The organism is Neoroseomonas soli, from assembly GCF_018129065.1.
GTDB classification, from domain to species: Bacteria; Pseudomonadota; Alphaproteobacteria; order Acetobacterales; family Acetobacteraceae; genus Neoroseomonas; species Neoroseomonas soli.
Genome location: NZ_JAAEDM010000014.1, coordinates 1 through 55,470, shown reverse-complemented (window position 1 = coordinate 55,470; position 55,470 = coordinate 1). Strand labels below are relative to the sequence as shown.

Annotated in this window: 55 protein-coding genes (1 of these 55 only partly in view); 35 read left to right on the top strand and 20 right to left on the bottom strand. The window is 71.2% G+C overall.

What is annotated here, in order from left to right:
- From coaBC to GXW76_RS07845, 9 genes are all read left to right on the top strand, one after another.
- Positions 1-66, top strand: the final stretch of a protein-coding gene (gene coaBC, locus GXW76_RS07885) for a bifunctional phosphopantothenoylcysteine decarboxylase/phosphopantothenate--cysteine ligase CoaBC (protein ID WP_211861456.1). 1,119 nt of this gene lie to the left of the window's left edge; only the last 66 of its 1,185 coding nucleotides appear in the window; the start codon falls outside the window, past its left edge; its stop codon occupies positions 64-66.
- A gap of 74 nt (positions 67-140) precedes the next feature.
- On the top strand, positions 141-584 hold the full coding sequence (dut, locus tag GXW76_RS07880; protein WP_338150913.1) for a dUTP diphosphatase: 444 nt from the start codon (positions 141-143) through the stop codon (positions 582-584).
- Between the two features lie 44 nt (positions 585-628).
- Positions 629-1,972: a tetratricopeptide repeat protein gene (locus GXW76_RS07875; RefSeq protein WP_211861455.1), complete on the top strand. Its 1,344-nt coding sequence runs from the start codon at positions 629-631 to the stop codon at positions 1,970-1,972.
- Positions 1,973-2,152: 180 nt separating this feature from the next.
- Positions 2,153-3,730: a bifunctional phosphoribosylaminoimidazolecarboxamide formyltransferase/IMP cyclohydrolase gene (gene purH / locus GXW76_RS07870; protein WP_211861454.1), complete on the top strand. Its 1,578-nt coding sequence runs from the start codon at positions 2,153-2,155 to the stop codon at positions 3,728-3,730.
- 184 nt (positions 3,731-3,914) lie between these two features.
- Positions 3,915-4,526, top strand: coding sequence for a carbonic anhydrase (locus GXW76_RS07865; RefSeq protein WP_211861453.1), 612 nt, complete (start codon positions 3,915-3,917; stop codon positions 4,524-4,526).
- Between the two features lie 70 nt (positions 4,527-4,596).
- Complete coding sequence (gene rmuC / locus GXW76_RS07860; RefSeq protein WP_246514009.1) at positions 4,597-6,114, top strand: DNA recombination protein RmuC; 1,518 nt, start codon at positions 4,597-4,599, stop codon at positions 6,112-6,114.
- The gene (locus tag GXW76_RS07855; protein WP_211861452.1) at positions 6,111-7,361 is read left to right on the top strand and encodes a NupC/NupG family nucleoside CNT transporter; all 1,251 of its coding nucleotides are present in this window, start codon (positions 6,111-6,113) and stop codon (positions 7,359-7,361) included. The genes rmuC and GXW76_RS07855 overlap by 4 nt, the downstream gene beginning before the upstream one ends.
- Positions 7,362-7,489: 128 nt before the next feature.
- Positions 7,490-8,821, top strand: coding sequence for an aspartate aminotransferase family protein (locus GXW76_RS07850; RefSeq protein ID WP_211861451.1), 1,332 nt, complete (start codon positions 7,490-7,492; stop codon positions 8,819-8,821).
- A 109-nt stretch (positions 8,822-8,930) separates the two neighbouring features.
- The gene (locus GXW76_RS07845) at positions 8,931-10,103 is read left to right on the top strand and encodes a M20 aminoacylase family protein (protein WP_211861450.1); all 1,173 of its coding nucleotides are present in this window, start codon (positions 8,931-8,933) and stop codon (positions 10,101-10,103) included.
- Positions 10,104-10,146: 43 nt separating this feature from the next.
- Here the strand turns inward: GXW76_RS07845 and GXW76_RS07840 are convergent, their stop codons facing one another.
- On the bottom strand, positions 10,147-11,115 hold the full coding sequence (locus GXW76_RS07840) for a Bug family tripartite tricarboxylate transporter substrate binding protein (RefSeq protein WP_211861449.1): 969 nt from the start codon (positions 11,113-11,115) through the stop codon (positions 10,147-10,149).
- A 249-nt stretch (positions 11,116-11,364) separates the two neighbouring features.
- On the opposite strand from GXW76_RS07840, the gene GXW76_RS07835 reads away from it, so the two are divergent.
- Entirely contained in the window at positions 11,365-12,810 is a 1,446-nt protein-coding gene (locus tag GXW76_RS07835) for a DUF2252 domain-containing protein (protein WP_211861448.1), read from the top strand.
- A 69-nt stretch (positions 12,811-12,879) separates the two neighbouring features.
- Here the strand turns inward: GXW76_RS07835 and GXW76_RS07830 are convergent, their stop codons facing one another.
- Both GXW76_RS07830 and GXW76_RS07825 read right to left on the bottom strand, forming a co-directional pair.
- Entirely contained in the window at positions 12,880-14,592 is a 1,713-nt protein-coding gene (locus tag GXW76_RS07830; protein ID WP_211861447.1) for a SulP family inorganic anion transporter, read from the bottom strand.
- 369 nt (positions 14,593-14,961) lie between these two features.
- On the bottom strand, positions 14,962-15,891 hold the full coding sequence (locus GXW76_RS07825; RefSeq protein ID WP_211861446.1) for a threonine/serine dehydratase: 930 nt from the start codon (positions 15,889-15,891) through the stop codon (positions 14,962-14,964).
- A 123-nt stretch (positions 15,892-16,014) separates the two neighbouring features.
- Between GXW76_RS07825 and GXW76_RS07820 the strand changes: the two genes are divergently transcribed.
- The 6 genes from GXW76_RS07820 to GXW76_RS07795 all read left to right on the top strand — a co-directional run bounded on the left by GXW76_RS07820 (position 16,015) and on the right by GXW76_RS07795 (position 20,372).
- Complete coding sequence (locus GXW76_RS07820) at positions 16,015-16,446, top strand: HPr kinase/phosphorylase (RefSeq protein ID WP_211861445.1); 432 nt, start codon at positions 16,015-16,017, stop codon at positions 16,444-16,446.
- A gap of 11 nt (positions 16,447-16,457) precedes the next feature.
- Positions 16,458-17,381: an RNase adapter RapZ gene (rapZ, locus tag GXW76_RS07815; protein ID WP_211861444.1), complete on the top strand. Its 924-nt coding sequence runs from the start codon at positions 16,458-16,460 to the stop codon at positions 17,379-17,381.
- Positions 17,378-17,821, top strand: a complete 444-nt coding sequence (locus tag GXW76_RS07810; RefSeq protein ID WP_211861443.1) for a PTS sugar transporter subunit IIA — start codon at positions 17,378-17,380, stop codon at positions 17,819-17,821. Before rapZ ends, GXW76_RS07810 begins: the two co-directional genes overlap by 4 nt.
- Positions 17,818-18,180 carry an HPr family phosphocarrier protein gene (locus GXW76_RS07805; protein WP_211861442.1) on the top strand — a complete coding sequence of 121 codons (363 nt, stop codon included), beginning with the start codon at positions 17,818-17,820 and terminating at the stop codon, positions 18,178-18,180. Before GXW76_RS07810 ends, GXW76_RS07805 begins: the two co-directional genes overlap by 4 nt.
- On the top strand, positions 18,170-19,996 hold the full coding sequence (gene ptsP / locus GXW76_RS07800) for a phosphoenolpyruvate--protein phosphotransferase (protein ID WP_211861441.1): 1,827 nt from the start codon (positions 18,170-18,172) through the stop codon (positions 19,994-19,996). Before GXW76_RS07805 ends, ptsP begins: the two co-directional genes overlap by 11 nt.
- 112 nt (positions 19,997-20,108) lie before the next feature.
- On the top strand, positions 20,109-20,372 hold the full coding sequence (locus GXW76_RS07795; RefSeq protein ID WP_211861440.1) for a hypothetical protein: 264 nt from the start codon (positions 20,109-20,111) through the stop codon (positions 20,370-20,372).
- 139 nt (positions 20,373-20,511) lie between these two features.
- Here GXW76_RS07795 and GXW76_RS07790 read toward each other — a convergent pair whose 3' ends face one another.
- Complete coding sequence (locus tag GXW76_RS07790; protein WP_211861439.1) at positions 20,512-20,688, bottom strand: DUF4169 family protein; 177 nt, start codon at positions 20,686-20,688, stop codon at positions 20,512-20,514.
- 42 nt (positions 20,689-20,730) lie between these two features.
- Between GXW76_RS07790 and GXW76_RS07785 the strand changes: the two genes are divergently transcribed.
- Positions 20,731-21,393 carry a dienelactone hydrolase family protein gene (locus GXW76_RS07785; protein WP_211861438.1) on the top strand — a complete coding sequence of 221 codons (663 nt, stop codon included), beginning with the start codon at positions 20,731-20,733 and terminating at the stop codon, positions 21,391-21,393.
- A gap of 167 nt (positions 21,394-21,560) precedes the next feature.
- Here GXW76_RS07785 and GXW76_RS07780 read toward each other — a convergent pair whose 3' ends face one another.
- Positions 21,561-22,454: a PfkB family carbohydrate kinase gene (locus GXW76_RS07780; RefSeq protein ID WP_211861437.1), complete on the bottom strand. Its 894-nt coding sequence runs from the start codon at positions 22,452-22,454 to the stop codon at positions 21,561-21,563.
- A gap of 275 nt (positions 22,455-22,729) precedes the next feature.
- On the opposite strand from GXW76_RS07780, the gene GXW76_RS07775 reads away from it, so the two are divergent.
- On the top strand, positions 22,730-23,425 hold the full coding sequence (locus GXW76_RS07775) for an RluA family pseudouridine synthase (protein ID WP_408904314.1): 696 nt from the start codon (positions 22,730-22,732) through the stop codon (positions 23,423-23,425).
- A 64-nt stretch (positions 23,426-23,489) separates the two neighbouring features.
- The gene (locus GXW76_RS07770) at positions 23,490-24,485 is read left to right on the top strand and encodes an NAD(P)-dependent oxidoreductase (protein ID WP_211861436.1); all 996 of its coding nucleotides are present in this window, start codon (positions 23,490-23,492) and stop codon (positions 24,483-24,485) included.
- Positions 24,486-24,494: 9 nt separating this feature from the next.
- Here the strand turns inward: GXW76_RS07770 and GXW76_RS07765 are convergent, their stop codons facing one another.
- The 4 genes from GXW76_RS07765 to GXW76_RS07750 form a co-directional block, all read right to left on the bottom strand.
- On the bottom strand, positions 24,495-25,994 hold the full coding sequence (locus GXW76_RS07765; RefSeq protein WP_338150912.1) for a tripartite tricarboxylate transporter permease: 1,500 nt from the start codon (positions 25,992-25,994) through the stop codon (positions 24,495-24,497).
- Entirely contained in the window at positions 25,991-26,521 is a 531-nt protein-coding gene (locus GXW76_RS07760; protein WP_211861435.1) for a tripartite tricarboxylate transporter TctB family protein, read from the bottom strand. The genes GXW76_RS07765 and GXW76_RS07760 overlap by 4 nt, the downstream gene beginning before the upstream one ends.
- On the bottom strand, positions 26,518-27,537 hold the full coding sequence (locus GXW76_RS07755; RefSeq protein WP_211861434.1) for a tripartite tricarboxylate transporter substrate binding protein: 1,020 nt from the start codon (positions 27,535-27,537) through the stop codon (positions 26,518-26,520). The genes GXW76_RS07760 and GXW76_RS07755 overlap by 4 nt, the downstream gene beginning before the upstream one ends.
- Before the next feature lie 119 nt (positions 27,538-27,656).
- Positions 27,657-28,472 carry a GNAT family N-acetyltransferase gene (locus GXW76_RS07750; protein ID WP_211861433.1) on the bottom strand — a complete coding sequence of 272 codons (816 nt, stop codon included), beginning with the start codon at positions 28,470-28,472 and terminating at the stop codon, positions 27,657-27,659.
- Between the two features lie 76 nt (positions 28,473-28,548).
- On the opposite strand from GXW76_RS07750, the gene GXW76_RS07745 reads away from it, so the two are divergent.
- Genes GXW76_RS07745 through GXW76_RS07720 form a run of 6 tightly spaced genes read left to right on the top strand, consistent with a single transcriptional unit; the run spans position 28,549 to position 33,625 of the window.
- Positions 28,549-29,571, top strand: coding sequence for a Gfo/Idh/MocA family protein (locus tag GXW76_RS07745; RefSeq protein WP_211861432.1), 1,023 nt, complete (start codon positions 28,549-28,551; stop codon positions 29,569-29,571).
- Positions 29,568-30,392: a sugar phosphate isomerase/epimerase family protein gene (locus GXW76_RS07740; protein ID WP_246514008.1), complete on the top strand. Its 825-nt coding sequence runs from the start codon at positions 29,568-29,570 to the stop codon at positions 30,390-30,392. The genes GXW76_RS07745 and GXW76_RS07740 overlap by 4 nt, the downstream gene beginning before the upstream one ends.
- Positions 30,389-31,822: an enolase-like domain-containing protein gene (locus GXW76_RS07735; protein WP_211861431.1), complete on the top strand. Its 1,434-nt coding sequence runs from the start codon at positions 30,389-30,391 to the stop codon at positions 31,820-31,822. The genes GXW76_RS07740 and GXW76_RS07735 overlap by 4 nt, the downstream gene beginning before the upstream one ends.
- Positions 31,823-31,878: 56 nt before the next feature.
- Positions 31,879-32,376, top strand: a complete 498-nt coding sequence (locus tag GXW76_RS07730; protein WP_211861430.1) for a YcgN family cysteine cluster protein — start codon at positions 31,879-31,881, stop codon at positions 32,374-32,376.
- Positions 32,373-33,311 (top strand): dihydrodipicolinate synthase family protein, encoded by a 939-nt coding sequence (locus GXW76_RS07725; RefSeq protein WP_211861429.1) that lies wholly within the window; start codon positions 32,373-32,375, stop codon positions 33,309-33,311. The genes GXW76_RS07730 and GXW76_RS07725 overlap by 4 nt, the downstream gene beginning before the upstream one ends.
- Complete coding sequence (locus GXW76_RS07720; RefSeq protein ID WP_211861428.1) at positions 33,311-33,625, top strand: cupin domain-containing protein; 315 nt, start codon at positions 33,311-33,313, stop codon at positions 33,623-33,625. Before GXW76_RS07725 ends, GXW76_RS07720 begins: the two co-directional genes overlap by 1 nt.
- A 63-nt stretch (positions 33,626-33,688) precedes the next feature.
- On the opposite strand, the gene GXW76_RS07715 is transcribed toward GXW76_RS07720, so the two are convergent.
- Positions 33,689-34,567 carry a DMT family transporter gene (locus GXW76_RS07715; protein ID WP_211861427.1) on the bottom strand — a complete coding sequence of 293 codons (879 nt, stop codon included), beginning with the start codon at positions 34,565-34,567 and terminating at the stop codon, positions 33,689-33,691.
- Positions 34,568-34,641: 74 nt separating this feature from the next.
- Between GXW76_RS07715 and GXW76_RS07710 the strand changes: the two genes are divergently transcribed.
- The 4 genes from GXW76_RS07710 (at position 34,642) to GXW76_RS07695 (ending at position 38,014) form a co-directional block, all read left to right on the top strand.
- A complete protein-coding gene (locus GXW76_RS07710) occupies positions 34,642-35,361 on the top strand; it encodes a M48 family metallopeptidase (protein WP_211861426.1) in 720 nt (239 codons plus the stop codon).
- Positions 35,362-35,398: 37 nt separating this feature from the next.
- Positions 35,399-36,406, top strand: coding sequence for a zinc-binding alcohol dehydrogenase family protein (locus GXW76_RS07705; RefSeq protein WP_211861425.1), 1,008 nt, complete (start codon positions 35,399-35,401; stop codon positions 36,404-36,406).
- A gap of 70 nt (positions 36,407-36,476) precedes the next feature.
- Positions 36,477-37,223 (top strand): alpha/beta hydrolase, encoded by a 747-nt coding sequence (locus tag GXW76_RS07700; protein ID WP_211861424.1) that lies wholly within the window; start codon positions 36,477-36,479, stop codon positions 37,221-37,223.
- 32 nt (positions 37,224-37,255) lie between these two features.
- Complete coding sequence (locus GXW76_RS07695) at positions 37,256-38,014, top strand: SDR family NAD(P)-dependent oxidoreductase (RefSeq protein ID WP_211861423.1); 759 nt, start codon at positions 37,256-37,258, stop codon at positions 38,012-38,014.
- A 4-nt stretch (positions 38,015-38,018) separates the two neighbouring features.
- On the opposite strand, the gene GXW76_RS07690 is transcribed toward GXW76_RS07695, so the two are convergent.
- Positions 38,019-38,852, bottom strand: coding sequence for a sugar phosphate isomerase/epimerase family protein (locus GXW76_RS07690; RefSeq protein WP_211861422.1), 834 nt, complete (start codon positions 38,850-38,852; stop codon positions 38,019-38,021).
- A gap of 138 nt (positions 38,853-38,990) precedes the next feature.
- Between GXW76_RS07690 and GXW76_RS07685 the strand changes: the two genes are divergently transcribed.
- From GXW76_RS07685 to GXW76_RS07675, 3 genes are read left to right on the top strand one after another with little or no spacing between them, the layout of a single operon-like run.
- Complete coding sequence (locus GXW76_RS07685) at positions 38,991-40,040, top strand: ABC transporter substrate-binding protein (protein WP_211861421.1); 1,050 nt, start codon at positions 38,991-38,993, stop codon at positions 40,038-40,040.
- Between the two features lie 10 nt (positions 40,041-40,050).
- Positions 40,051-41,766, top strand: coding sequence for an ABC transporter permease (locus GXW76_RS07680; protein ID WP_246514007.1), 1,716 nt, complete (start codon positions 40,051-40,053; stop codon positions 41,764-41,766).
- A 1-nt stretch (position 41,767) separates the two neighbouring features.
- Positions 41,768-42,826: an ABC transporter ATP-binding protein gene (locus GXW76_RS07675; RefSeq protein ID WP_211861419.1), complete on the top strand. Its 1,059-nt coding sequence runs from the start codon at positions 41,768-41,770 to the stop codon at positions 42,824-42,826.
- Between the two features lie 135 nt (positions 42,827-42,961).
- Here the strand turns inward: GXW76_RS07675 and GXW76_RS07670 are convergent, their stop codons facing one another.
- From GXW76_RS07670 to GXW76_RS07650, 5 genes are all read right to left on the bottom strand, one after another.
- Positions 42,962-44,275, bottom strand: coding sequence for a tetratricopeptide repeat protein (locus GXW76_RS07670; protein WP_211861418.1), 1,314 nt, complete (start codon positions 44,273-44,275; stop codon positions 42,962-42,964).
- A gap of 241 nt (positions 44,276-44,516) precedes the next feature.
- Positions 44,517-45,149 (bottom strand): TetR/AcrR family transcriptional regulator, encoded by a 633-nt coding sequence (locus GXW76_RS07665; protein ID WP_211861417.1) that lies wholly within the window; start codon positions 45,147-45,149, stop codon positions 44,517-44,519.
- Entirely contained in the window at positions 45,149-46,174 is a 1,026-nt protein-coding gene (locus tag GXW76_RS07660) for an NAD-dependent epimerase/dehydratase family protein (protein WP_338150911.1), read from the bottom strand. Before GXW76_RS07660 ends, GXW76_RS07665 begins: the two co-directional genes overlap by 1 nt.
- A gap of 64 nt (positions 46,175-46,238) precedes the next feature.
- On the bottom strand, positions 46,239-47,564 hold the full coding sequence (gene mltA, locus GXW76_RS07655; RefSeq protein WP_211861415.1) for a murein transglycosylase A: 1,326 nt from the start codon (positions 47,562-47,564) through the stop codon (positions 46,239-46,241).
- An 81-nt stretch (positions 47,565-47,645) separates the two neighbouring features.
- Complete coding sequence (locus GXW76_RS07650; RefSeq protein ID WP_211861414.1) at positions 47,646-48,311, bottom strand: Tim44/TimA family putative adaptor protein; 666 nt, start codon at positions 48,309-48,311, stop codon at positions 47,646-47,648.
- Between the two features lie 123 nt (positions 48,312-48,434).
- Between GXW76_RS07650 and GXW76_RS07645 the strand changes: the two genes are divergently transcribed.
- Positions 48,435-48,992 (top strand): histidine phosphatase family protein, encoded by a 558-nt coding sequence (locus GXW76_RS07645; RefSeq protein WP_211861413.1) that lies wholly within the window; start codon positions 48,435-48,437, stop codon positions 48,990-48,992.
- Between the two features lie 75 nt (positions 48,993-49,067).
- On the top strand, positions 49,068-49,874 hold the full coding sequence (locus GXW76_RS07640) for a class I SAM-dependent methyltransferase (protein ID WP_211861412.1): 807 nt from the start codon (positions 49,068-49,070) through the stop codon (positions 49,872-49,874).
- A gap of 250 nt (positions 49,875-50,124) precedes the next feature.
- Here GXW76_RS07640 and htpX read toward each other — a convergent pair whose 3' ends face one another.
- Positions 50,125-51,060 carry a zinc metalloprotease HtpX gene (gene htpX / locus GXW76_RS07635; protein WP_211861411.1) on the bottom strand — a complete coding sequence of 312 codons (936 nt, stop codon included), beginning with the start codon at positions 51,058-51,060 and terminating at the stop codon, positions 50,125-50,127.
- A gap of 37 nt (positions 51,061-51,097) precedes the next feature.
- Here htpX and GXW76_RS07630 point away from each other — a divergent pair, with 37 nt between their 5' ends.
- Positions 51,098-51,253, top strand: a complete 156-nt coding sequence (locus GXW76_RS07630; protein ID WP_211861410.1) for a DUF1674 domain-containing protein — start codon at positions 51,098-51,100, stop codon at positions 51,251-51,253.
- Positions 51,254-51,607: 354 nt separating this feature from the next.
- Here GXW76_RS07630 and GXW76_RS07625 read toward each other — a convergent pair whose 3' ends face one another.
- The 3 genes from GXW76_RS07625 to acs all read right to left on the bottom strand — a co-directional run bounded on the left by GXW76_RS07625 (position 51,608) and on the right by acs (position 55,216).
- Positions 51,608-52,801 carry an MFS transporter gene (locus GXW76_RS07625; RefSeq protein ID WP_211861409.1) on the bottom strand — a complete coding sequence of 398 codons (1,194 nt, stop codon included), beginning with the start codon at positions 52,799-52,801 and terminating at the stop codon, positions 51,608-51,610.
- A gap of 113 nt (positions 52,802-52,914) precedes the next feature.
- A complete protein-coding gene (locus tag GXW76_RS07620; protein ID WP_211861408.1) occupies positions 52,915-53,274 on the bottom strand; it encodes a hypothetical protein in 360 nt (119 codons plus the stop codon).
- A gap of 10 nt (positions 53,275-53,284) precedes the next feature.
- Positions 53,285-55,216 carry an acetate--CoA ligase gene (gene acs, locus GXW76_RS07615; protein WP_211861407.1) on the bottom strand — a complete coding sequence of 644 codons (1,932 nt, stop codon included), beginning with the start codon at positions 55,214-55,216 and terminating at the stop codon, positions 53,285-53,287.
- Between the last annotated feature and the right edge of the window lie 254 nt (positions 55,217-55,470).

The following is a 55,470-nucleotide window of genomic DNA, read 5'->3' as shown; positions in this document are numbered from 1 at the left end:
CCCCGCATGGCGAAGGAAGAAGTGGCGCGACGGCTCGCGGCGCGCATCGCGGAGGCGCTGGCGTGACGGCATCGCCCGACCGAAGGGCCGGCGCGCCGCAGGCGAGCATCCCGGATCTCAACCCAGCGTTTCGGGAACCGGTGATCGAGGTGGTCCGCCTGCCCCATGCCGAGGGCCTGCCGCTGCCCTCCTATGCCACTGACGGCGCGGCCGGGATGGATCTGCTCGCCGCCGTCGCCGCCCCCGTGACCGTCCCGCCCGGCGGACGGGCGCTGGTGCCGACCGGCCTGCGCATCGCCCTGCCGCACGGCTACGAGTTGCAGGTGCGGCCGCGCTCCGGCCTCGCGCTGAAGAACGGCGTCATGGTGCCGAACAGCCCCGGCACGATCGACGAGGATTACCGCGGCGAGCTCGGCGTCATCGTGCTGAACGGCGGCGATGCCCCCTTCGTGGTCGAGCGCGGTATGCGCATCGCCCAGGCCGTGATCGCCCCGGTGGTGCGCGCCGCCTGGCGGGAAGTGGCCGAACTGCCAGAGACTGTGCGGGGCGAGGGCGGCTTCGGCTCGACCGGCACAGGAACCTAGAGGCCGCCCGCGGCGAAGGGCGGAATGCAGCAGGGAGGACCGACATGCCGCAGGACGCCCAGGGACTCGCCGTCACCGCCGCCTCGGACGCGGCCGCCTCGGCCTTCGACAACACCGTCGAGGGCTATCTGAAGTATCGCGCCGATGCCGGGGTGCGGCTGAAGGCGCTGCTCGACCTCGATGCGGAAATGCCGATGGCGCTGGTGCTCAAGGGCGCCTTTGCCATGCTGACCTATAATGCCGCCATGGTGCCGCGCGCGAAGGAAGCCCCGGCCGCCGCCGCGCGCCTCGCCGGCACCGATCGCGAGCGCGCCCACGCCGCCGCGCTCGCCTTCTGGGCCGGTGGCGAGATGGACCGCGCGCTCGCCGCCTGGGAAGGCATCATGGCGGCGCACCCGCACGACATCCTCGCCTTCCGGTTGCACCATTTCTGCGCCTTCTGGCTCGGCCGCGCGGGGCAGATGCTGCGCGCGGTGGATGCCGTCGCCCCGCGCTGGTCGGCCGCCATCCCCGGCTTTGGCAGCATCCTTGCCTGCCGCTGCTTCGCCAACGAGGAATGCGGCAATTACACCGTGGCGGAGGAGGCCGGCCGCGCCGCGGTCGCCCTCGATCCCGGCGACCTCTGGGCCACGCACGGCGTCGCGCACATCCTGGAAATGCAGGGCCGGCGCGGGGAGGGCATCGTCTGGCTCAAGGCGCTGGAGCAGCACTGGGACGGCGGATCGAACCTGCTGCATCACCTCTGGTGGCATCGCGCCATGTATCACATGGAACGCGGCGAGCACGCGGAGGTCCTGGCCCTCTACGATCGCGGCTTCCGCAACCACGCGAGCGCGCTGACCCAGGCGATGCCGGACCTCTACATCGACGTGCAGAACGCGGCCTCGATGCTGTTCCGGCTGCAGCGGCATGGCGTCGATGTCGGAGATCGCTGGATCGAACTCGCCGACAAGGCCGAGGCGCGGATCGGCGACTGCATCTCCACCTTTACCCTGCCGCACTGGATGATGGCGCTGGCCGCCACCGGCCGCACCCAGGCCGCGGCGCGCATGCTGGACGCGATGCGCGAGGCCGCGACACAGCCCGTCACCGTCGCCGCGATCCTGCGCGACGCGGCGATCCCGGTCTGCGAGGCCGTTCTCGCCCACGCTCAGGGTGACCACGTCCGCGCGGTGGAAGCCATGCGGCCGGCCGTCGGCGTGATGCACCGCATGGGCGGCAGCCATGCGCAGCAGGACGTGCTGGAACAATTGTTCCTCGATGCCGCGATGAAGGGGGGCATGCAGGAGGATGCGCGGATGCTGCTGGAACGCGTGGCCGGGCGGCATCCGGTGCCGCCGGAACGGCGGGTGGGGTATGCGGAGGCGGCGGGGGGCATTCGGCACTGAGGGAAGGCGGGGGGAGAAGGGAACTTCTCCCCCCGCACCCCCCTCAACCTTCTTTGGCTTTTGGGGACTGACAGCGGGGGTCGGCGCCCAGAAGGCAAAGAAGGGAGGGGGTTCGGGGGAGGTTCATCCTCCCCCGACCTTGGTTGCGGCCCGGCCCGCGCGGGTTTATGCGCCCGCTCCATGAGCGACCTCCTCCCCATCCGCCGCGCCCTTCTTTCCGTCTCCGACAAGACGGGCTTGATCGAATTCGGCCGATTCCTTGCCGCGCGGGGGGTCGAGATCCTGTCCACCGGCGGCACCGCCAAGGCGCTGCGTGAGGCCGGGGTGCCGGTGAAGGACGTGTCGGACCACACGGGCTTCCCGGAGATCCTGGACGGGCGGGTCAAGACGCTGGTGCCGCAGGTCCATGGCGGCATCCTCGGTCGCCGCGACCTGCCGGAGCACCTGGCGCAGATGGAACAGCACGCCATCGCGCCGATCGACCTGGTGGCGGTGAACCTCTACCCCTTCGAGGCGACGGTCGCGAAGGGCGCCGGCTTCGAAGACTGCATCGAGAACATCGACATCGGCGGCCCGGCGATGATCCGCAGCGCGGCCAAGAACCACGCCGGCGTCGCGGTGCTGACCGAGCCCCAGCACTTCGCCGAAATCCAGGCCGAGATCGAGGCCAAGGGGGGCACCACCCTCGCCACCCGTCGCCGCCTCGCCGCCGCGGCCTATGCCCGTACGGCTGCCTATGACGCGGCCATCTCCGGCTGGTTCGCGAAGCAGGAAGGCCAGGACTTCCCGCCGCGCCTGTCGCTGCCCGGCGTGCTGCGCCAGGGCCTGCGCTATGGCGAGAACCCGCACCAGAAGGCGGCCTTCTACGTGGATGGCGGCAACCGCCCTGGCATCGCCACCGCGACGCAGGTGCAGGGCAAGGAACTGTCCTACAACAACCTGAACGACACCGACGCCGCCTATGAATGCGTCGCGGAGTTCGACAAGCCGGCCATCGTCATCGTCAAGCACGCCAATCCCTGCGGCGTCGCGGTGGCGGGCGACCTCTCCAAGGCCTGGGATGCGGCGCTGCTCTGCGACCCCGTCTCGGCCTTCGGCGGCATCGTCGCGGCGAACCGGACGCTGGACGCCGCGGCGGCGGAGAAGATCACCGCCATCTTCACCGAGGTGGTGATCGCCCCGGATGCGGACGAGGCCGCAAAGGCCGTCTTCGCGAAGAAGAAGAACCTGCGCCTGCTGCTGACCGGCGGTCTGCCGGATGCGGCGGCGGCGGGCCTCGCCTTCAAGTCGGTTGCTGGCGGCTTCCTCGCGCAGTCGCGCGATGCGGGGCGGGTGACGCAGGAGACGCTGAAGGTCGTCACCCAGCGCGCGCCCTCGCGTGCCGAGATGGCCGACCTGCTCTTCGCCTTCCGCGTCTGCAAGCATGTGAAGTCGAATGCGATCGTCTACGCCAAGGGCCTCGCCACGACCGGCATCGGCGCCGGCCAGATGAACCGCGCCGAGAGCAGCCGCATTGCCGCCTGGAAGTCCGAGGCGGCGGCCAAGGCGGCTGGCCTCGAGCGCCCGCTGGCCGAGGGTTCGGTCGTCGCTTCCGACGCCTTCTTCCCCTTTGCCGATGGGCTCGAGATCGCGGCTTCGGCCGGCGCCACGGCGGTGATCCAGCCCGGCGGGTCGATCCGCGATGCCGAGGTGATCGCGGCGGCCGACAAGGCAGGGCTCGCGATGGTCTTCACCGGGATGCGGCATTTCAGGCACTGATGCGCCGGGCGCCGCAGAAGGGGGCCTTGTCCCCTACGCACCAAGCGCCGAAAGGCGCTTGGGACCCTGTTTTCGGGGCGGGACAGGGGCGGCCCGGGCGCCAGGTATCGGCTTCCAAAGGCCATTCGGCCTTTGGCGGGGTGGCCCGAAGGGGCAGCGCCCTTCCGGAAAGAGGACGCGCGTGATGGATGAACTGATCGCCGGCTACCGCCGCTTTCGCCGGGAAACCTGGCCGCAACAGCGCGCCCGCTTCGAGCAACTGGCCGCGCAGGGCCAGCACCCGCGCACCATGGTCATCGCCTGTTCGGACAGCCGCGTTGACCCGCAGATGATCTTCTCGGCCGCGCCGGGTGAACTCTTCGTCGTCCGCAACGTGGCGAACCTGGTGCCCCCCTACATGCCGGATGCGCACCTGCACGGCACCAGTGCCGCGGTGGAATTCGCCGTGCGCGTGCTGGGGGTCGAGCGCATCGTGGTGATGGGCCATGCGCTTTGCGGCGGCATCCGCGCGCTGATCGACGGCACGCCGCCCGAGGCGCGGGATTTCGTCGCCGGCTGGATCGGCATCGCCGCGCGGGCGCGTGCCGTGGCGCTGCGCTGCGACGTGCCGGAGCAGCGCCAGGAGGCGGCCGAGCATGAGGCCGTCCGCATTTCGCTCGACAACCTGATGACCTTCCCCTGGGTGGCCGAGGCTGTTGGGGCCGGACGCCTCGGCCTGCACGGCGCGCATTTCGGCGTCGCCACCGGACGCCTGGTGCTGGTGCCGGCTCAAGGGGCGCCCCTTACCGCGAGCTGAGATCCGCGCGGGCCTCGCCAGTGCGTGGCCCGCGATGCGAGACTCCCCGCTTCGATTCGGGGGATCTCTCATGCCGACGGAAAGCCTTGCGATGCTGGGCGGGCTCGCCTTCGTGGCGGTGTTGCTGCTCGTGCTGCTGCTGCGCCGGCCGGCGGCAGACCCGGTGCTGGCGCAACGGCTGACCGACCTGCAATCCGTGCTCGACCGCCAGGGCGAGCGCGTCGCCGCCCTGCCTGCCGAATTCGAGCGTGGGCTGGCGCGGGAGGCGGCCGCCATCGGCACGCGGGTGGCGGACGGCGCGCTGGACCAGACCAAGGCGCTGGGGGACGGGATCGGCCGCATCGCGGATCGTCTTTCCGCGCAGGAGAAGGCGGTGCTGGACCGCCTCGCCGCCGATGCCGCGCTGCTGTCGGAACGGCTGGCGCAGGACGCGCAGGCGACGCGCGACGCCATGGCCGAGCAGCGCGCCGCCGTCGTGAAGGCGCTGACCGAGCACAAGGACGACACCGCGCTGCTGCGCCGCGACGTGACGCAGGGCATCGCCGAGATCCGCCTCGCCTTCGCGGAGGGCCTGGCGAAGCTGCAGGAGACGCTTGCCGCCGAGAACGCCCGCGCGCGCGACCTGCTGGACGCCAAGCTGAAGGAGCTGCGCGAGGGCAACGAGGCACGGCTCTCCGAGATCCAGAAGACGGTGAACGAGCAGCTGCAATCCGCCGTCGAGAAGCAGATGACCGAGAGCTTCGCCCGCGTCATCGACCAGTTCACCGCCGTGCAGAAGGCGATGGGCGACGTGCAGGCGGTGACGACGCAGATCGTCGACATCAAGCGGCTCTTCTCGAATGTGAAGACGCGTGGCGGCTGGGGGGAAGCCCAACTGCGTGGCCTGATCGAGGACGTCCTGCCGGTGGGCTCCTATGAGGCCAACAAGAAGCTGTCCGAGGATGGCGCCGAGGCGGTGGAGTTCGCCATCCGCATGCCAAGCGAGGCGGGCCGGGAAGTCTTCCTCCCCATCGATGCGAAGTTCCCGACCGAGGACTGGGACCGGCTGGTGCTCGCGTCCGAGGCGGGCGATGCGGAGGGTGAGCGCCTCGCGCGCCGTGCCCTCGAGCAGCGCGTGCGCGCCGAGGCGCAGAAGATCGCGACAAAATACATCCGTCCCCCGCTGACGGTGGAATTCGCGGTGCTGTTCCTGCCGACGGAGGGCCTCTATGCCGAAATCGCCCGGATTCCGGGCGTGGTGGAGGAGATCCACCGCAAGCACAGGGTCATGATGATGGGCCCCAGTGTGCTGCCGGCCATGCTGCAGAGCATCCAGATGGGTCACATGACCATCGCCCTGAATGAGAAGGCCGAAGCGGTCCGCGAATTGCTGGGCGCCACCAAGCTGGAGATGCGGCAGATGGACGAGGTGCTGCGCGCGCTCGCCCGGCAGGTGCGCACCATGGGAAATACGATCGAGAAGGCGCAGGTCCGCACGCGCGCAGTGGATCGCAAGCTGCGGAGCATCGACGTGGTCGAGGGCAGCCGTGCCGCCGCCCTGCTGGATATCGAAGCCGCCGAACTCACCGGCGAGGGCGACGAATCGTGAGCGTGCTGCAGATCCAGTCCGCTGTCGGCCTGCTGCTGCTGACCGCGCTCGCCTGGGCGCTGGGCGGCTTCCGGCGCGGGGTCCGGGCACGCGTGGTCGTCGCCGGCATCGGGTTGCAACTCGTGCTTGCGGCGGTGCTGCTCAACGTGCCGCCGGTGCGCGCGACCTTCTTCCTGCTCGGCGACGCGGTGGATGCGCTCGCCACGGCGACGCGCGCGGGCACCTCGCTGGTCTTCGGCTATCTCGGCGGCGGGCCGCTGCCCTTCGCGGAGACGCGGCCCGGCGCCTCCTTCATCCTGTTCTTCCAGGCGCTGCCTCTGGTGCTCGTGGTCGGCGCGCTCTCGGCGGTGCTTTATCATTGGGGCGTGCTGCCCTGGGTCGTGCGCGGCATGGCGGGGGTGCTGAAGCGGATCTTCGGCCTCGGCGGTGCCACCGGCTTCAGCGTGGCGGCGAATGTCTTCGTCGGCATGGTCGAGGCGCCGCTGATGATCCGCGCCTGGCTGGCGCGGCTCACGCGTTCCGAGATGTTCGTGGTGATGACCGCGGGTCTCGCCACCATCAGCGGCAACACGCTGGTGGTCTATGCGCTGATCATCTCCCCCGTGGTGCCGGATGCCGCGGGGCAGTTGATGACGGCGAGCCTGATCGCGGCGCCGGCCTCCATCCTCGCCGCGCTGTTGATGCTGCCGCCCGCGGATGGCGAGATCGCCACCGAGGGCGGCGACGGCATCCCCGAGAAGCTCTACGACAGCAGCATGGACGCGCTGGTCCAGGGCACGCAGGACGGGCTGAGCCTGCTGCTCGGCATCATGGCCTCGCTGATCGTCTTCGTGTCGATCGTCGCGCTGGTGAACCTGGCGCTGGAACCGCTGACGGGCTTCACGCTGCAGAGGATCGCCGGCTGGGTGCTCTGGCCCGTCGCCTGGGCCATGGGGATCCCGGTGGCGGAGGCGGCGACCGTCGCCTCATCCCTCGGGGTGAAGATGATCATCAATGAATTCGTCTCCTACCTCGAACTCGCGGCCTCGGGCGGGGCGGGGTTGTCGGAACGCTCTCGGCTGATCCTGACCTATGCGCTGTGCGGGTTCACCAACCTCGGCTCGGTCGGGATCATGGTGGGCGGGATGACGGCGATGTGTCCGGAACGACGGACCGACATCGTGAAGCTCGGGATGCCGGCACTCATTTCGGGAACGATCGCCTGCTGCATGACAGGGGCGGTTGTCGGGGTGCTGACGGCGCCGTAGCGGGCGAGAGGGGCCTCGCCCCTCTCGCGCTCACCCCCACCAAAGGCCAAAGGGCCTTCGGAAACCGGTACCGGGGTATTGCCCAATTGCGCCAAGGCGGCAGGATGAAGGGGCGAAGGAGCCCGTCCATGACCCACATCGTCCACCGCAACCTGCGCGAGGCCCCGCCCATCGCCGCCTCCGGCCGCGGCATCTGGCTGACCGACGCTTCGGGGCACGAGGTGATCGACGGATCGGGCGGCGCCGCCGTCGCATGCCTCGGGCACGGCCACCCGCACGTGGTCGCGGCGATGAAGGCGCAGATCGACCGGCTCTGCTACGCGCACACGGCGCTGTTCACGGCCGAGAGCGCCGAACGCCTCGCCGACATGCTGGTGGGCCACGCGCCGGGCGGGCTCACGCATGCCTATTTCGTGTCATCGGGCTCGGAAGGCATGGAAGCGGCGCTGAAGATCGCGCGGCAATGGGCGATCGAGGCCGGCCAGGCGCAGCGGACGAAATTCATCGCCCGGCGGCAGTCCTACCATGGCAACACGCTCGGCGCGCTCGCCGCCGGCGGCAATGCCATGCGGCGCGCGCCCTACGCGCCGATCCTGTCGGACGCCTTCAGCCACGTCTCGCCCTGCTACCCGTATCGCGACCGGCGGGACGGCGAATCCGACAGCGACTACGTCGCGCGCCTCGCCGCCGAACTCGAGGCCGAGTTCCAGCGCCTCGGCCCGCAGAACGTCATCGCCTTCTGCGCCGAGACGGTGGTCGGCGCGACGCTCGGCTGCGCCACCGCGCTGCCGGGCTACTTCCCGGCCATGAAGGCGGTGTGCGAGCGCCACGGCGCGCTGCTGATCCTGGACGAGGTGATGTCCGGCATGGGCCGCACCGGCACGCTGCACGGCTGGGAACAGGAAGGCATCACGCCGGACATCCAGGTCATCGCCAAGGGCCTGGGCGGCGGCTACCAGCCGATCGGCGGCATCCTCGTGCATGGCCGGGTGATCGAGGCGCTGACCAAGGGCTCCGGCACCTTCAAGCACGGCCATACCTACCAGGCGCACCCGGTCGCCTGTGCCGCGGCGCTCGCGGTGCAGGAGGCGATCCGCGACGAGAACCTGCTCGACAACGTCAAGGCCATGGGCGCGCTGCTCGAACAGGGGCTGGTCGAGCGCCTCGGCAACCACGCCCATGTCGGCGATATCCGCGGCCGCGGCCTGTTCTGGGCGGTGGAACTGGTGAAGGACCGCGCCTCCAAGGCCGTGTTCGACCCGGCGCTGGCGGTGAACGAGCGGGTAAAGATGGAAGCCTTCAAGCGCGGTCTCGCCTGCTACCCGATGGGGGGCACGATCGACGGGAAGCACGGAGACCACGTCATCCTTGCCCCGCCGTATGTCTGCACCGAGGCCGACATCGCCATGATCGTCGATCGTTTCGGCGCCGCCGTCGAAGCCGCCGTGGCGGGAGTGTGAGCGCGGTCACCGCGCACGCGCCTTCGTGATACGCCCGCGCCGCATTCCTGCCCCGGCGCGGGCGGCATGCTGCGCCACCTGAACCCTGTGCCTCACGGGAAAGCTCGCCATGCCGATCATCAACCGCATCGCCGAATTCCAGCCTGAGCTCGCCGCCACCCGGCGCGACATCCATGCGCATCCGGAACTCGGCTTCCAGGAACACCGCACCTCCGACCTGGTCGCGCGGCAACTCCAGTCCTGGGGCATCGAGGTGCATCGCGGCATCGCCGGCACCGGCCTGGTGGGTGTGCTGCGCAACGGCACTTCCAAGCGCAGCATCGGCCTGCGCGCCGACATGGACTGCCTGCCGATGCAGGAAACCAGCGACGTCCCGCACCGTTCGACCGTGTCCGGCCAGATGCATGCCTGCGGCCATGACGGGCACACCACCATGCTGCTCGGCGCCGCGCGCTACCTCGCGGAGACGAAGAACTTCGACGGCACCGTGCACTTCATCTTCCAGCCCGCGGAGGAAGGCGGCGGCGGCGGCCGCGTGATGGTGGAGGAAGGCCTGTTCGAACGCTTCCCGACCGACCAGGTCTATGCACTGCACAACGACCCCGAATTGCCGCTCGGTGAGGCGCGGATCACGCCGGGCCCCGTGCTCGCCGCCGCCGACCGCATCGCCATCACCGTGCATGGCAAGGGCGGCCATGCCTCCCGCCCGCATACCTGCATCGATCCGGTGCTGGTCGGTGCGCAGATCGTCGTCGCGGCGCAGTCGATCGTCTCGCGCTCGATGGACCCGCTGGACAGCGCGGTCATCAGCATCTGCCAGTTCCATGCCGGGTCCGCCGGCAACGTCATCCCGGAGGTGGCGGAACTCAACGGCACGGTCCGCACCTTCAGCCCGGCAGTGCAGGATCTGGTGGAAGCGCGGCTCGGCGCCATCGTCCGTTCGGTCGCCGAGGCCCATGGCACGCACGCGGAACTCGCCTACACCCGCGGCTATCCGCCCACGATCAACCACGCCGAGGAGACGCGCCGCGCCCAGAAGGCCGCCGCCGCGGTGCTCGGCGACACCCGCATCCACCGCGAAGCGCCGCCGCGCATGGGGGCGGAGGATTTCTCCTACATGCTGATGAAGCGCCCCGGCGCGTTCATCGGCATCGGCCAGGGCGACGGCGGGCGGCATTCCGTCTCGCTGCACAACCCGCGCTTCGATTTCAACGACGACCTGATCCCGCTGGGTTCCTCGCTGTTCGCCCGGCTGGTGGAACAGGAAATGCCGCGCGGCTGAACGGCGTGCCGCCCCGGCCAAGGGCGCCGGGGCGGCCCGCACACTACTGCACGCGGATGTTGCGGGCGCGGATGACGTCCCGCCACTTGGCGTTCTCGGCGGCGAAATAGGTGGGCCACTCGTCCGGCGAACCTACCGCCGGCACCACCGCGAGTGTCGCCAGGCGCTGGCGCGTGTCCTGCGCCTCGATCGCCGCGCGCGCCGCCTCATGGGCGCGGCGGATGATCTCGGGCGGCAGGCCGGCGGGGCCCTGGAGGGCGATCTGCTCCTCCACCACCGCGCCGGGGAAGCCCTGCTCGGCGAAGGTCGGGATCTCGGGCACGAGGGGGCTGCGCTCGCGCGAGGTGACGCCGAGCGCGCGCAGCGTTCCCGCCTGGATGTGCGGCAGGATGCCGGAGGCGGCCTGGAAGACCATCGGCGTCTCGTTGGCGATCACCGCCTGCACCGCTGGCGCGCCGCCGCGGTAGCCGACATCGGGGATGGTCAGCCGCGCTTCCTGCAGGAAGAGCTCGGTGGCGAGATGCGTGGACGAGCCGATGCCCGAATTGGCATAGGTGATGCGGTGGTCGGGGCGGCGCGCCATCTCGACGAACTCGGCCAGCGTGCGCGCCGGGAAATCCTTGTTCACCACCATGATGATCGGCATGGCGGCGAGCAGCCCGATGCCGACGAAGTCGCGCTCGTTGTCGTAGGGCAGTTGGTAGAGCCAGGGCGCCATGGCGTAGGTGCTGACGGTGCTGACCAGCAGCGTCGCGCCGTCCGGCCGCGCGCGCGCGACGCTGTTGAAGCCGATCGTGCCGTTGGCGCCGGTGCGGTTGTCCACCACGAAGCTGCGGCCGGTGTCCTGGGACAGCCGCTGCGCCAGGATGCGCGCCACCGCGTCGGTCGAACCGCCCGCGGCCCAGGGCACCACCAGCGTGACGGGACGGCTCGGCCATTGTTCCTGCGCGAGGGACGGGCGGGCGAGGGCGGGCAGGGCAACGAGCCCCGCGAGGTGGCGGCGGGTGATCATGGTCGGTTCTCCCTGTGGCAGTGGCGACAGGCCGGCTGCCGCGCATCCGGGCCGTCTCCTCCCATCCTGCACGCCGGGCCGCAAGGGCGAGGGGAGTGCCGAGGCGGCGCCCCCGACGACGCGCGGCCGCTGCGCGGGACCGGCGTTGATCCGCATCAATGTGAGGAGTGCGCCCTGGGTTCTTTATTGTTCCACCGTGATGAAGGGTCGGCGCATGCTGGTGCCGCTCGCGGGATGGGAACCTTCGATATGAAGAAGAACGCCAAGCCACGTTCCGCTTCAACGCCGAAGCCGGCCGCCGAGGCGCCCCCGCGACCGCCCGCGCCCGCGGCGACCGCCGCGCACGGCGCTTCCCTCGACGAGCGCATGGAGGCCGGCAAGGCGCTGCGCAACATGGTTTCCCGCACGGCCCTCGCCGCCTGGAAGCGTCCGGCCAACCGCCGGGATCCGATCGAGTTGCTGCAGGAATCCGACCCCGACCGCCTGCCGGAACTGGTGCCGATCCGCTACGGCCGCATGCTGCAATCGCCCTTTGCCTTCTACCGTGGATCGGCGGCGGTGATGGCGGCGGACCTGGCGACGACGGCCACGACCGGGCAGCGCGTGCAGGCCTGCGGCGACTGCCACCTGATGAATTTCGGCGGCTTCGCGACGCCCGAGCGCAACATCCTTTTCGACATCAATGATTTCGACGAGACGCTGCCGGCCCCCTGGGAATGGGACGTGAAGCGGCTGGCCGCCTCCTTCGTGCTGGCGGCGCGTTCCAACGGCCTGTCGGACAAGGTCGGGCGGGAAGCGGCGGCGGCCTGCGCCCGCAGCTACCGCAAGCGCCTGCGCGAATACGCCGCGATGCATCCGCTCGACGTCTGGTACTCGCGGGTGACGGCCCAGGACGTGCTGGACATGGTGCCGCCGGCGGTCCAGGCGCGGCTGCAGTCGCGCCTGCAGAAGACCGCTGCCGGCAGCGGCTCGGAACTCGACTTCCCGAAGCTCGCGGGTGTGGTGGGTGGGCGCACCTCCATCCGCGACACGCCGCCGCTGATCTTCCATCCGGAGGCCTCGCGCGCGCCGGACTTCAGCGAGATCATCGATACGATCTTCACCGCCTATCGGGAGACGCTGGCCGAGGACCGCCGGGTATTGCTGGACCGCTACCGGGTGGTGGATGCCGCGATCAAGGTCGTCGGCGTCGGCAGCGTCGGCCGGCGCTGTTGGATCGTGCTGATGATGTCGGCGTCCAACGACCCGCTCTTCCTGCAGTTCAAGGAAGCGGTGGGCTCGGTGCTGGAACCCCATGCCGGCCCCAGCCATCATGCGCATCATGGCCAGCGGGTGGTGATCGGCCAACGGCTGATGCAGCCAGCCTCGGATGTCTTCCTCGGCTGGGTGACGGCACCGAACGGCCGGCAATTCTACGCGCGGCAGCTGCGTGACGCGAAGATCAAGCCGATGGTGGAGACCTTCGACGCGGAGTTGATGGTGATCTACGGGAAGCTCTGCGGCTGGACGCTGGCGCGCGCCCACGCGAAGAGCGCAGATGTGACCGGGATCGCGGGCTACCTTGGCTCTGGCGCGCAGTTCGACGACGCGATGGCGGAGTTCGCCGTCGCCTATGCCGACCAGGCGGAACGCGACCACGCGGCGCTGAAGGCGGCGGTCCGCAAGGGGGCGGTGCAGGTGCACACGGAAGCGTAGGGAGCGCGGGGGGCGCAGCCCCCGAACCCCTGCCGGGGAGGCGGCGGCCTCCCCGGACCCCGCGATGCCTCATGCGTCCTGGGCTTCGATCGCCTCGATGGCGGATTCGACGGAGGTGGCGCGTTCGATGCCGCCGGCCTTGTCGGCCACCCCGGCGTTGCGCAGCAGGTCGCGCAGGCGCGCATGCGCGCCGACCAGCCACAGGCGAATGCCCTGCGCGGCCAGCGTATCGTGCAGCCTGCCCAGCATCTCCGCCCCGGCCACGTCCATGTAGGGCGTGGCCGAGAGGTCGCAGACCAGGTGGCGCAGCGATCCCGCCGGCTCGGCCGCGACGGCGGCGAGGATCCTGGCCTGCGCGTGTTCCGCCCCGACATAGATCACCACCGCCTCCGGCCGCACGATCACGACGCCCGGGATCGCCTCGTTCTCCGGGTGGCGCTGGCGGTCGCTGAACATCTGCGTGCCCGCGATGCGGCCGAGCACGGCCACGTAGGGCGTGGAGCCCTGGACGAGGATCATGAGCACGGAGGCCAGCGCCGCCAGCAGCACGCCCTGCAGGATGCCGAACAGCAGCACTCCCGCCAGGGCGCAGAGCGCGGCGAGGAAGTCGAAGCGGCTGATCCGCCAGAGCCGCACCATGGCCGGCACGTCGATCAGCCCGGCCACTGCCGTCAGCACGACGGCGGCGAGCACCGCCTTGGGCAGGTTCGCCAGCGCCCCGGTCAGGAACAGCAGGCAGAGCGCCAGTGTCGCAGAGGCGAAGATGAGGGAGAGCGGCGACTTCGCCCCCGCCTTCTCGTTCACCGCCGATTGCGAGAGCCCGCCCGCCACCGGGTAGCCGTGGCCGAGGCCAGCCAGCAGGTTCGCACCGCCGAGGCCGAGCAGCTCCTGCCGCGGGTTGACCTCGTAGCCATGCTTCGCGGCGAAGCCGCGCGCGGCGGAGACGCCCTCGATATACGCCAGCAGCACGCAGCCCGCCGCCAGGGGGAAGAGGTCCGGCACGTCGCGGATGCGGAGGTCTGGCAGGCCGATCTGCGGCAGCCCGGCGGGAATCTCCCCCGTCACCGCCACCCCGTGGCCGGCCAGGCCGAAGAGCGGGACGACGGCGATCGAGAGCGCGACGACCCCGAGGCTGACCGGCCGGCCCGGCAACAGCCGCCCGCCGGCAACCAGCAGCAGGATGGCGCCGAGGCCGAGCCCGAGCGTCACCGGGTTGAGCCCCCCGAGCTGCCCGAGCAGCAGCCAGACGCGCTCGAGGACGTGGGAGCCGCCGCCCGCCACCCCGAAAAGGCTTGGCAACTGCGTCATGGCAATGGTCAGCCCGGCGCCGAATCGGAAGCCCACGAGCACGCTGTCACTGATCAGCTTCACCAGCGCGGAGAGGTGCGCCGCCCAGGAGACCAGGCAGATCCCCGCCGCGGCGAAGGCCGCGAAGCTCGCGACCGCCGCGTGCATCGCCGGATCTCCGCCTGCGACGTGTGCGGCATTCGCGCCGACCATGAGCGAGATCGCCGAGGTCGGCCCCACCGCCAGGTGCCGGGACGAGCCGAACAACGCATAGCCGAGCCCGCCCAGCAGATAGCCGTAGATGCCGACCTGCGGCGGCAGCCCCGCGAGCGTGGCGTAGGCTAGGGCGACCGGGATGGCATAGGCCGCCAGCGTGACGCCGGCGATCAGGTCGGCGCCGACCCAGCTCGGCGAATAGCCGCGCAGCCAGGCCGGCATGGGGAGGCCGCGGCGCGCTTCGCTCGGCTCCGGCGCGGCGGGGGCGGGTTCGTTCATCGCGGCGGATCCTCCGCCCGCCCCGCCTGCAGGGTGCCGGCGGCGGCAGCGCGGTCACCTTGATATCACGATGCCAGTTGCTCCGCCCGGCATCGGGCGGCGGGCGGCCTCATGCCGCCAAGCCTCGCCGATGATCCGATCATCGGTGAGGCGAACGATATGGCGCGCGGCGCCGGTGGGGCGGCCGCGCGCGAAACGAAGACCCCGAGGCCGCTCAGCGGAGAGGCTGAGAGGCCGTTTGAGAATGCGCCGGATGGCGCATTCTCAAGTCCGGCACCGGCCCGCGCCCCCAGCCCGGCCACCCAACGACAGTGTCCTGGATGGGTGGCCGGGCTGGTGCCGGCATGCTCAAACGGTCTCTGAGCGGCCTCAGCCGGCCACCGAGCCCGGATCGCAGTTCGCCCCGCAGACCACGACGCCGATGCGCGCGCCCTTGGGCGGTTCCCACCCGCCGCCAAGCACGGCGGCGAGCGCCGTAGCCCCGCCCGGCTCGGCCACCACGCGCAGCCGGTCCCACAGCCATTTCTGCGCGTTGCGGATCACCTGGTCCTGCACCGCCACGGCACGCCCGCCCTGCGCCATCATGATGCCGAAGGCCAGTTCGCCCACCCGCCTCGCGCCCAGGCTGTCCGCCGCGATGCCGCCCGAAGGCACGTCCACCGGCCGCCCGACCATGCCGGCGGCGAAGAGGGTCGGGCATTCTTCCGGCTCGGCGATGACCATCTTCACGCGGTCCCGGTACCAGGAGGCGATGCCGCCATAGAGCCCGCCGCCGCCAGCCGCGACCACCACATGCGTCAGGTCCGGCGCGTCCTGTTCGAACTCCATTCCGACGGTGCCCTGGCCGGCCAGGACCTCCTCCTGGTCGTAGGCGTGCACCAGCAGGGCGCCGGTCTCGGCGGCGCGGGCCTCGCTCGCGATGCGGGCCTGGTCGTAGACGGCGCCGCCCACGGTCAGCGTCGCGCCGGTCGCGGCGATGCGGGCGCGCTTGGCCTCGGGCGTGATCTCGGGGACGAAGATCTCGGCCCTGATGCCGAGCACCTTGGCGGCGTGGGCCACGGCAAGCCCGTGATTGCCGCCCGAGGCGGCGACCACCCCCGACTTCGGCACCTCGGCCGAGAGGATCCGGTTGAAGGCTCCGCGCGGCTTGAAGGAGCCGGTGACCTGCAGCTGTTCGAGCTTCAGGGTGAGCGGGTTCTCGAGCCCCGTTTCCGACGGCGCGAGCCGGATGACCGGCGTGCGGCGGATATGGGGGGCGATGCGGGCCGCGGCGGCGCGGATCTGGTCCTGGGTGGGCATGGGTGCGGAAGGTGGCACCACCGTGGCGGCCGGGCAACGCCGGGACGCCGGTTCGGGGGCGGCGCTTTCCCCCATGCCCCATTTCTGCCATGGTCCGCGCCCGAACGGGATGGCCGGGCTTTAATGCTGGTCCACGGAAGTTGCGTTTCACGTAACGGCGCGGCGGCTCTGCTGCTCGGTTCCCCGGGGGCCGGGAAGTCCGATCTCGCGCTGCGCATGCTTGGCCGTGGTTGGGAGCTGGTCGCCGACGACCAGGTGATGGTGGAGGGGCTCATGGTTTCGGCGCCGCCCGCGATGCGGGGGATGCTGGAAGTGCGGGGCCTCGGGATTTTCCAGGGGCTGGCGGTGGCCGAGGGGGCTCGACTGGCGCTGGTGGTGGACCTCGTGGCGCGCGACGGCATGGAGCGCCTGCCGATGCCGTCCTTCTGGGAAGCGGAAAGGATTCCGCGCGTGGCGTTGCATGCCTTCGAGGCCTCGGCCTGCGACAAGGTCGCGCTGGCCCTCGATGCCGCGCTCGGCCGCGTGGCCCAGCGCGCCGGGGCCTTCGCGGCGTGATGGACACGGCCATGCCCAAGCGCCGGCAGATCGTGCTGGTCACTGGCCTGTCCGGGGCCGGAAAGGCCTCGATCCTGCGGGTGCTCGAAGATCTCGGCTACGAGACGGTCGACAACCCGCCGCTCGGCGTCCTCGAGGCGCTGGTCGGCGACGGGGACCTGCCGCTCGCCGCCGGCGTGGACACCCGCACGCGGGACTTCGATCCCGCGGCGGCGCTGGCGCTGCTGGCGCGGCTGCGGGACCGGGCGGACATCGCCGTCTCCCTGGTCTTCGCGACGGCCGAGGAGGATGTGCTGCTGCGCCGCTACACCGAGACGCGGCGCCGCCACCCGCTGGCCCCGGGCGGGCCGCTCGGCCACAGGGTGGCGGACGGCATTGCGCGGGAAACGGCGCTGATGGCCCCGCTGCGGGACACCGCGGACCTGGTGGTGGACACCTCCGGCCTGCCGCTGCCCGAGTTGCGCCGGATGATCGAAGGTCGCTTCGGCCAGGATGGCGGGCCGGGGATGGGGGTTTCCGTCGTCTCCTTCGCCTACCCCAAGGGGTTGCCGCGGGAGGCCGACCTGATCTTCGACCTGCGCTTCCTGCGCAATCCCCACTACGTTGACGAATTGCGGCCGCAGACCGGGCGGGACCCCGCGGTGGCCGCCTACATCGAGGCCGATCCGGATTTCCTGCCCTTCTGGCGGTGCATGACGGAAATGCTGGGGAGGCTCTTGCCCCGCTATGCCCAGGAAGGGAAGAAGTACCTGACCATCGCTCTTGGCTGCACCGGCGGAAAGCACCGCTCCGTGCTGGCGGCGGAGCGATTGGCACACCATCTTCAATCGCAGGGCTGGCGCGTGGACCTTTCCCACCGCGAGTTGTCTGCGGGACTGGCGCCCGAGAGCGCCGTCCGCGAAGCGGGGCGGGAGGCCCTGACGCAGTCATCATGATCGGCATGGTTCTGGTCACCCACGGTCGTCTGGCCGAGGAGTTGCGGCACGCCATGGAGCATGTGGTCGGCCCCCAGCAGGCGGTGGCGACCGTCTGCATCGGGCCCGAGGACGACATGGAGCACACGCGCGCCGACATCCGGCGGTCGATCGAGGCCGTGGACCAGGGCGACGGGGTGGTGGTGCTGACCGACATGTTCGGCGGCACGCCATCCAACCTGGCGATGCAGATGGCCGGCGGCGGCCGTACCATCGAGGTGTTGGCCGGCGTGAACCTGCCGCTGCTGGTCAAGCTCGCCAAGGTGCGCGGCAGCGAGCCGCTGGCCGAAGCGGTTGACCATGCCAAGGCGGCCGGGCGGAAATACATTGCGAGCGGGCGCGACGTGACGACCGGAGTCGGCGCCACGTCCGCGAGGTCCGACGGAGGGAATGGCCAGTGAATGAATGGCCCGACGAGCCCGGTGCCCGGGTCGCCGCGGAAACCCCCGCAGCGGCCGAGGGCTGCGGCTGCGATCCTGGCGATTCCGGCCTGGTGCTGCGCCGGACCGTGACGGTGACCAACAGCCGCGGCCTGCACGCCCGCGCCGCCGCCAAGCTCGTGACCACGGCCGAGCGCTTCTCCGCCTGCGTCAACGTGCTGCGCGGCGGGGAGAGCGTGCCGGCCTGCTCCATCATGGGCCTGATGATGCTCGGCGCCGGCCAGGGCGCCGAGATCACCATCGAGGCCGAGGGCTGGGACGCCAAGGAGGCGCTCGAGGCGGTCGCCGGCCTGGTCGAGGCCGGCTTCCATGAAGACTGAGACGCCCAGGCCGAAGTCGAAGGGGAAGTCGCGCGAGGTCGCGGTCTCCGGCATCGCGGTCTCCCCCGGCGTCGCGATCGGGCCGGTCTTCGATACCTCCGACCCGCCGTCCGAAGCGCCGCGCCGGCGGATCGTCGCGGAGGAGGTCGAGGAGGAACGGCAGAAGCTCACCAATGCCGTCGCCTTCTCCCGCAAGCAGATCGGCAAGCTCAAGACGCGCATCGGCGTGCTGCCCGAGGAGGCGCAGGAGGAAATCGCGCCGCTGCTCGACGCCCACCTGATGATGCTGGGCAATTCGCGCCTCATCCGCGGCGCGAAGAAGCGCATCGAGGCCGAGTTGCTCTCGGCCGAGACCGCGGTGCTGGACGAGGCGGAGGACATCCGCGCCACGATCCTGGCGCTGAAGGACGACGACAAGTCGGGCCTCGCGCGCCGCGCCAACGAGGTGCGCGACATCGCGCGCCGCCTGATGCGCAACCTGACGGCGACGCCCTTCCGCAGCCTCAAGGACCTGCCCGAGGGTTGCATCCTGGTCGCCGAGGAGCTGACGCCGGCCGACGCCGCGCTGCTCGATCCCTCCCGCATCGCCGGCGTGGCGACGGAGGAAGGCGGCGCCGACGGGCACACGGCGATCATGCTGCGGGCTCTCGGCATCCCTTCGGTGCTGGGCGCGCACGGGCTGACGGAAGCCGCGCAGCGCGGGGATGCGGCGGTGCTGGACGGCACGGCCGGCGTCGTGACCATCCACCCCTCCGCCGCCACCCTGGCGACCGCGAAGGACAAGCTCGCCGCCTTCGCCAAGGAACGGGCGAAGCTGTCCAAGCTGCGCCGCCTGCCGGCCGAGACGACCGACGGCGAGCCGGTGGAGTTGCAGGCCAACCTCGAGATCCCGCAGGAACTGCCGCTGATCGCGCAGGCGGGTGCTGCCGGCATCGGCCTGCTGCGCACCGAGTTCCTGTTCATGAACCGCGAGGACCTGCCGGACGAGGACGCGCAGGTCGAGGCCTACACCCAGATCGTCGAGGCCATGGCAGGCCAGTCGGTGACGATCCGCGTGCTCGACTGGGGCGGCGAGAAGGACATGGAGGCGCTGGCCCAGGGCGTAGCGCCCGTCCATGCCGGCAGCAACCCCGCGCTCGGGCTGCGTGGCCTGCGCATGCTGCTGAAGCGCCCGGAATTGCTGGAGGTGCAGTTCGCCGCCGTGCTGCGCGTCGCCGCTGCCGGCGCCGACGGCGCGGTGCGCCTGCTGTTGCCGATGGTGACGGTGCCCGAGGAAGTGCGCCAGGCGCGCGAGATCTACGAGCGCGTCGCCCGCCGCCTTCGCCGCCGCGGCGAGAAGCTGCCCGAGAAGCTGCCGCTGCTCGGCGCCATGATCGAGACGCCGGGCGCGGCCCTCGCCGCCGACGCCATCGCGCTCGAGGCCGATTTCTTCGCCATCGGGACCAACGACCTCGCCATGTACACGCTGGCCGTGGACCGCGGGGAGGCGGAGGTCGCGCATCTCTACGACCCGCTGCACCCCGCCGTGCTGCGGCTCGTGCAGTTCGCGACCGAAGCGGCGCTGCGGCTGCGCATGCCGGTCTCGGTCTGCGGCGAGATGGCGGGCAATCCGCAACTGACGCCGCTGCTGCTCGGGCTCGGCGTGCGGACCTTCTCCATGAATGCCTCGGCGCTGCCGCGCGTGAAGCAGGCGGTCCGCGCGCTCGACATCGGCGACTGCGCGCGCTTCGCCCGGCGGGTGATGGAACAGTCCGATCCGGGGCGGATCCGCGAATTGGTGGCAGGCTTCGCGCAGGGGCTGACGGAACGCGCCTGATCCGGGTGATCACGAAGCCGTGATCACCTGCCCCGATCCTGCCTTTCTTCCGCCCCTCGATCGACCCGCGGCATGGCGAGCCTCGCTTCCAGGAGCAGGGGAGCTCACCGCCATGACCCGTATCCGCCGTGCTGCCGTTACCGGACTCTTTGCGATCTGGCTGGCTCCGCTCTCGGCCGGGGTGCAGGGCCAGCCTGCCGGCGCTTCTTCCAATTGCGCGAACGGCCCCGCGACGCAGGTCGAGAGCCTCGCCGCCGAGGGCCGCGGCAGCCGCCGCGGACGGAACGAACATGACGCCGCGTGCGAGGGCGAGGACGGCGACGGGGAGATGGCGAGCCTCGCCGAGATCCTCGGCGACTGGCGCCGGGACGCCTGATCAAGGCCCCTTCGCGGGCGTCTCGATCTCGATCAGCGCGGCGCCGCCGACGCGGGGCTGCACCGGCCGTCCGCATCCATCGCATGCGAGGACGTCACACCAGAAGGCGGGACGGTGGCGAGCAACTGGTGGCGGAGGCTCATTCCTCCCGCTTCACCCCGTCCAGCAGCGCCTGGCGGCGGGCCTCGGCGCGCGTGTCGTTCGCCTTCCCGGCCTTGGTGCGGCCGTGCTTCGCGCGGTTGGCGGCGGCCTGGGCCTCGGCCTCCTTGCGCGCCAGCGCCTTGCGGGCCCTGTTCAGGTTGACGATCTCGGCCATGCGCGGAGGATACGCCGCCACAACCCCTCGAGGAAACCGCCCATGCCGACGATCTCGCTGACCGCCGCCGACGGCCATCGCCTCACCGCCTATCGCGCCGGGCCGCAGCACGCCGCCCGCGCCCTGGTGGTGGTGCAGGAGATCTTCGGCGTGAACCACCACATGCGGCATGTCTGCGACCGCTTCGCCGCCGAGGGCTACGCCGTCATTGCCCCGGCGCTGTTCGACCGGGTCGGCCCGGGCATCGAGCTCGGCTACGAGGCGGCGGACGTGGCCCAGGGGCGCGAGCTGCGCGGCAAGATCGACGACGGGCTGACGGTGCTCGACATCCTCGCCGCCGCCGCCGCGCTGCCGCGCGGGGCGAAGCGCGGCATCGTCGGCTATTGCTGGGGCGGCACCGTCACCTGGCATGGCGCGACCCGCACCAGCGCCTTCAGCGCGGCTTCCGGCTGGTATGGCGGAGGCATCGCGGCGGCGAAGGACGAGAAGGCGCGCTGCCCGGTGCAACTGCACTTCGGCGAGACCGATGCCTCGATCCCGATGACGGACGTGGATGCCATCCGCGCGGCGCAGCCCGGGGTGGAGATCCATGTCTACGCCGGCGCGGGGCACGGCTTCGGCTGCGACGAGCGCGGGTCCTTCTCGGCGAAGGACGCGGCGGTGGCGCAGCGGCGGACGCTGGATTTCTTCGCGAAGCGGCTCTGAGGGGCTCGGGGGGGGGAGCCTCTGCCCCGAACCGCTTCCCATCGGCGTTGCCGGCAATGCCGATGGGTGCCCAAGCCCCCTCAGCCTTCGGGACCTGACCGCGGAAGTCAGTCTCCAAGAAGACAAGGAAGGGAGGGGGATCGGGGGAGGTTCCCCTCCCCCGACCTTCAACCGAGCAACCCGTCCACCATCTCCCGCGTCGGCGTCGCCCCGTCCCGCGCCCGCAGCGCCCCGGCCGCCGAGGCGAAGCGCATCGCCGCCGGCACGTCCATCCCTTCCGCCATGGCCAGCGCATAGGCGCCGTGGAACACGTCGCCAGCGCCGGTGGTGTTGGTCGCCTCGACCGGGAAGGCCGGCGTGCGGGTCGGCTTCTGGTCGCCGGCCGCCATCCAGAGCGTGCCCTTTTCCCCCTGCGTCACCGCCGCGACGCGCACGGGGCCGGAGGCGAGCGCCCGCCGCAGCCCTTCCTCCGCCGAGCAGCCCGGCGCGTAGTTGGCGATGCCCGGCACCGAGAAGACCGCGTGGTCCACCCGCGGCACCAGGTCCACCAGGATGCGGGTCTCGCTGCGTTCGCCGTCCAGCACCACGGGCACGCCGGCCGCGCGCGCCGCCGCCGCTGCCGCCGCCACGCCTTCCGGCCAGCGCGGATCGCAGCACAGCGCCCCGGCTTCCCGCAGTTGGTCCAGCGGCAGCCAGGCGGGATCGGTACCGAGGCCGGAACCGCGGAAGGAGATGATCGTCCGCTCCCCGCGCAGGTCCACCAGCACGGCGCCGACTGGCGTGCGACCGCCCGGCACGCGGCGCAGGCCGGCCACGTCCACGCCCTCGGCTTCGAGTGCCTCGGCCAGCGGGTCGCCGTTCAGGTCGTCTCCCACGCGTCCCCAGAAGGCGGCCCGGCCGCCCAGGCGCACCACGGCGATCGCCGCATTCGCGGCCATGCCGCCGGGACCGATGCTGTAGGAGCGCGCCGGGATCTTGGCCGGCGGCTGCGGAATGTCCTCGACGCGGAAGGTGTGGTCGGCAACGACGTTGCCGAGGCAGATGACGAGAGGAGCCGGCATGATGGCCGCAGGCTCCCACGACGCGCCGGCCACGCCAAGCACCGCCGCCGCCCTGGTGGGCGGGGAGGCACTTGCCTATGGTCGCGGCTCTCCCTTCCACGACGGACCATGCAGCGGATCGAACTTCCGAACGGCATCATCGGGCATCGCCGCGGGTACGGCATCGGACGGTCGGCGGCGCGGCGCGCTTCGCCGGGCGCGAGACGGAACCTGCTTGCGGCGGGCGCCGGCCATTGGCGGGCGCATCGGTTGTCCGCCCGCTTCCTGGACTGGACGTGAGGCGCGGCGCGCCTCGTCCACGTCCGGCGCTTCCGCCGGAGATCGCCGCGCGCATCCTGCTGCTGCGCGACGACCTGATGGTGCTGGACAAGCCCGCGGGGTTGCCGGTCCATCGTGGCCCGCGCGGCGGCGCCTCGCTCGAGGACTGGCTCGAGCCGCTGCGCATGGGCAAACGCCACCTGCCGCAGCCGGCGCACCGGCTGGACACGGACACGGCCGGATGCCTGGTGCTCGGGCGCACCAAGCCGGCGCTGGCGGCGCTCGGCGCGATCTTCGCGGGTGGGCGGGCGGACAAGACCTATTGGGCCGTGGTGCGCGGCGGGCCGGTGGAGGACTCCGGCGTGATCGACGCCCCGCTGCGCAAGACCAGCAGCGCCGCGCGCGGCTGGCGGATGGAGGTTCACCCCGAAGGCCAGCGCGCCGTCACCACCTGGCGTGTGCTGGGCCGGGCGGAGGGCACGGCCTTGCTGGAATTGCGGCCGGAAACCGGGCGCACACACCAGTTGCGCGTGCACTGCGCGGCCTCCGGCTGGCCGATCCTGGGGGACCCGCTCTATGGCGGGGGGGAGGCGGGTGGGCTGCACCTGCTCGCCCGTGCCATCGCGATGCCGACCGAACCGCCGCTCGCCGCCGAGGCGCTGCCGCCGCCGCATATGCGCGCGGCGCTCGCCGCCTGCGGCTGGCGGGAATGACGCGCGGGCATTCCCTTCGCGCCGGCAAGGGCTAGGCTGCCCCCGACAGGGGAAGGAAGCCGCCATGCTGCGCGTGTTCCTGGCGCATACGCCGGAGATGTTCGATGGCTACTACGGCGCAGGCCCGCTCGCCGCGCTGCAGCGTCATGCGGAGGTCGTGCGCAATCCGGGCGGCACGGTGCTCTCCGGCGCCGCGCTGGCCGAGGCGGCGCGCGGCTGCCAGGCGATCGTCGCCGACCGCGCGACGCCCGGCACGGCGGAGACGTTTTCGGCCGCGCCGGACCTCGTCGCCTTCCTGCGCGTCGCGGTGGACATCAGCACCATCGACGTGACGGCCGCGAGCGCGGCGGGCGTGCTCGTCACCCGCGCCACGCCGGGCTTCGTCGATGCCGTGGTCGAACTCGCGCTCGGGTTCATGGTCGATCTGGCGCGCGGCGTGTCCGGCTACGCGCAGGCCTATCGCCGGGGCGAGGAACCAAGGGGCCGCATGGGCCTGCAACTGAGCGCCGCGACGCTCGGCATCGTCGGCTATGGGCGCATCGGGCGGCGGCTGGCCGAGGTGGCCCTCGCGCTCGGCATGCGCGTGCTGGTGGCCGATCCTCGCGCGACGGCGGACGACCCGCGCATCGCCACGCTGCCGATGGCGGAACTGCTGGCGCAGTCGGACATCGTGGTGTGCCTCGCGATCTCCGAGGCCTCAACCCACGACCTTTTCGATGCGGCGGCCTTCGCGCGCATGAAGCGCGGCGCGCGCTTCATCAACCTCTCGCGCGGGGAACTGGTGGATGAGCGGGCGCTGGAGGCGGCGCTGGACAGCGGCCAGCTTTCGGGTGCGGCGATGGATGTCGGCCGCGCGCCGGACCAGCGGCCCTCGGCCTTCCTGGCGCGGCGGCCGGACGTGGTCGCGACGCCCCATGTCGGCGGCATGACCCCTGAGGCGATGGAGCACCAGGCCATGGACACGGTGCGCCAAGTCGCGGCGCTGGCGCGCGGGGAGATGCCCGACAACGCGGTGAACGCCGCCGCTGCGCACCGGCTGGCGCGGATCGGCGTGCGGTAGCCGGCCTCGTCAGGCATCCGCGCGCCGCCGCCGGAACAGCCCGCTGACACCCGGCACGGACCACAGCGCCGCCGCCAGGGTCAGCGCGCAGAGCCCCATGCTGATCGGCCGGGTGAAGAACGGCGTGACGTCGCCGCCCGAGAGCACCAGCCCGCGCAGCAGGTTCTTGTCCAGCAACTCGCCCAGCACGATGCCGAGGATCAGCGGCGCCATCGGGAAGCGCAGTTCCCGCAGGATGAAGCCCACCAGCCCGGCCCCGAGCATGACCCAGATGTCGAAGAGCCGCGAGGTGATGGCGAAGGCGCCCACCGTGCACAGCACGAAGACCACGGGCATCAGCCGTTCCCGCGGGATCAGCAGGATCCACAGCAGCGGGCGCACCAGCACCAGCCCGTAGAACATCTTCACCATGTCGGCGATCACCAGCATGGCGACGATCTGGTAGATGAACTCGGGCGCGGAGATCGCCAGCATCGGGCCGGGGTTCAGGCCATGGATCATCATCGCCGCCATCAGCACGGCGGCGGGGGCCGAACCCGGCACGGCCAGCGTCAGCACGGGGATGATGGCGCCGGGGACGCAGGCGCTCTCGCCCGTCTCGGCGGCCATCAGGCCTTCGATGCTGCCCTTGCCGAACTTCTCGCGTTCGGCGCTCGCGCGTTTGGCGGCGGCGTAGGAGGTCCAGGCGGCGATGTCCTCGCCGAGCCCAGGCATGGCGCCGATGAACGTACCGAGCGCGCCCGACCGCAGGATGGTCTTCCAGTACTGCGTCACGTCGCGGATGCGCGGGATGACGGAATCGATCTTCGAGGACACCGCCTTCACCGCCGGCCCGCGCATGGAGGAGAGCACCTCCGCCACGCCGAAGACGCCCACCAGCACCGGCAGCAGCCCGAGTCCACCCGCGAGGTCCGCATTGCCGAAGGCGAAGCGCGCATAGGCGTGGTTCGTCTCCTGCCCCACCGTCGCGACGAACAAGCCGATGAAGCCGGCGATATACCCCTTCAGTGCATCCCCCCCGGACAGCGACCCGGCGATGACGATGCCGAACATCGCCACCCAGAACATCTCGTAGGAGCCGAACTGCAGCGCGAACTCGCCGAAGGAAGGCGCGAAGAGCGCCAGCATCGCCGTGCCGAACAGCGTGCCGAGCCAGGACCCGCTGGTGGAGATGCCCATCGCCCGCCCGGCCAGCCCCTGCCGCGCCAGCGGATAGCCATCCAGCGTCGAGGCCGCGGACGCCGGCGTGCCGGGGATGTTCAGCAGGATGGCGCTGCGGCTGCCACCGTAGATGGCACCGACATAGACGCAGACCAGCACCAGCATGGCCTTGTCCGCGCCCATGCCGAAGGTCAGCGTGGTCAGCAGCGCGACGCCCATCGTCGCCGTCAGCCCAGGCAGCGCGCCGATGATGATGCCGATGAGCGTCGCCCAGAGCGCATGCCACACCGCCCCGCCGCCGAGCACATGGCCGAACCCGCCGGCCAGCATGGAAAGAGCGTCGGTCACGGCAGGCGCAGCAGGAACAGGTCTTCGAAGACCAGCATCACGGCGATGCCGGTGCCGAGGCCGATCAGCGCCGCTTCGGCCAGCCGGCGGATGCGGCGTTCAGGTCCCTGGTCCCATTCGAAGGCGGCGGTGAAGGCGAAGACGAAGAGCGCCGAGGCCAGCCAGAAGGGCACCCGCCCCACGATCACCCCGGCATAGAGCACGCCGAGCCCGGTCGCGAGCGCGAGCCGCCGACCGTCGCCACTCCCCTGCGCCACCGGCCCGCGCGCCGCCCATCCGCCGCGCCGTGCGGCGCGCAGGCCGAGCAGGATGGCGAGCAGCGCGATCATCGTGCCGTGGAAGCCCGGCACGATGCCGGGTGCCGTCAGGCCGGTGCCGGACTGCTCGACGAAGCGTGGCATCTGGAAGGAATGCGCGACGATGCCGAGGCCGAAGGCCAGCAGCACCGCCGCCGTGACCAGGTCCGCACGCGGCGAGGCCGGCGCCTTCTCACCGTCGAAGGGGGACTCGGCCTCGACCTCGCTCAAAGCCGGGCGATCCCGAGCGTATCGGGCGAGACGCGCGCCTTGCCGCCGTCGAAGTAGAGCCAGGCGGTCTGGCGGACCATCTTCCACGCCTCGTCGTGTGCCTGCTGGCCGTGGACCGGCGTGAACAGCGCGGCGCGGGAATTCGCGTAGTCCTTCAGGCGCTGGGAGTTCCTGATCGTGCTCTCCCACAGCCCCGTCATGGTCTGCACGACGTTCTGGGGCACGCCCTTCGGCGCCCAGATGCCGAAGTAGTTGAGCGGCGCGGGGATGTCCGGGAGCCAGCGGCGGACCGAGGGGATCTCGATCGCCGGCGCGTTGCCCTGCGCGGCGAGTGTCACCGGGTTCTCGGCCTGCGCGGCGAGCGGGACCAGCCGGCGCGCGCGGATCATCTCGGCCGCTTCCACCAGCAGCATGGCACCGAGCGGCGTCTCGCCCGAGACGGTCGCGATCATGGCGGGGTTGCCGCCGTCATAGGTGGCGTGCCGGTACTGGAAGGGCGAGGCGGCGCGCAGCGCCTCCATCATGTTGTGCCCGGCCGAGGAGACGCCGGCGGTGGCGACGCCGATGCCCTGGCCACGGGTCTTCAGCGCATCGAGCGCCTGGCCGAAGTCGCGGAAGCCGGATTGCGGGTTGGCCACCAGCACGTTCACGTTGGCCACGGCGAAGAAGAGGTGCCAGTCGGCAAGCTGCGTATCGAGCAGCCCGAGCACCTTGTAGCAGCCCACGTCCACCGCCGCGCCGGCGGCCCAGGTCAGGCCGTCCTTCGCCGCTTCCAGCGCATTGCGCGTGCCGATGGAGCCCGAGGCGCCGGGCTGGTTCACCACCACCACGCGCTGGCCGAGCGGGCCTTCGATCTCCGCGGCGACGATGCGCGCCATCTGGTCGGTCGAGCCGCCGGCGGCCCAGGGAACGATCAGCGTCACCGGCCGTTCCGGGCGCCAGGCGCCCTGTGCGCGGAGCGTGGCGGGCACGGCGAGCCCGGCGGCGGTGGCGGCGAGAAGGTGCCTGCGAAGCATTGTCTTCGACCCTTTCCTCGTTCCCGCGCCGCGTTCGTCGCGGCGTCGTAGCGCAGTAACCCAACGGTTACCGGGAATGGTGCTTCCGTCCTTCCGGGGACGTCAAGCGAGCGGGTGCGTCAGCCGAACTCCGGCCCCGCCACCGCGGCGAGCAGCGTGGCATCGCCCGGCGTGTCGCTGCCGAGCGCCATGCGCGTGAAAGGGCGCTGCGGCGCGCCGCCATGCGCCGCCAGCCAGGTGGCGAGGCCGCCCCGCGCATCGACGAGATCCAGCACCGGCGCACCGGGCAGCGCTGCGCGCGCGGCGGCGATCAACGCGCGCGCCGTGGCGTCGTCCCGCGCCACCACCGGCCCGATCTGCGGCCCGCGTGCCCCATCGCGGGCGAGGACGAAACCGGAGCCGTCCGTCGCGACGAAGGTGGCCCGCGGCAGGCGGGAGGCGAAATCGCGCAGCAGGGCTTCGCGCGGCGCGCCGAAGGCGGCTGCGTCCAGCGCCAGCAGCGCGGGCCAGTCGCCGGGCGCGAGCGGCCGCACGCCGGGCGCGACGGGCAGCGGCGCCGGCAGCGCCCAGCGCGCGAAACCCCAGAGGTCGCGGAAGCCGAGGCCACGATAGACCTCCCGCCCCGCCGGGGTGGCGTCCAGCGCGGCGCAGCGCGTCCCGTCGAGCGCATCGACGGCCCAGCGAATCAGGGCGGTGGCGAGGCCGCGCCGGCGCATGTCCGGCCGCACCAGCACCATCGAGATCCAGGCGAGGTCCGCGCCGTAGCGGATGACGGCGGCGGTGGCGGCGAGCGCGTCCCGCCCGTCGTCCAGGGCGCGGCCTTCACCGCCGCGCAGGAACAGCGCCCAGTCCCGCTGCATCTGGTTCCAGCCGATGAGGAACGACAGCGCCGCGGCGCGTGGAAGGTCGTCGGCAGTGAGCGGTCGCGGGTCCACGCCTGCGATGCGACGTCCTCCGCGCGCTGGCGTCAAGCGCTTGACGCCAGCGCCGCGAGCACGCCCACTCGCGCACATGGAGGATGCGACCCCTCGCCTGCTGCTGCTTGGCTGCGGTGCCTTCGGGCGCGTGCACCTCGCGGCGCTGCAGCGGCTGCGCGCGACGGCGATGGTGTTCGACCCCGACCGTGCCGCGGCCGAGGCGACGGGCCTGCCGGTGGCGGACAGCGTGGAATCCGGGCTCGCTGCCTGCGACGCGGCGGTCGTGGCGACGCCGGTGCCGACGCATGTCGCGCTCGCGACCGCCGTGCTGCGCGCGGGGCGGGACCTCTTCCTGGAGAAGCCCGCGACGGAGACGAGCGCCGAAGCCGCCGCCCTCGCTGCGCTGGCGGAGGAACGGGGCCGGGTCGCGCAGGTCGGGCTGTACTTCCGCTTCCACCCCAAGGCGGCCGCGTTGCGCCGGATGGTCGCCGAGGGCTGCTTCGGGCGCCTGCACTACCTCGCGGCGCGGTTCTCGGGGCTGAAGCGCGCGCGGGGGGATTCCGGCGCGCTGCTGAACGACGCCGTGCACTTCGCGGACCTGCTGCCCTGGATCGCCGGCGAAGCACCCGGGCGCATCTTCGCGACGCTGGCGGACCCGCTCGGCCGCGGGCGGGAGGATTTGGCGGTGATCCAATTGATGTTCCCTTCGGGCCTCACGGCGCTGATCGAGGCCGGCTGCGTGCTGCCCGGCCGCTGGCCGGATGCCGTGGTGCCGGGGGCGGAGACGCGCAAGGAAGTCGTCGTGGCGGGACGCGACGCGCTGGCCGAGGTGGATTTCGCTGCCGAGACCTTCGCCCTGCGTCGCGGCGCCCATGCCCCGGCCCCGCACGGCGCCTGGCTGCCGCGGCACGGCCCGCGCGAGGATCCCGGCATTCCGGCGGCTGACCCGGTGGAGGTGGTCGCGGCGGAACTTGCCGCCTTCGTCGACGCGGTGGCCACGCGCCGTGCCCCGGAGGCGGACCTCCGCTCCGGCGCCGTCGCGCCCGCGCGCATCCTCGATGCGGCGCGGCGATCCGCGCTGGAAGGCCGCGTCGTCGCCCTGGAGGAATTCGCATGATGCGCATCAGCCTGTGCAACGAGGTCATCCGCGGCCTCGATTTCGCGGCGCAATGCGCGCTGGCGGCGGGGCTCGGCTATGACGGGCTAGAAGTTGCGCCCTTCACCCTGGATGCCGAGGCGCCGCACCTGCTGCCCGCCTCGCGCCGCGCGGAACTGCGCCGGGCGGCGGCGGGGGAGGGCATCGCCATCACCTCGCTGCATTGGCTGCTGGTCGCGCCGGCGGGCCTTTCCATCACCAGCGGCGACCCCGCCATCCGCGCACGCACGCTCGACGTCATGGAGAGGCTGGTGGCGCTGACGGCGGATCTCGGCGGGACGCTGCTGGTGCACGGTTCGCCGCATCAGCGATCGGTGGAGCGCGAGGGCGACGCGGCACGGGCGGAGGAGGCGATGGCGCGCGCCGGCGAATGGGCCGCGCAGCATGGCGTCACCTATTGCCTGGAACCGCTCGACTCCGGCCAGACCAACTGGGTGACGACCGTGGCCGAGGCGGCGGCGATGGTGCGCCGCATCGGCAATCCGGCGCTACGCACCATGCTCGATGTCTGCGCCGCCGGAAACGGGGAGGGTGATTCGGTGCCGGCGCTGCTCGAACGCTTCGTCCCATCGGGCGACATCGCGCACGTGCATCTGAACGACCGGAACCGGCAGGCGCCGGGGCAGGGGAAGGACCACTTCGGGCCGGTGCTCTCGACGCTGAAGCGGCTGGGCTATGCGGGGTTCTGCGCGGTCGAGCCCTTCGACTACCACCCCGACGGCCCGACCTGCGCGGCGCGCGCCATCGGCTACCTCCGCGCGCTCGAGGAGACCCCGGCATGACGGCGCCCCGCTTCCGGCTTGTCGAGACCCAGCGCTTCGAATGGCCCTTCCGGCTGCGGATGCCCTTCCGCTTCGGCGTGATCACGGTGACGCATGGCCGCCAGGCGGTGATCCGCGCGCGCATCGCGCTGGAGGATGGCAGCGAGCATTGGGGCGTGGCGGCGGAGACCCTCGCTGCGAAGTGGTTCGACAAGGACCCGCGCTGGAGCGACGCGCAGAACGAGGACCAGCTTCGCCGCGCGCTGGAGATCGCGTGCGACGCGACGATCGCTGCCGGGGCGAATACAGCCTTCGGTCACTACGCCGACGCCTACCCGGCACATGTCGCGGCCTGCGGGGTGGAATCGCTGAACCCGCTCGTCGCTGCCTATGGCCGCGCGCTGCTGGACCGCGCGATGCTGGATGCGCTGCTGAAGGCGACGGGGCTGTCCTTTGCCGCGGGCTTGCGCGCCAATGTCGGCGGCATGGCGCCGCATGCGGTGGTCACGGACCTGGCGGGCTACGATTTCGAAGCGATGCTCGCCTCGCTGACGCCGGCGCGGCGGATGCATGCGCGGCACACGGTCGGGCTGGTGGACCCGATCACCGCCGCGGACCAGACGGAGCGCGTGGACGACGGCCTGCCGGAGACGGTCGAGGAGGTCGCTGCCACCTACCGCCACACCTGGTGGAAGCTGAAGGTCGGCGGCAATGTCGCGGCGGATGTGGACCGGCTGTGCCGCATCGCATCCATGCTGGACCGGCTGCACGGCTATCATGTCTCGCTGGACGGCAATGAGCAGTACGAGGATGCGGAGGGCGTGCTCGCCCTGTGGCGGGCAATGCAGGCAGAGCCGCGGCTGTCGCGGCTCAACGCCTCGATCGCCTTCATCGAGCAGCCGGTGAAGCGGGCACGCGCGCTGGAAGGGGCGATGGGGGCGCTGGCGGCCGAACGGCCGGTGATCGTGGACGAGAGCGACGGGCCGCTCGACGCCTTCGTGCAGGCGAAGGCGCTCGGCTACACCGGCATTTCCTCCAAGGCGTGCAAGGGGGTGTGGCGGTCGCTGATCAACCTCGCGCGCTGCCGGGCCTGGAACGCGCAGGAAGCGGAACCGCGCTACTTCATGAGTGCGGAGGACCTGACGACGCTCGCCGGCGTCTGCGTGCAGCAGGACCTGGCGCTGGTGAGCGCGATGGGCCTCGCGCATGTGGAGCGCAACGGTCATCATTTCGTGGACGGCTTCTCCGGCCGCCCCAGGGCAGAAGCAGTCCGTTTCATGGAGATGCACCCGGACCTCTATGCCGATACGCCGCGCGGACCGCGCCTCGCCATCCGCGAGGGCATGTTGGAACTCGGTTCGGTGGTCGGCGCGGTCGGCCTCGGTGCCGCGATCGAGCCCGATACGGCCGCGATGCAGCCCATGCCCGGGGCCGCCTGGCCCCCACGGTGACATGCGGGGCCGGGAGAGAGGTTCTCCTGTCTCGCCCTTCGGCGTAGAACCCCCGCGTGACGGCCACCAAACCCTTCTGGCGCGAGAAGACCCTCGACGCGATGACGCGCGCCGAATGGGAATCCCTGTGCGACGGCTGCGGCCGCTGTTGCCTGCACAAGCTGCGCGACGAGGACACGGACCACATCGCCTTCACCAATGTCGCCTGCCGGCTGCTCGATGCGGAGACCTGCCGCTGCAAGGACTACGCGAACCGCCGGGCGCGGGTGCCGGACTGCGTGCGGCTGACGCCGAAGCGGCTCGGGACGATCGACTGGCTGCCGCCGACCTGCGCCTATCGCCTGCTGGCCGAAGGCCAGGACCTGCCCTGGTGGCACCCCCTGGTATCCGGGCGCCCGGAAACGGTGCATGAAGCGGGGATCTCGGTCCGCGGCCGCACCGTGGCGGAGCGCGAGGCCGGCGATCTTGAGGACCACGTGGTGTCCTGGCCGGGCAAATGGCCCGCCAAGGCACGCACGCCCCCTGTTGTGAAGGACCGGAGGAGACCCGGATGAAGGACGCGATCTATGGCGGCGTGAACGCCGCGGTGCTGACGGCGATGAGGCCTGACCTCACGCCCGACCTCGACCGCATGTCGGCGCATGCGAAGTGGCTGCTGGCCAATGGCTGCAACGGCCTTGGCGTGCTCGGCACGACCGGCGAGGCGAATTCCTTCGGCCTGCACGAGCGCAAGGCCATCCTGGAAGGGCTGATCGCGCGCGGCATCCCGTCGGCGCGCATGATGCCCGGTACGGGCTGCGCCAGCCTGACGGATTCCGTGGAACTGACGAAGCACGCGCGCGACGCCGGCTGCCCCGGCGTGCTGATGCTGCCGCCCTTCTACTACAAGGGGCCGAGCGATGACGGGCTGTTTGCGTACTTCTCGGAAGTCGTGAACCGCGTCGGCGGCGGGGTGAAGATCTATCTCTATCACTTCCCGCAGCAGTCGGCGGTGCCTTTCAGCCTCTCGCTGATCGAGCGCCTGCTGAAGGCCTTCCCGGGCACGATCAAGGGCGTGAAGGATTCGTCCGGCGACTACGCCAACATGCAGGCGATGGTGCGTGAATTCGCCGCGGACGGGTTCGAGGTCTATTCGGGCAGCGACGAGTTCCTGCAGCAGATCCTCGCCGAGGGCGGCGCGGGCTGCATCACCGCCGCGTCCAACGCGAACAGCCACTGGGGCGGCATCGTCTATGCGAAGCGCACCGGGCCCGAGGCGGATGCCGCGCAGGCGACGCTGACCGCCACGCGCCGTGCGGCGACTTCCGTGCCGCTGATCCCGGGCCTGCGCGAGATCATCGCGCGCAGCACCGGCGATGCCGGCTGGCGCACCATCCGTCCGCCGCACCTGCCGCTGACGGCCGAGCAGGCCGAGAAGGCCTGGGCTGCCTGGGGCGCGGCCGGCGCGCTGCCGCTGCCGGGCCTGGCGCCGGCGAAGGCGGCCGAGTGATGAACGAGCCGCTGCGCTGCCGTCCGCCGGCGATCGCGACCGTGCAGGTGGACGACGCGAATGTGCGCGTGACCCGGTGGGATTTCCCGCCGGGTTCCGAGACAGGCTGGCATCGGCATGGCATGGCATATGTCGTCGTGCCGGTGTCGGACGGGAAGATGCTGCTGGAACTGCCGGGCGGGCAGACGGCGACGGCCGAGATCAAGACCGGCGTCGCCTATGCCCGCGCCGCGGGCATCGAGCACAACGTCGTCAACGCCGGCGACACGGCCTTCGCCTTCGTCGAGACGGAACTCAAGCACCTGATCGGGTGATGCGCCCGGCCAGGCGGCCGGGTGCATCCGCGCGCAGGGTCGGTGTGGCGGCTGTGCGCCAGATCAAAGCTTCCGCCCGGGCAGCGTCACCAGCGCGAGCCCGGCGAAGACCAGCGCCGCGGCCGGGATGGTCAACCATCCCGGCCGTTCGCCGAACAGCACCCAGCCCCAGCTCAGCCCCGTCAGGGTGATGATGTAGCCCGTCTGGGACGTCACCACGCCGCCGTATGTGCCGAGCGAGCGGAAGTAGATCATGAAGGCGAGCGCCGTGACCACGGCCTGGAAGGCCGAGACCGGCACGCCTTCCAGCGTCGGCACGCGCAGATGGCCGAGCAGCGCGGCGAAGATCACCGCCTGCAGCGCGCCGGCCGCCAGCGTCCCGGTGGCGAGCGCCAGCGGCGGCGTCCCCGGCGGCGCCAGCCGCACCGCCAGCAGGTTCGACGCCGCGTAGCAGACCGGCGTCATCGCCGCGAGCAAGGCCCAGGGCAGCACCTCGGGATCCGGCAATGCCGCGCCCGGGCTCATGGCGAGCAGCACGCCGCCCAGCCCGAGCACCGTACCCAGCACGCGCCGCGGCGTCGCGCGTTCCGCCCCCAGCAGCGCCGCGCCCAGCACCGTCAGGATGGGCGAGAGCGGCACGAGCAGCGAGAAGAAGCCCGCCGGCACATGCTGGAGGCTGGTGAACCCGACCAGGTTCGCGAGCGCCATCCCGAACAGCCCGGAGACCAGGTAGTGCCGCAGATGCGCGCGCGTCAGCGGCACCCCGATACCGCGCATCCGGCAGATGGCAAACAGGATCGCGGCACTCCCCGCGCCGGCGCAGGCGGCGATCAGCATCGGCGGCCAGCCGATGGCGCCGAGATGCTTCACGAAGCCGGGCGTTCCGCCCCAGATGGTGCCGAGCAGGAGCAGCGGCGGCAGCGGGCGGAGCGCGTCGTGCATCGTCTCACTCGTCGTGCGTAACGGGCCGCTGTCAAGCGTTGAACCTTTCATCGTCGCTGAGCCATGTTGGCCCCATGCAGTCCTCCGATTCGGAAACCGTGCTGTTGCGCCCCGGCGTGCTCGGCGCACCCGTGGGTTGCCCGGTGCGTTGGTGCCGGTCCACGCGCGCGCGCCGGGTCAGCCTGCGCATCGATGCGCGGGCGGGGGAGGTCGTGGTCACGCTGCCGATGCGTACCGCCCGCCGCGCCGGCATGGCGCTGCTGACGACGCATGCCGCCTGGGTCATGCAGCGCCTGGCCGCGCTGACGCCGCCGCTGGCCTTCGCGCCGGGGGTGGAGGTGCCGCTCGGCGGCCGTCCGCATGTCATCCGCCACGACCCATCGATGCGCGGCGGCGCCTTCCTGGATGGCGCCACCATCGTCGTCTCCGGCGCACCGGAATTCCTGGCGCGCCGCGTGAGGGACTTCCTGCGCGCCGAGGCCAAGCGCCGCATCGGCGCCCTGGCGGAGGGCCACGCGGTGAAGCTCGGCGTGAAGCCGAAGGTGATCCGCCTGAAGGACACCAACAGCCGGTGGGGATCCTGCGCGCCGGATGGGACGCTCGCCTTCTCCTGGCGCCTGGTGATGGCGCCGGACTGGGTGCTGGACTACGTCGTGGCGCACGAGGTCGCGCATCTGCGCGAGCTGAACCACTCGCCGCGCTTCTGGGCGCATGTGGAAAACCTGACGCCCAACCGCGAAGCGGCGCAGGACTGGCTGCGCGACAACGGGCCGGCCCTGCTGCGCGTCGGCTGAAAGCGGCCTATATCCTCCGCACCAGGCGGAGGAACGCATGAAGGCCATCGGCTTCACCAGATGCCACCCGGTCGACCACCCGGAGGCGCTGCTCGACCTCGACATCCCGGCACCGGCAATGCCGGAGGGCCATGACCTGCTGGTCGAGGTGCGCGCCGTCTCGGTCAACCCGGTGGACACCAAGCGGCGTAGGTCCGAGGAGCCGAAGGACGGCCCGCGCATCCTCGGCTTCGACGCGGCGGGCGTGGTGCGCGCGGTCGGGCCGTCCTGCACCCTGTTCCGCTCCGGCGACGAGGTCTTCTACGCCGGCGTCGTCACCCGCCCGGGCAGCAATGCGGAACTGCAGCTGGTGGACGAGCGCATCGTCGGCCGCAAGCCGAAGGCGCTTTCCTTCGCCGAGGCTGCCTCGATGCCGCTGACCTCCATCACGGCGTGGGAGGGTCTGCACGACCGCCTCGGCATCCACGAGGGCGCCGGCGCGGGGGAGGCGCTGCTGGTGATCGGCGGGGCCGGCGGCGTGGGCTCCATGATCATCCAGATCGCGCGCCAGCGCACCGCGCTGACGGTGGTCGCGACTGCCTCGCGGCCGGAGACGCAGGCATGGTGCCGCGACCTCGGCGCGCACCACGTGGTGGACCACACGGGCGATATTCCCGCGCAGCTCAAGACGCTGGGCGTGAAGCCGCGCTATGTTTTCTCCACCAACACGACGGCCCGCAACTGGGACCAGATCGTCGCCGCGGTGGCACCGCAGGGCGCGATCGTGCTGATCGAATCCCAGGCGCCGATCGATGCGCGGCAACTCATGCCGAAATCGGTCTCCCTGCACTGGGAACTGATGTTCACCCGGCCGATCTTCGGCACGCCGGACATGATCGAGCAGCACCGCCTGCTGGATGCGGTGGCCGACCTGGTGGACCATGGCCGCATCCGCCACACCATGACGCGCAACCTCGGCCCCATGACCGCGGAACGGCTGCGCGAGGCGCATGCGCTGGTCGAGAGCGGCACCATGATCGGAAAGGTCGTGCTTGAAGGCGTCTAGGCGAGCACTGATTCTCGCCGCCGCCGCACCGTTTGCACGGCCGGCGGCGGCGCAGTCCCCGGCGCCTTCCGTGCGCCGGGATCTCGCCTATGGCCCGCTGCCACGGCAGAGGGCCGATCTCTACCTGCCCTGGAGCGCCCGGCCGGACGGGCCGGTGCTCACCTTCATCCACGGCGGCACTTGGCGCAGCGGGTCGAAGGATCTCTACGGCGAGCTCGGCATGGGCTTCGCGGCGCTCGGCTTCGCCACCTTCATCCCCAACTACCGCCTCTTCCCCGAGGTGCGCTTCCCGACCTTCGTGCAGGACGCGGCGCTGGCGCAGGCCTGGATCGACGGCGTGCCGGGGCTGCCGCGCGGGCCGCGGGTGATCCTCGGCCATTCGGCGGGGGCGCATATCGCCATGCTGCTGGCGCTCGACCCGCGCTGGCTGCAGGCGGCGCGCGGGCCGGCGCCGCTCGCCGCGGTGGGCCTCGCCGGCCCCTACGACTTCATGCCGCTGCCGCCGGGCACTGGGCTGGAGGCGATCTTTGGCGGCGCGGACGTGCCGGAGAGCCAGCCCGTCACCTTCGCCCGCCAGCCCGGCCCCGCCATCCTGCTGCTGCACGGCACGGCGGACCGCGTCGCGCCGGCGAACCAGAGCGAGCGCCTGGCCGAACGCCGCCGCGCCGCCGGCCAACCGGTGGAACTGGTCACCTTCCCCGGCATGGGTCACACCGAGATCCTGCACGGGTTGCGGGGCGACCGCGCGCCGGTGATGGCGGCGATCCTGCGCTTCCTCGCCCGCATCGGGGTTCCCCGTGCCACCCGAGCGGGTTAACGCTGCCGGCCCTTCCCAAGGACCGAGACGCCATGAAGCCTGAGATCGTCCTCGTCACCGGCGCCACCGCAGGCTTCGGCCTCGCCATCGCGCGCCGCTTCGCCGCCGACGGCGCACGCATCGTCGCCGCGGGGCGCCGCGCCGACCGCCTGGCGGCCCTGCAGGCCGAGATCGGCGCGGCGCGCTGCCATGCGCTGGTCCTGGACGTGCGCGACCGTGGCGCCGTGACCGCGGCCATCGCCGGCCTGCCCGCCGACTTCGCCGCGGTGGACCTGCTGGTGAACAATGCGGGCCTGGCGCTGGGGCTCGAACCGGCGCAGGCCGCCAGCCTCGATGACTGGGACGCGATGGTGGACACCAACATCAAGGGGCTGATGTACGTCACCCGCGCCGTGCTGGCGGGCATGGTGGAGCGTAACCGCGGGCATGTGGTGAACCTCGGCTCCACCGCGGGCGAGTTCCCCTATCCCGGCGGCAACGTCTATGGCGGCACCAAGGCCTTCGTGCGCCAGTTCAGCCTGAACCTGCGCGCCGACCTCTGGGGCACGAAGGTGCGCGTCACGGACATCGAGCCGGGCCTGGTCGGCGGCACGGAATTCTCCAGCGTCCGCTTCAAGGGCGACGATGCCAAGGCCGCCGGCATCTACGAGGGCGCGGACGCCCTGACACCCGATGACATCGCGGATACCGTGCACTGGGTGGCGACGCGGCCCGCGCGCGTCAACGTCAACACCGTGCAGGTGATGCCGGTGACGCAGTCCTTCGGGCCGCTGCGCGTTCACAAGGGCTGAGGGTTCAGTCCACCTTCACGCCGGCGGCGCGCGCCTTGTTCACGAGATACCCGCGCGCCGCCTGCATGTCCTCCAGCGTGCCGAAGGCGTTGGTGTAGGCGCCGCGAAAGCCCTTGCCTTCGAGCAAGGCGAACATCGCGCCGAAATCGAAGTCGCCCTTACCTGGAATAAGGTGCTCCTCGTAGCCGTTGCGCCAGCAATCGGCGAGGCGCACCTCCTTCACCCGCTTCAGCGGAATGGCGTCCACGAAGCCCTGCACGCCGGGCGGCAGCAGATGAGCGTGGTTCGCGGTGAAGGAGAGCGCGAAAGCGGGGGAGTCGATCGCCTCGTAGTAGTAGCGCCACTCCTCGACCGTGTGGGCGAGGTAGTGGACCTCGGCGTTCTCCGGCTCGCGATTCAGGTTCTCGAGCAGCAGCAGCGCGCCTTCCTGCTCGGCGTGGCGGACCACGCGCTGCAGCCGGTCGCGCCCTGCCTCCATGCGCATCTTCATGTCGGCGGTGAAGTGATAGCCGGCATGGACCACGATCCACTCCGCCCCCAGCTTCGGTGCCACCTCGATATAGGCCTTGAGGTAGTAGTCCACCGCGTCCGACAGGAAGGGCGAATATTCGGCGACGTTCACGGCCGAAAGTGTGTGCAGTGCGATGGTGACGCCGTTCGCGAAGGCGCGCAGCCGGATGTCGCGGCAGCGGGCGTCGTCGAAATGCGTCACGGCATTGGCGCCGGTGTCGAGCTGGATGTCGATGTGGCGCACCTCGTTGCGCGCCGCCCATTCGATCGCGTCCTCCAGCCGCAGCTTGCGGCCGACATCGACGCCGATGCGGTCGATCAGAGCCATGACCTTCTCCCCTCTCCGTGAGCAATGGTTTACAGGCCGCGGGCGCGGTGGCAACGTTCACATCGTCCAAGAAGAATGATGCGTGCACCGCGACCGCCGAAGGCGGCCGGGCAGGCCGAATGTTGGGGGGGAAGCCGGATGTTCCTGATCGACAGGCGTCAGTTGCTCGCACTCGCGGCCTGGTCCGCAGCGTCCGCCAAGGCCTGGGCGCAGTCCCCGCTCACGCCGGCCGAACAGGCCCTCTACGAGGCGGCCAAGCGGGAGGGCGAGGTCACCTGGTATTCCGGCCAGTACAGCGCCGATGCGTCGGAAGCGGCGGGCCGCGCCTTCAATGCCCGCTACCCGGGCGTGCGCTGCAACGTGGTGCGCAGCACCTCGCAGGTGGCGTTCCAGCGGCTGTCGCAGGACCTGCGCGCCGGTGTCGCGCAGTGCGACATCTTTTCCTCGACGAATGGCGGGCACTACATCCAGCTCAAGCGGCAGAACCGGCTGATGCAGTTCCGCCCGGCGAGCGCGGACGGGCTGCTGCCGATCCTGCGCCAGGCGGACCCGGAGAACTATTTCCAGTCCTCCTTCCTCGGCATCTACCTGATGGCGCACAACACGCGCATGGTCAGCGAGGCCGAGGCGCCGAAGTCCTGGACCGACATCCTCGACCCGAAGTGGAAGGACAAGCTCGCGGTCGGGCATCCGGGCTTCAGCGGCGCGATCGGCCTCTGGGCGCTGCAGATGCGGACCATGTACGGCCCGGACTACCTGCGCCGCTTCGAGCGCAACAAGCCGCAGGTCGGCCGGTCCTCGATCGATCCGGTGACGATGATGACGGCGGGCGAGCGCGCGGTGGGCGTGGCGGTGCCCTCGGCCTCCACGCTGTTTGCCATGTCGCGCGGCAATCCGCTGAAACTGATCTATCCGACGGAAGGGGTGATCGCGGCGCTCTCGCCCTCGGCCATTCCGCGCAACGCGCCGCATCCGAGCGCGGCCAAGCTGTTCATGGAATTCACCTGCGGGCCGGCGCTGTCGATCGCGGTGCGCGAACTGTTCAACGAGAGCATCCGCCCCGACGTGCCACCGCCCGAAGGTTCCCGCCCGCTCGACCAGGTGACGATGCTGGCGCCGAGCCTGGAGGATGCGGAACGCGGCGTGCCCGAGGTGCGGGAGCAGTGGCGCGAGATCTTCGGCGTCTGAGGCACCCCGCTTGAGCGATACCGTCGCGCCTGCCCCGCGGCCGAGCCGGCTCCGCCTGCTGGAGCCGGTCACCTTCCTCTGGATCGCGCTCATCGCCGCGCTGCTGGTGCTGGTGGCCGGTCCGCTGCTGAAGATGCTGGTCGTCTCCTTCGAGATGCAGGAGACGGGCGAGTTCACCTTCCAGAACTACCTCACCGCCTACGGCCGCCAGCGCTACCTCGACGCGCTGCGCAACTCGCTGCTGCTGGGGCTGCTGTCCGCGGCCATATCGACGATCATCGCCGTGCCCATGGCCTGGGCGGTATCCCGCACCGACATGCCGGGCAAGGGCTTCACCTGGGCGATGGTGCTCGCGGCCTTCATCATGCCGCCCTATCTCGGTGCCATCGGCTGGATCCTGCTGGCGGGGCCGAATTCGGGCTGGATCAACCAGGTCTGGCGGGCGCTGAGCGGGGCCGAGGCGCCCCTGGTGAACGTCTACACCTTCACCGGCATGGCCTTTGTCATCGCGCTGCATTCCTTCCCGCTCGTCTTCATCTTCGTGAAGTCGGCGCTCGATCTGATCTCGTCGGAGATGGAGGATGCCGCCAACATCCTAGGCGGCGGCACCTGGACGACGATGCGGCGCGTGACGCTGCCGCTGGTCTGGCCATCCATCCTCGGCGGCTTCATCCTGATCTTCCTCGAGACCATCGCGTTGTTCGGCACGCCGGCGATCATCGGCATCCCGGCGCGCATCAACGTCGTCACCACGCAGCTCTGGCAGTTCTTCGAGGACCCGGTGCGCGTCGAGGTCGCCGCGGCCTACGCCATTCCGCTGCTGCTCATCACCGTCGGGCTGATCGGGGTGCAGCGGCTGCTGCTGGCCCGCAAGGGCTTCGTCTCCCAGACCGGCAAGGGGGGCGAGCGGCGGGAGGTGAAGCTCGGCCCCTGGCGCTGGGTGCTGTTCGGCTGGTGCGTGCTGGTCGCGATGCTGGCGGTGGTCAAGCCGCTGGCCGTGCTGCTGCAGGCATCCTTCGCCAAGGCCTGGGGGCGGGGCTTCTCGCTCGATAACCTCACGCTGCGCAACTACCAGTTCCTGCTGTTCGAGCACGACATGGCGCCGCACGCGACGTGGAACACGGTGTGGTTCTCCGCCGCCTCGGCCACCATCGCCGTGGTGCTGGCGCTGCTGGTCGCCTACATCGTCGTCCGCCGGCTGATGCGCTTCGGGGAGGCGCTGGGCTTCCTCGCCATGGCCCCCTTCGTCATTCCCGGCATCGTCATGGCGATCGGCTTCTATGCGGCCTATGCGGGACCGCCGGTGTCGCTCTACGGCTCGGCGCTGCTCATCATCCTCGCCTTCGCGGCGCGCTTCCTGCCGATCGCCTATGCCAATTCCCAGGCGGCGATCCGCGCCGTGCACCCGGAGATGGAGGAAGCCGCGCGCATCCTCGGTTCCGGCCGGCTGCACGCGATACGCCGCGTCACCGCGCCGCTGCTCAAGACATCGCTGCTCGGCGGCTGGCTGGTGGTGTTCATCGTCGCCTCGCGCGAACTCTCCGCCGCCATCTTCCTGGTCGGGCCGCGGACGCGGACCATGTCCGTGCTGCTCTATGACCTGACCGAGCAGGGCAATTTCGAGGTCGTCTCCGCCTTCGGCGGCATACTGCTTGTCATCACCATGGCCATCGTCGGCATCGGCATGAAGCTGGTGGGCCGCGACTTCATGCTGCGGAGGGAATAGCGTGCCGCGCCTGGTGCTTTCCGGCCTGACCAAGGCCTATGGCCGACTGACCGTGGTGGACAAGGTGGACCTGACGCTGGAGGAAGGGGAGTTCGTCTCCCTCCTCGGCCCCTCCGGCTGCGGCAAGACCACGACGCTGCGCATGATCGCGGGGTTCGTGGACCCCACCGGCGGCACCATCGCGGTGGACGGCTCGGCGCTGTCGGCCCCCGGCGCGGTCGTGCCGCCCGAACGCCGCGGCATGTCCATGATCTTCCAGTCCTATGCCATCTGGCCGAACATGACGGTGGAGGAGAACGTCGCCTTCGGCCTGAAGCTCCGCAAGCTGCCGCGGGAAGAAGTGAAGCGCCGGGTCGCCGAGATGCTGGGCGTGGTGAAACTCGACAAGCTCGCCCACCGCTACCCGGCCGAGCTTTCCGGCGGCCAGCAGCAGCGCGTGGCGCTCGCCCGCGCCATCGTCGTGAAGCCCTCCGTCCTGCTGCTGGACGAGCCGTTGTCCAACCTCGACGCCAACCTGCGCGAGGAGATGCGCTTCGAGATCCGCCGCCTGCACGATGAGTTCCGCATCACCACCGTCTACGTCACCCACGACCAGGCGGAGGCCATGGCGACCTCCGACCGGATCGCGGTGATGAACGCCGGACGGATCGAGCAGGTGGATGCGCCGCATCTTCTCTACACCCGCCCGCGCACGCGTTTCGTCGCCGGCTTCGTCGGGCGCACCAACCTGCTGGAGGCCCGCATCGAGGGCGGCATCCTGGTGCTGGACGGCGTCAGTCTCGGCCCGGCGGGACAGGCTGGGCTGCGCGACGGGCCGGCGCTCATATCGCTGCGGCCGCAGGCGATGACGATCCACGACGCACCGCCTGCCGGCGACGGCCTGACGTTGGAGGCGACCATCACCGAGCGCACCTATCTGGGCGAATCCTGGGACTACGTGGTGCGGCCGAACGGGACGAACCTGAAGCTGCGGGCGGCGGCCGCGCCGCTCGACGCACATGAGGTCGGTCGGAAGGTGTGGCTCGTGATCGATCCGAGGCAGGTGGCGGTGGTCGAGTAAGGGCGGGGGGAGAAGAGAACTTCTCCCCCCGGACCCCCCTCAACCTTCTTTGGCATCTGGCGCCGCACCGCCGGGGTTCGGCACCAAAAGACAAAGAAGGGAGGGGGATCGGGGGAGGTTCTCCTCCCCCGACCTTCACGCCGCCATCCGTCGCACGAAATCCAGCACCACCGGCGAATGCGGCCTGATCGCCTGCCGTTCCGCCACCAGTGCCTCCCCCAACGCCGTCTCCCCGCCGCGCAGCGCCGCCTCGATCAGCGTCAGGTCGATCAGGTCGCGCTGTGCGTGGCTGCCACCGAAGCGGTGCGCGATGTTGCGCGCCGCGCGCAGGCGCTGTGTCGCCATCCTGTGGTCGCCCTCCGCGAAGGCCTTCACGCCGCGGATCAGCGGCAGCCCGACCTCGCGCGTGAACATCGCGTTGTCGCCGGCGCCCGATGCGGCGCGCGTCGCGGCCTCGATCAGCGCTTCCAGCGCGCCGGGGCGGTTCGCGCCGAGAAAGGCCATCGCCGCATGCCAGTCGTTGAAGGCGTAGGACCCGGCGCCGCCCACCGTCTCCCACCGGTCGGCCACGGATTGCCAGCGCTCGCCGAGCTCCACGCCGCGCAGGTGCAGGCGCCACAGCATCGCGGTGGCGTCTATCAGTTCCAGTACCACGCTGCTCTGGCCGCCCTTCACCGGCCCGTCGTAGAGCGCGAGAACCTCCGCGATCTCCCCGCGTTCGAGGTGATAGAGCGCGAGGTGCCACCAATTGTGCACGGCGAAGAAGGAATCGGTGGACCAGGCCGTCGGATTGGCGCGCATCCAGGCGATGCCGTCCTCGACACGGTTCTGCATCTCGAGCACATGGGCGACCGCGTGCTGGCCCCAACCGTCGCGTGGTTCCAGTTCCACTGCACGGCGGCCGGCGGCCTCGGCGGCGGCATAGTCGCCCATCTCCTCGAGGCCGAAGGCGTGCATGGACAGCATAGCGTGGTAGCCGGGCATGCCGGGCTTCCAGGCCGGCAGCGCGCGGGCGATGCGGTCGCGCAGCATGCGGGCATGGCCGGTGAAGAAGTCGATCTGGTGGCCGCACTGCAACGCCAGGAAGTCGCGCGGATGCGCGATGGCGACGTCCTCGATGGTGCGGGAGGCCGCCCACCAGTCGCCCTCCGCCAGGTGGGAGAGGGCGGCGACGTGACCCCGTTCCTGCGCCGTCATCGGCAGCCGGCGCGCCGCTGCGATCGCCTCCCGCGCCGCGGGCGTGCCGGCGGGCTCGGTGCCGAGCAGGTTGAGCCAGGCGATCAGCGCATGGCCCATGACGAATTCAGGGCTGTCCTCGACCGCGCGCTGCGCGGTGGCGAGCGGGTCGCCGCAATAGATGCGGAACTCCGCGCTTGCCTGCGCGTAGGCGTCGCGGGCCGCCGGGCTCGCCCCGCTCAGCGCGTTGCCCATGTCATCGGTGATGGTCATGCCGTCCTCCTGTCGATGATGTGCTGACAGGGGCGGTGTAGGGCGGCGGGCGTGAGGGGAAGCGGAAGCCGGGCGTGACGGCGGCGTGAAACGCGTGACCTTCCTCAAGCCCCGGGCGGCATGGCGCGCGGGGCTGGTGGGGCTGCGGGGGTTCCCATGGGCATCGCACCGCAATGCCCATGGGAACCCCCGCGCGCGAAACCAATGCCTTGGTGCCGGTCAGCGGAAATGCTGATCGGCCTCAAGGCCGCAAGTACCCCAGCACCACCTCGACGACATGCTTCTCCCGCGCCTCCAGCGCGGCCTCGGTGCCGAGATCCTCGCCGAAGATGGTGGACAGCGTATGCCGGTTCGCCACCCAGAAATGCCCGAGCCCGAGCATGGTCACGTAGAGCTGCAGCGGATCGACGCCGCGGCGGAAGGCGCCCGCTTCCTCGCCCCGCCGCAGCACGGCGCGCAGGCTCTCGAGCAGCGGCGAGTAGAGCGCGGGCACCTCGGCGCTGCGCTTGAGGTAGGCGGCGCGGTGGATGTTCTCCTGGTTCAGCAGGGCGACGAATTCCGGGTGCGCCGCCGTGTAGCGGAGGTTGAAGCGCACCAGGCGCGCCATCGCATCGACGGGGTCGAGGTGCTCCACCTCCAGCGCGCGTTCCTCCGCGCGCTTGGCGGCGTAGGCGTGCTCCAGCACGGTCAGCCAGAGCTCCTCCTTCGAGCCGAAATGCGCGTAGAGCATCCGCTTGTTGGCGCCGGATCGCGCGGCGATCTCGTCCACCCGCGCGCCGGCCAGGCCGTTCAGCGCGAATTCGGTCAGCGCGGCGTCGAGGATGCGCTGGCGCGTCGCGGCCGCACGAGCCGAAAGGGGGCGTGGCGCGTCCATCAGAACCGGCCGTCCCGCACCTCGAACTTGGTCGCCTTGCCGAGCGACCGCCCGCCGCGCGCCACCCATTCCGCCACCCAGTCGAGCATCCGCGCGAGCGGCACCGAGGGATAGCCGAAGGTCGCGAAGGCGCGCGCGGCGTTGGACAGCAGCGCGTCCGGCGCCTCCTGCCCCTCCGGCAGCGGCGCCTTGCCGAAGCGCGCGCCGAACTGCCGCGCGATCCAGCGGACGGAAACGGTCTCCGGCCCCGTCACGTTGAGGATCGGGCAGGTGGGGTCGGCGCGGCGCAGCGCGCGCAGCGTCCAGGCATTGGCGTCGCCCTGCCAGATCACGTTGGCATGGCCCATGGCGAGCGGCACGGGCCGTTCCTCCAGCACCTTGGTCGCGATGTCGTGCAGCACGCCGTAGCGCAGGTCGATCGCGTAGTTCAGGCGGATGCCGAAGCAGGCCGTGCCGCGGGTCGCCGCCGCGTGCTGGAACACCCGTTCCCGCCCGAGGCAGGAGGCCGCATAGTCTCCGACCGGCGCCGGCGCGACGTCCTCGGTGGCACCGCCGGAGATCACCGGTACCAGCGGCAGCACGTTGCCGGTGGAGAAGAAGACGATGCGCGAGGACGCCCAGCGTTCCGCTACCATCGCCGGCAGCAGCACGTTCATCGCCCAGGTCAGCGGCTCGTTGCCGGTGGAGCCGAACTTGCGCGCCGCCATGAACACCACGTTGGGCGCATCGGGCAGGGCGGCGAGCGCGGCGCGGTCGGTCAGGTCCGCCGTGAGGCATTCGATGCCCCAGGATTCCATGCGCGCGCGCAGCCCTTCCTCGGACCAGCGGGCGACCGCGATGACGCGGCGGGACGGATCGGCGCGCTTCGCCTGGCGGCACAGCGTCGGCCCCATCTTGCCGGCGGCGCCGAGCACCAGGATGTCGCCGGGCACGGCGGCAAGGTCCGCGGCCAGCGCCGGATCGGGGCGGGAGAGCACGTCCTCGAGCTCTGTCTCGTCGGCGATGCTTGCGGGCCAGTCCTGCACGGCGATTCCTCCTCCGGGCCATCCTTGCCCTCGGCCGGGAGGACTGTCCATCGGGGCTCGGGCGTCAGCGGCCCTCGCGCGCCGCCGCGACCTCGATCGCGCGGGGCAACAGGACGAAGACCTCGGACTCGTCGCGCATGCGGCCGGCGCGATCCCCGGCCTCGGGGCCCCAGCCCCAGAAATAGTCGGTGCGCGCCGGGCCACGGATGGCCCCGCCGGTGTCCTGCGCCACCACCAGCCGGCCGGATGGCGGCGCGTCCCGCCGCGCCGCCGGGTCCCGCACGGTGACGAACATCGGCGTGCCGAGCGGGATGAAGGCGCGGTCCACCGCGACGCTCCGCTGCGGCGTCAGCGGCACGCCCAGCGCGCCGATCGGGCCCTGGTCCAGCGTCAGCCCCTCGACGCGGCGGAAGAAGACGTAGGAGGGATTGCCGCGCAGCAGCTCGCTCGCGCGGTCCTGCCCCGCCGAGGCGAGCCAGGCGCGGATCGCCTGCATCGACATCTGCTCGCGCGGGACCTCCCCGCGCTCGATCAGCAGACGGCCGATCGAGACGTAGGCGCGCCCGTTATGGCCGGCGAAGCCCATGCGCAGCACCTCCCCGCCCGGCAGCACCACGCGGCCGGAGCCCTGGATGTGCAGGAAGAAGGCGTCCGCCGCGTCGTCCACCCAGACGAGTTCCAGCCCGCGCCCGGCCAGCACGCCGGTGTCGATCGCGGCGCGGTCGAAGAAGGGCTCGATCCGCCCGTCCACCATCATGCCGTAGCGGCGGCGCAGCGGATTGCCGTTGACCGGCTGCTCGACGAGTTCGGGCGGCCGGGCGAGCAGCGGGGTGCGGAAGGTCTCGTCCGGCGTGGTCGAGCCGCGCAGGATCGGCTCGTAGTAGCCGGTCATGATGCCGGTGCCGGCGGCGAACGGCTCGAAGTGCTGTTCGAGGAATTGCCGCACCGCCAGGTGGCGCTCCGCCAGCCAAGCGGCGACCCGGCGCTCATGGGCGCGGCCGGTGCCGGGGCGGAGCGGGCGTGGCAGGCGGCGTTCCAGGATCCGCAATTCCTGGCAGATGGCGGTCCAGGCGGTGGGGGTGCCGGCGCGGATCGCGGCCTCCCCCTGCCCGCCGAGAACCGCTTCGGGCCGCATCGGGCGGATCGCGGCGCAACTCGCCTGCAGGGCGGGGAGGATCTCAGCATGGCCTTCGGAAACCCAGCCCGGCAGTTCCTCGAAGGGGACAGGGCGGAGCAGCGGCGGGGCAGGTGGACCCGCTTCCTCGGGCCGGGGCAGTTCGGGGTCGGGCGTGGGGCCGCCATGCTGCGCGCCCGCCGGGCCGGTGGCGAGTGCGGCACTCAGCATTGCCGCCGCCAGGGAGGCGCGGCCGGGTGTGCTCTTCGAGAGCATTGCGGAATGATACCCCAGCCCGACCGGCGCCGCGACTCTCCGGGGGCTTTTGGAGCGTCGCGGGCGCCCCGACCGCCGGGCTCAGGCGGGCCGGGTTCCCACCAGTTTCCAGGTGGGATCGGACACCGAAAGATCGCGCTGGAACGTCCAGAGGTCCGTGATCTCGGTCACAGCCTCGGCGCCTGCGCTGATCGAGCCATCCCCGGCGATGGTCAGGTTCACCTGGTCGGAGACGATGCGCAGCGTGATGTCGGCGACCGTGCCGCGGAGGTCCGCGGCCTCGATCGTCATCTCGTGGATGGCGCGGAGTTCCGTCCGCTGCGTCTCGCCGGCCTGTTCGCGCGCGGCGATGGCGGCCTCGAAGCCGGCATAGGCCTCGTCGGAAAGCAGGTTGCGCAGCGTGCTGCGGTCGCCGGCGGCGAAGGCCTCGACGATCATGCGGAATGCGCCCTCGGCGCCGCCGAGGAAGCCATTGGGGTCGAAGGAAGCATCGGCGCCGCGGATGCGCATGAGCGCCTGCCCCACCGGGGAGCGCGGGTCGGGCACCGAGGTGCGTCCGGGGCCGGCGGCCGGGGCGGGGGGCGCCTCGGCCTCCCGCCCGGCGGGCGGCGGGGCAAGGCCGGGCGCGGGCTCGCCCTGCGGCCGCTCGAAGCCCGTGCGCTTGCCGAGCACGCTCCGCAGCCGCAGCACCAGGAAGGCCGCGACCATCGCGAACAGTATCAGATCGATCGGCAAGCCGCCTGTCATGGAAAACTCCTCACGGCTCTTCACTTAGGGGGCCGCCGCCGCCGCCGCAACAGCGGCGGGAGGTTGCCCGCCGTCGCGCCGCCCGCTACGCCGGTGCGCCGCCGCATCGAGGAACGCCATCGCATGATCCTGCTTCGCCACGGACAGAGCGAATTCAACCTGCTCTTCACCCAGACGCGACGGGATCCTGGCATCAAGGACCCGGTGCTGACGCCGCTCGGCCACAACCAGGCGGAGGTTGCGGCCGAGGCGCTGGCGCGTGAGGACATCCGCCGCATCGTCGTCTCCCCCTATCGCCGCGCCATCCAGACGGCGCTGCCGGCGGCCCGCCGCCTGGGACTGCCCCTGACGGTCACGCCGGTGGTGCGGGAGCGCTACGCCTTCGTCTGCGACATCGGCAGCCCGGCGACGGAACTCGGCCTTACCTTCCCGGAGGTGGACTTCGCCCGTCTGGAGGAAGTGTGGTGGCCGGCCGAGGAGGAGCCCGCCGTGCAGGTCGAGGGCCGCGCCTCCCTGTTCCGCGCCGAGATGGCGGCACTCGACGACTGGGCGCACACGCTGGTGGTGTCGCATTGGGGGTTCATCCTCGCCTTCACCGGGCAGAGCGTGGCGAACGGGCAGATGCTGCGGGTGGACCCGACCCTGCCCAGCCCCGACGTGGTGGTCTGGAAGCACCACTGATCCGGCGCGGAGCGGCCTCGCCGCGGCGGGGGAAGCCAGTGTAGGCTCTCGCCCGCACGGCGGGAGGCAGCGGTCTTGAGCGCGACGACGGCGCACGACCACTGGGCCAGCGGCGAGCCCTATGACCGCTATGTCGGGCGATGGAGCCAGGCGGTCGCGCGGCAGTTCCTCGCCTGGCTGGATGCGCCGGCAGGCCTGGGCTGGCTCGATGTCGGCTGCGGCACCGGCGCGCTGACGGTGGTGATCGCGGAGACCTGCGCGCCGGACTACCTCGCGGGGGTGGAGCCCTCCGCCGGCTTCCTCGAGGTCGCGCGCCGCCGCCCCGGGCTGGAGGGCGCCGAGCTCCTCGAAGGCAGCGCTGAGATGCTGCCCTTCGCCCAGAAGGCCTTCGACCGGGTGGTTTCGGGGCTGGTGTTGAACTTCGTGCCGGACCCCGCGCGCGCCGTGGCGCAGATGGCGCACGTCACCCGCCCGGGCGGCGAGGTGGCGGCCTATGTCTGGGACTATGCCGGCGGCATGGAATTGATGCGCCGCTTCTGGGACGCCGCCGCGGCGGAGGATCCGTTCGCCGCCGAACTCGACGAGGGGCAGCGCTTCCCGCTCTGCCGGCCGGAGGCGCTGCACGGTCTGTTCGCGGCCGATGGATCGCTTGCGGCCATCGAGACTTGCGCCATCGATGTGCCGACGGTGTTCGCGGATTTCGACGACTACTGGTCTCCCTTCCTCGGCGGGCAGGGTCCGGCGCCGGGCTACGTCATGTCCCTCGCGGAGGAGCCGCGGGCCCGGCTGCGCGAGAGGCTGCGCGCCTCCCTGGCTTTCGAGGCCGACGGCAGCATCCGCCTGGTTGCGCGCGCCTGGGCGGTGCGGGGTCGGAGGCCGTAGCGTCTGAAGCGGCGTGATCGGCGCCCGCCTCGAGTGGTCTCCGTTCGCCTCGGCTCACGGACACAGCTCCAGGCCTTTGTTTCCGCGAGCATCGTCACCCGATCAGGCGATCCCACCTGGTCGGGATCTGCTCCAGTGTCCTGATTCCGAAATCCTGTGGACTTCGTTCTCAGGCCACTAGCCTTTGTTTTCAGTGGCTTGCTTGCCCGCTTCGTTCGCTGGAAATCCAGCGAACGAAGCGGGCAGGACACTAGCCCCAGGGATTGCGGTTCCGCCCCCAGGTGCCGCCGGGTTGCGGCGCAGGCGTGGACCAGCCGCCACCGCCGGCCTGGCCCATCTCCGCGGCCAGTCGCTGCAGCGCCGCGACGCGGTTCGCGGTGCTCGGATGCGTCGAGAAGAGGTTGTCCATCCGCGCCCCGCTCAGCGGGTTGATGATGAACATGTGGGCCGAGGCCGGGTTCGCCTCGGCCCCCTGGTTCTGGATGCCGTGGGCGTAGTTCTCGAGCCGCATGAGCCCCGAGGCGAGGGCAAGCGGGTTGCCGGTGATCTCGGCCGCGCCGCGGTCGGCCTCGTATTCGCGGCTCCGGCTGATCGCCATCTGCACCACCGCGGCGGCGAGCGGTGCCAGGATCAGCATCAGCAGCATGGCGATCGGGCCGAAGGGGCTCTGGTTCCGGTCGCGGTTCGCGCCCCCGAAGAACATGCCGAAATTCGCCAGCATCGAGATCGCGCCGGCGACCGTCGCCGTCACCGTCATGATGAGCGTGTCGCGGTGGCGGATATGCGTGAGTTCATGGGCGATGACGCCAGCCACCTCCTCCTCCGGCATCAGGTCGAGCAGGCCGGTGTTCACGGCGACCGCGGCGCTGGAGGGGCTGCGGCCGGTGGCGAAGGCGTTGGGCTGCTCCTCGTGGATGACATAGAGCGCCGGCATGGGCAGTCCGGCGCGCTGCGCGAGTTGCGCCGTGATCTCATAGAGGCGCGGCGCGTCCTGGGGCCCGATCGGCTGCGCGTTGTGCATGCGCAGGACCATCCGGTCGCTGTTCCACCAGGCGAAGAGGTTCATCGCCCCGGCGAAGAGCAGGGCCAGCACCATCCCCTGCTGCCCCGCAATGGCGAGGCCGAGCCCCCCGAACAGCGCCGTCATCGCCGCCAGGAGCACGACCGTCTTCAGATAGCCGCCCATGTCCAAACCCTCGTCGTCGCCCTACATCACGATGGCCATGACCGAGACCATAAACAACGACCCGCCGCCCGCCCCCAAGCCGGAACCGAAGCCGGAACCGCCGCCGAAGCCGAAGGAGATCGGCGGGCCGAGCGGGCCGGAGCCGACGCGTTTCGGGGATTGGGAACGAAAAGGGCGGGTGAGCGATTTCTGAAGGTCGGGGGAGGATGAACCTCCCCCGAACCCCCTCCCTTCCTTGAGTACCGGGTGCCGCCCCCTGCGGTCAGTTCCCAATAGCCAAAGAAGGTTGAGGGGGGTGCGGGGGGAGAAGTTCCCTTCTCCCCCCGGCGCCGCGACCCGGGTGTCCCCCGCGCACAGACCACGAACGCCCTGGTGCCTATTGTATTCGAGGCACCACAACCTCTTGATTTCCGCCAATTCTGCGAATCGGCCCTGCGATGTCAGCGATTCGTTCGCGCGACTCGGGCCAAGCCTCTGATTCCGCTTGCCGTGCGATTTCCGCCGCGCGATCCGGAATCACCTTCTGTTCCAGATCGAGCCGGAAGCGTCACGCTGGCCGCCTCGCAAGCAGCCAGGCGAGCAGCAGCAGGAGGAGTGCCGCCGCCCCCAGCGAGACCCCCAGCCCGACCGTCGCCGCCCCAAGCCCGAAGGTCACCGGTCCGAGCGACTGCCCGGTGAAGAAGGAGAAGGCGTGGAGCGACACCGCGCTGCCGCGGAATTGAGGGGAAAGTTCGGTAGCCCGCGTCTGGATCGCGTTGTGGATCATGTAGAAGGCGTTGCCGAGCAGGAACCCCGCCGCCACCGCCACCCAGAGCGCCGGCGCCACGGCGAAGCCCAGCAGCGCCGCGCAGCCGAGCACGCCGCCGAGCCGCACGACATTTGCCGGCCCGAAGCGGACCAGCAGCGGCCGGGCCATGGCGGCATAGGCCAGCCCGCCGGCGCCGAAGGCCCCGATGGCGAGGCCCGCCTCGGTCGTGCCGCCGATGCCGCGCTCGATCAGCAGCGGCGCGAGGAAGGGGAAGGAGCCGAAGACCAGCCCGCCTTCCACCGCGACGGTGGCATAGAGCGGGATGGCGGAGGGGTTTGCCAGGATGCTGCGGTAGCGTCTGGCGGCGACCACCGGGTCGTAGCGCGTGCGCGGCTCTGCGGGCGCGCTGCGGCTTGCCGCAATCAGGGCCACCGCGCCGACGACCGCGGCGACGGCGCAGAGCACGATCATGCCGCGCCAGCCGGCGATGGCGGCGACCGGCCCGGCGATGGCCCCGCCGGCGATCTGCCCGCTGATGCCGAAGACCAGCATGCGGGACAGCGCCACTTGGCGGTCCTTCAGCGGCACGGCGTCGGCCATGATGGCGAGCGTCAGCGGCATCATGCCCCCCGCCGCCGCGCCGGAGAGTGCGCGGAAGACCATCAGCCAACCGAGCGAGGCCGCGACCGCCGAGGCGGCCAGCATCAACGAGAGCAGGCAGACGCAGATGGTCACGATCCGACGCTTGCCGACGGCGTCGGCGACCGGGCCGAGGATGGGCTGCACGAAGGCGAAGGGCAGGGTGTAGGCGGTGCCGAGCAGCGCCGCATGCGCCGCGGTGGTGCCGAAATCGCCGGCGATCTCGGCGACCACGGGGTCGGTGGCGCGGGTGGCGAGGGCGCCGGCGAAGACCGCGGGCCCGTACATGGCCAGGACGCGGCGCATCCCGGCGCGGCTGCTGCCGGCCTCCTCGTCGGGGGTGGGAGATGTCATGGAACCATGCTGCGACGCAGCGAAGCGCGCCACAAGCCGCGCTGCCCGCGGGGCTTCGCCGCGCCGGGCGCAGGCCGGCGGGGCCCGCGACGTGTCCGGACCGGCGCTCGGCCTCAGAAGGCCAGCGCCACCAGCGAGAAGGTGCAGTCCCGCGGCAGCGCCGCGACGAAGCGGCGCAAGGCCGAGAGGCGCGGCGGCTCTTCCTCCGCCTTGCCGTAGACCTCGTCGATCAGGGAAACGATCTCGGGCGGCGAGACCAGGGCGCACCAGCAGGCCGTGGCCGTCTGCCGGCCGGTCAGCACACCGTCGCCGATGCGCTGGACCACCTCCGCGAAGACATCCCGCGCCGCGGGCGGGAAGAAGGGGCTGATGCGATAAGGCGCCCCCTGCACGGCGGGGACGACGCCGCGCAGCACCGGGGCCACCAGGTCGGGGCCCGCAATATAGACATCTCGGTACCGCGCGGCTGTCATCCCTTCGTCGTCACCCCATCCGGTTGTCGATCAGTTCCTGCACCACGCCGGGATCGGCGAGGGTGGAGGTATCGCCCAGCCCTTCCGTCTCGTTGGCGGCGATCTTGCGCAGGATGCGGCGCATGATCTTGCCCGAGCGCGTCTTGGGCAGGCCGGGCGCCCACTGGATGGCGTCCGGCGTGGCGATCGGGCCGATCTCCTTGCGGACCCAGGCGGCGAGTTCCTTGCGGAGCACCTCGGTCGCCTCGATGCCGGCCTTGAGCGTGACGTAGGCGTAGATGCCCTGGCCCTTGATCTCGTGAGGCATGCCGACGACGGCGGCTTCCGCCACGGCCGGATGCGCGACCAGCGCGGATTCGACCTCGGCGGTGCCCATGCGGTGGCCGGCGACGTTGATCACGTCGTCCACGCGGCCGGTGATCCAGTAGTAGCCGTCGGCATCGCGGCGCGCGCCGTCGCCGGTGAAGTACATGCCCTTGAAGGTCGAGAAGTAGGTCTGCCCGAAGCGGGCATGGTCGCCATAGATGGTGCGCATCATGCCCGGCCAGGCATCCAGCATCACCAGGTTCCCCTCGGCGGCGCCTTCGAGGATGTTGCCCTCGTTGTCCACGATCGCGGGCTTCACGCCGGGCAGCGGCAGCGTGGCGGAACCGGGCTTCTGTGCGATTGCGCCCGGCAGGGGCGAGATCAGGATGCCGCCCGTTTCGGTCTGCCACCAGGTGTCCACGATCGGGCAGCGCTCGTCGCCGACGACGCGGTAGTACCACAGCCAGGCTTCCGGATTGATCGGCTCGCCGACGGAACCGAGGATGCGCAGCGTGCTGCGGTCATGCTTCTTCACCGGCGCCTCGCCGTCGCGCATCAGGGCGCGGATCGCGGTCGGCGCGGTATAGAAGATGTTGACCTTGTGCTTGGCGCAGACCTGCCAGAAGCGCCCGTTGTCGGGCCAGGACGGCACGCCTTCGAACATCAGCGTGGTCGCGCCATTCGCGAGCGGGCCATAGACGATGTAGGTGTGCCCCGTCACCCAGCCGACATCGGCGGTGCACCAGTAGATCTCGCCGTCGCGGTAGTCGAAGACGTTCTCGTGGGTGAAGGACGCCCAGACCAGGTAGCCGCCGGTGGTGTGCAGCACGCCCTTCGGCTTGCCGGTGGAACCGCTGGTGTAGAGGATGAAAAGCGGATCCTCCGCGTTCATCGGTTCCGGCTCGCAGGTTTCGCCCTCGCCGGCGGTGATCGCGTCCCACCAGTGGTCGCGGCCTTCCATCATCTCGACGGCGCCGCCGGTGTTCTTCGCGACGATGACGTGGCGGATGGAGGGGCAGGTCAGCAGCGCCTCGTCCGCATTGCCCTTGAGCGGCACGCGGCGCCCGCCGCGCCGGCCTTCATCCGCCGTGATCAGCAGCGTGCACTCGGAATCCTGGATGCGCGAGGACAGGCTGTCGGGCGAGAAGCCACCGAAGACGATGGAATGGATCGCGCCCACGCGCGCGCAGGCGAGCATCGCGACCGCCGCTTCCACGATCATCGGCAGGTAGATGCAGACGCGGTCGCCCTTCTTCACGCCAAGGCGCCGCATGGCGTTGGCGAGCTTGCACACGCGCGCATGCAATTCGCGATAGGTGACCTTCGCGTCGCTGTTCGGGTCGTCCCCTTCCCAGATGATCGCGACCTGGTCGCCGCGCGTCGCGAGGTGCCGGTCGAGGCAGGAGACCGAGGCGTTCAGCACGCCGTCCTCGAACCACTTGATCGAGACGTCGCCGTCGAAGTCGACCGACTTGATCTTCGTCGGCTCCTTCATCCAGGCGACGCGCTTCATCTCGCCGCGCCAGAACGCCGCGGCGTCCTTCGCTTCCGCGGCGACCATCGCTTCACGCCTGGCGGCGTCGATACGCGCCTTGGCGGCGATCTCGGGCTTAACGGCGATGATGTCGTCTGCCATGGGCTGGCCTCCCTGACCGGGTGTTTCTCTGGCCCAGGGATTAGCCGCCTTGCGTTGATTCAGGTCAATCGGCGCGGTGGCGCAGTGAGATCGGGGGGGGGCCGCCCGGCGCGGGGGAGCGCCGGGCGGGTGGGACAGGGACGCGCGGGGGTCAGTTGGTCCGCGTCGTGGCCGGCGCTGCTGGCGTGGCCGGGGTGGCCGTATGGCTGCGCGGCTCCGCGGGCTTGGCAGCGTGCGGGGCCGCCGGCGTCGCC

Coding starts and splice junctions, on each gene's coding strand:
- GXW76_RS07875 (WP_211861455.1), top strand. CDS start 629: ATGCCGCAGGACGCCCAGGGACTCGCCGTCACCGCCGCCTCGGACGCG.
- purH (WP_211861454.1), top strand. CDS start 2,153: ATGAGCGACCTCCTCCCCATCCGCCGCGCCCTTCTTTCCGTCTCCGAC.
- GXW76_RS07865 (WP_211861453.1), top strand. CDS start 3,915: ATGGATGAACTGATCGCCGGCTACCGCCGCTTTCGCCGGGAAACCTGG.
- rmuC (WP_246514009.1), top strand. CDS start 4,597: ATGCCGACGGAAAGCCTTGCGATGCTGGGCGGGCTCGCCTTCGTGGCG.
- GXW76_RS07850 (WP_211861451.1), top strand. CDS start 7,490: ATGACCCACATCGTCCACCGCAACCTGCGCGAGGCCCCGCCCATCGCC.
- GXW76_RS07845 (WP_211861450.1), top strand. CDS start 8,931: ATGCCGATCATCAACCGCATCGCCGAATTCCAGCCTGAGCTCGCCGCC.
- GXW76_RS07840 (WP_211861449.1), bottom strand. CDS start 11,115: ATGATCACCCGCCGCCACCTCGCGGGGCTCGTTGCCCTGCCCGCCCTC.
- GXW76_RS07835 (WP_211861448.1), top strand. CDS start 11,365: ATGAAGAAGAACGCCAAGCCACGTTCCGCTTCAACGCCGAAGCCGGCC.
- GXW76_RS07830 (WP_211861447.1), bottom strand. CDS start 14,592: ATGAACGAACCCGCCCCCGCCGCGCCGGAGCCGAGCGAAGCGCGCCGC.
- GXW76_RS07825 (WP_211861446.1), bottom strand. CDS start 15,891: ATGCCCACCCAGGACCAGATCCGCGCCGCCGCGGCCCGCATCGCCCCC.
- GXW76_RS07820 (WP_211861445.1), top strand. CDS start 16,015: ATGCTGGTCCACGGAAGTTGCGTTTCACGTAACGGCGCGGCGGCTCTG.
- rapZ (WP_211861444.1), top strand. CDS start 16,458: ATGCCCAAGCGCCGGCAGATCGTGCTGGTCACTGGCCTGTCCGGGGCC.
- GXW76_RS07810 (WP_211861443.1), top strand. CDS start 17,378: ATGATCGGCATGGTTCTGGTCACCCACGGTCGTCTGGCCGAGGAGTTG.
- ptsP (WP_211861441.1), top strand. CDS start 18,170: ATGAAGACTGAGACGCCCAGGCCGAAGTCGAAGGGGAAGTCGCGCGAG.
- GXW76_RS07795 (WP_211861440.1), top strand. CDS start 20,109: ATGACCCGTATCCGCCGTGCTGCCGTTACCGGACTCTTTGCGATCTGG.
- GXW76_RS07790 (WP_211861439.1), bottom strand. CDS start 20,688: ATGGCCGAGATCGTCAACCTGAACAGGGCCCGCAAGGCGCTGGCGCGC.
- GXW76_RS07785 (WP_211861438.1), top strand. CDS start 20,731: ATGCCGACGATCTCGCTGACCGCCGCCGACGGCCATCGCCTCACCGCC.
- GXW76_RS07780 (WP_211861437.1), bottom strand. CDS start 22,454: ATGCCGGCTCCTCTCGTCATCTGCCTCGGCAACGTCGTTGCCGACCAC.
- GXW76_RS07770 (WP_211861436.1), top strand. CDS start 23,490: ATGCTGCGCGTGTTCCTGGCGCATACGCCGGAGATGTTCGATGGCTAC.
- GXW76_RS07755 (WP_211861434.1), bottom strand. CDS start 27,537: ATGCTTCGCAGGCACCTTCTCGCCGCCACCGCCGCCGGGCTCGCCGTG.
- GXW76_RS07745 (WP_211861432.1), top strand. CDS start 28,549: ATGGAGGATGCGACCCCTCGCCTGCTGCTGCTTGGCTGCGGTGCCTTC.
- GXW76_RS07740 (WP_246514008.1), top strand. CDS start 29,568: ATGATGCGCATCAGCCTGTGCAACGAGGTCATCCGCGGCCTCGATTTC.
- GXW76_RS07735 (WP_211861431.1), top strand. CDS start 30,389: ATGACGGCGCCCCGCTTCCGGCTTGTCGAGACCCAGCGCTTCGAATGG.
- GXW76_RS07725 (WP_211861429.1), top strand. CDS start 32,373: ATGAAGGACGCGATCTATGGCGGCGTGAACGCCGCGGTGCTGACGGCG.
- GXW76_RS07720 (WP_211861428.1), top strand. CDS start 33,311: ATGAACGAGCCGCTGCGCTGCCGTCCGCCGGCGATCGCGACCGTGCAG.
- GXW76_RS07715 (WP_211861427.1), bottom strand. CDS start 34,567: ATGCACGACGCGCTCCGCCCGCTGCCGCCGCTGCTCCTGCTCGGCACC.
- GXW76_RS07710 (WP_211861426.1), top strand. CDS start 34,642: ATGCAGTCCTCCGATTCGGAAACCGTGCTGTTGCGCCCCGGCGTGCTC.
- GXW76_RS07705 (WP_211861425.1), top strand. CDS start 35,399: ATGAAGGCCATCGGCTTCACCAGATGCCACCCGGTCGACCACCCGGAG.
- GXW76_RS07695 (WP_211861423.1), top strand. CDS start 37,256: ATGAAGCCTGAGATCGTCCTCGTCACCGGCGCCACCGCAGGCTTCGGC.
- GXW76_RS07690 (WP_211861422.1), bottom strand. CDS start 38,852: ATGGCTCTGATCGACCGCATCGGCGTCGATGTCGGCCGCAAGCTGCGG.
- GXW76_RS07685 (WP_211861421.1), top strand. CDS start 38,991: ATGTTCCTGATCGACAGGCGTCAGTTGCTCGCACTCGCGGCCTGGTCC.
- GXW76_RS07670 (WP_211861418.1), bottom strand. CDS start 44,275: ATGACCATCACCGATGACATGGGCAACGCGCTGAGCGGGGCGAGCCCG.
- GXW76_RS07665 (WP_211861417.1), bottom strand. CDS start 45,149: ATGGACGCGCCACGCCCCCTTTCGGCTCGTGCGGCCGCGACGCGCCAG.
- mltA (WP_211861415.1), bottom strand. CDS start 47,564: ATGCTCTCGAAGAGCACACCCGGCCGCGCCTCCCTGGCGGCGGCAATG.
- GXW76_RS07650 (WP_211861414.1), bottom strand. CDS start 48,311: ATGACAGGCGGCTTGCCGATCGATCTGATACTGTTCGCGATGGTCGCG.
- GXW76_RS07645 (WP_211861413.1), top strand. CDS start 48,435: ATGATCCTGCTTCGCCACGGACAGAGCGAATTCAACCTGCTCTTCACC.
- htpX (WP_211861411.1), bottom strand. CDS start 51,060: ATGGGCGGCTATCTGAAGACGGTCGTGCTCCTGGCGGCGATGACGGCG.
- GXW76_RS07630 (WP_211861410.1), top strand. CDS start 51,098: ATGACCGAGACCATAAACAACGACCCGCCGCCCGCCCCCAAGCCGGAA.
- GXW76_RS07625 (WP_211861409.1), bottom strand. CDS start 52,801: ATGACATCTCCCACCCCCGACGAGGAGGCCGGCAGCAGCCGCGCCGGG.
- GXW76_RS07620 (WP_211861408.1), bottom strand. CDS start 53,274: ATGACAGCCGCGCGGTACCGAGATGTCTATATTGCGGGCCCCGACCTG.
- acs (WP_211861407.1), bottom strand. CDS start 55,216: ATGGCAGACGACATCATCGCCGTTAAGCCCGAGATCGCCGCCAAGGCG.